At 72.1% G+C, this 47,749-nt stretch carries 43 protein-coding genes and 1 pseudogene; 22 read left to right on the top strand and 22 right to left on the bottom strand.

All coding sequences use genetic code 11. From position 1 onward, the window contains the following. Positions 1 to 215: 215 nt before the first annotated feature. The 4 genes and pseudogenes from AB0C16_RS35520 to AB0C16_RS35505 all read right to left on the bottom strand — a co-directional run. A pseudogene (locus tag AB0C16_RS35520) lies at positions 216 to 959 on the bottom strand (sulfite exporter TauE/SafE family protein); the annotation flags it as partial. A 27-nt stretch (positions 960 to 986) separates the two neighbouring features. Beyond that, entirely contained in the window at positions 987 to 1,535 is a 549-nt protein-coding gene (locus AB0C16_RS35515) for a rhodanese-like domain-containing protein (RefSeq protein ID WP_357689719.1), read from the bottom strand. A gap of 175 nt (positions 1,536 to 1,710) precedes the next feature. Further along, positions 1,711 to 3,051: an MBL fold metallo-hydrolase gene (locus AB0C16_RS35510; protein ID WP_357689718.1), complete on the bottom strand. Its 1,341-nt coding sequence runs from the start codon at positions 3,049 to 3,051 to the stop codon at positions 1,711 to 1,713. Positions 3,052 to 3,135: 84 nt separating this feature from the next. Then, positions 3,136 to 3,405, bottom strand: a complete 270-nt coding sequence (locus AB0C16_RS35505) for a metal-sensitive transcriptional regulator (protein WP_357689716.1) — start codon at positions 3,403 to 3,405, stop codon at positions 3,136 to 3,138. 149 nt (positions 3,406 to 3,554) lie between these two features. Between AB0C16_RS35505 and AB0C16_RS35500 the strand changes: the two genes are divergently transcribed. From AB0C16_RS35500 to AB0C16_RS35470, 7 genes are all read left to right on the top strand, one after another. Continuing rightward, entirely contained in the window at positions 3,555 to 4,475 is a 921-nt protein-coding gene (locus AB0C16_RS35500; protein ID WP_357689714.1) for an ABC transporter ATP-binding protein, read from the top strand. Continuing rightward, the gene (locus tag AB0C16_RS35495) at positions 4,472 to 6,178 is read left to right on the top strand and encodes an ABC transporter permease (protein ID WP_357689712.1); all 1,707 of its coding nucleotides are present in this window, start codon (positions 4,472 to 4,474) and stop codon (positions 6,176 to 6,178) included. Before AB0C16_RS35500 ends, AB0C16_RS35495 begins: the two co-directional genes overlap by 4 nt. 159 nt (positions 6,179 to 6,337) lie before the next feature. Further along, a complete protein-coding gene (locus AB0C16_RS35490) occupies positions 6,338 to 7,231 on the top strand; it encodes a sigma-70 family RNA polymerase sigma factor (RefSeq protein WP_357689710.1) in 894 nt (297 codons plus the stop codon). Positions 7,232 to 7,344: 113 nt separating this feature from the next. Further along, positions 7,345 to 7,623 (top strand): SHOCT domain-containing protein, encoded by a 279-nt coding sequence (locus AB0C16_RS35485; protein WP_357689708.1) that lies wholly within the window; start codon positions 7,345 to 7,347, stop codon positions 7,621 to 7,623. 166 nt (positions 7,624 to 7,789) lie between these two features. After that, positions 7,790 to 8,701 carry a universal stress protein gene (locus AB0C16_RS35480; RefSeq protein WP_357689706.1) on the top strand — a complete coding sequence of 304 codons (912 nt, stop codon included), beginning with the start codon at positions 7,790 to 7,792 and terminating at the stop codon, positions 8,699 to 8,701. A gap of 92 nt (positions 8,702 to 8,793) precedes the next feature. Beyond that, on the top strand, positions 8,794 to 9,132 hold the full coding sequence (locus AB0C16_RS35475) for a helix-turn-helix transcriptional regulator (RefSeq protein WP_357689704.1): 339 nt from the start codon (positions 8,794 to 8,796) through the stop codon (positions 9,130 to 9,132). Beyond that, the gene (locus tag AB0C16_RS35470; RefSeq protein WP_357689702.1) at positions 9,114 to 9,698 is read left to right on the top strand and encodes a hypothetical protein; all 585 of its coding nucleotides are present in this window, start codon (positions 9,114 to 9,116) and stop codon (positions 9,696 to 9,698) included. The genes AB0C16_RS35475 and AB0C16_RS35470 overlap by 19 nt, the downstream gene beginning before the upstream one ends. Positions 9,699 to 9,862: 164 nt before the next feature. Here AB0C16_RS35470 and AB0C16_RS35465 read toward each other — a convergent pair whose 3' ends face one another. The 6 genes from AB0C16_RS35465 to AB0C16_RS35440 form a co-directional block, all read right to left on the bottom strand. Then, positions 9,863 to 12,862 (bottom strand): tetratricopeptide repeat protein, encoded by a 3,000-nt coding sequence (locus AB0C16_RS35465; protein ID WP_357689700.1) that lies wholly within the window; start codon positions 12,860 to 12,862, stop codon positions 9,863 to 9,865. After that, a complete protein-coding gene (locus tag AB0C16_RS35460; RefSeq protein WP_357689698.1) occupies positions 12,859 to 13,179 on the bottom strand; it encodes a CU044_2847 family protein in 321 nt (106 codons plus the stop codon). Before AB0C16_RS35460 ends, AB0C16_RS35465 begins: the two co-directional genes overlap by 4 nt. 44 nt (positions 13,180 to 13,223) lie before the next feature. Further along, entirely contained in the window at positions 13,224 to 13,433 is a 210-nt protein-coding gene (locus tag AB0C16_RS35455; protein ID WP_357689696.1) for a hypothetical protein, read from the bottom strand. A gap of 96 nt (positions 13,434 to 13,529) precedes the next feature. Continuing rightward, the gene (locus tag AB0C16_RS35450) at positions 13,530 to 15,140 is read right to left on the bottom strand and encodes an FAD-dependent monooxygenase (protein ID WP_357689694.1); all 1,611 of its coding nucleotides are present in this window, start codon (positions 15,138 to 15,140) and stop codon (positions 13,530 to 13,532) included. 33 nt (positions 15,141 to 15,173) lie between these two features. After that, complete coding sequence (locus tag AB0C16_RS35445; protein WP_357689692.1) at positions 15,174 to 16,010, bottom strand: fumarylacetoacetate hydrolase family protein; 837 nt, start codon at positions 16,008 to 16,010, stop codon at positions 15,174 to 15,176. After that, a complete protein-coding gene (locus tag AB0C16_RS35440) occupies positions 16,007 to 16,891 on the bottom strand; it encodes a dioxygenase (RefSeq protein WP_357689690.1) in 885 nt (294 codons plus the stop codon). Before AB0C16_RS35440 ends, AB0C16_RS35445 begins: the two co-directional genes overlap by 4 nt. A gap of 87 nt (positions 16,892 to 16,978) precedes the next feature. On the opposite strand from AB0C16_RS35440, the gene AB0C16_RS35435 reads away from it, so the two are divergent. The 4 genes from AB0C16_RS35435 to AB0C16_RS35420 are packed head-to-tail and all read left to right on the top strand — an operon-like array spanning position 16,979 to position 19,135. Continuing rightward, positions 16,979 to 17,677 (top strand): FCD domain-containing protein, encoded by a 699-nt coding sequence (locus AB0C16_RS35435; protein WP_357689688.1) that lies wholly within the window; start codon positions 16,979 to 16,981, stop codon positions 17,675 to 17,677. Beyond that, on the top strand, positions 17,674 to 18,549 hold the full coding sequence (locus tag AB0C16_RS35430) for an NAD-dependent protein deacetylase (protein ID WP_357689686.1): 876 nt from the start codon (positions 17,674 to 17,676) through the stop codon (positions 18,547 to 18,549). The genes AB0C16_RS35435 and AB0C16_RS35430 overlap by 4 nt, the downstream gene beginning before the upstream one ends. Positions 18,550 to 18,572: 23 nt before the next feature. Continuing rightward, the gene (locus tag AB0C16_RS35425) at positions 18,573 to 18,959 is read left to right on the top strand and encodes a YchJ family metal-binding protein (protein WP_357689684.1); all 387 of its coding nucleotides are present in this window, start codon (positions 18,573 to 18,575) and stop codon (positions 18,957 to 18,959) included. A 38-nt stretch (positions 18,960 to 18,997) separates the two neighbouring features. Beyond that, positions 18,998 to 19,135, top strand: coding sequence for a hypothetical protein (locus AB0C16_RS35420; protein ID WP_357689682.1), 138 nt, complete (start codon positions 18,998 to 19,000; stop codon positions 19,133 to 19,135). A gap of 25 nt (positions 19,136 to 19,160) precedes the next feature. Here the strand turns inward: AB0C16_RS35420 and AB0C16_RS35415 are convergent, their stop codons facing one another. Further along, positions 19,161 to 20,585, bottom strand: a complete 1,425-nt coding sequence (locus tag AB0C16_RS35415; RefSeq protein WP_357689680.1) for a nitronate monooxygenase — start codon at positions 20,583 to 20,585, stop codon at positions 19,161 to 19,163. Positions 20,586 to 20,982: 397 nt separating this feature from the next. Between AB0C16_RS35415 and AB0C16_RS35410 the strand changes: the two genes are divergently transcribed. The 3 genes from AB0C16_RS35410 to AB0C16_RS35400 all read left to right on the top strand — a co-directional run bounded on the left by AB0C16_RS35410 (position 20,983) and on the right by AB0C16_RS35400 (position 23,907). After that, positions 20,983 to 21,393: a hypothetical protein gene (locus tag AB0C16_RS35410; RefSeq protein ID WP_357689678.1), complete on the top strand. Its 411-nt coding sequence runs from the start codon at positions 20,983 to 20,985 to the stop codon at positions 21,391 to 21,393. 216 nt (positions 21,394 to 21,609) lie between these two features. After that, positions 21,610 to 22,806: a cytochrome P450 gene (locus tag AB0C16_RS35405; protein WP_357689676.1), complete on the top strand. Its 1,197-nt coding sequence runs from the start codon at positions 21,610 to 21,612 to the stop codon at positions 22,804 to 22,806. Between the two features lie 135 nt (positions 22,807 to 22,941). Further along, a complete protein-coding gene (locus AB0C16_RS35400) occupies positions 22,942 to 23,907 on the top strand; it encodes an ABC transporter substrate-binding protein (RefSeq protein ID WP_357689674.1) in 966 nt (321 codons plus the stop codon). Between the two features lie 55 nt (positions 23,908 to 23,962). On the opposite strand, the gene AB0C16_RS35395 is transcribed toward AB0C16_RS35400, so the two are convergent. After that, on the bottom strand, positions 23,963 to 24,517 hold the full coding sequence (locus tag AB0C16_RS35395) for a plastocyanin/azurin family copper-binding protein (RefSeq protein WP_357689672.1): 555 nt from the start codon (positions 24,515 to 24,517) through the stop codon (positions 23,963 to 23,965). A 258-nt stretch (positions 24,518 to 24,775) separates the two neighbouring features. Between AB0C16_RS35395 and AB0C16_RS35390 the strand changes: the two genes are divergently transcribed. Continuing rightward, positions 24,776 to 25,879: a PP2C family protein-serine/threonine phosphatase gene (locus AB0C16_RS35390; protein WP_357689669.1), complete on the top strand. Its 1,104-nt coding sequence runs from the start codon at positions 24,776 to 24,778 to the stop codon at positions 25,877 to 25,879. 5 nt (positions 25,880 to 25,884) lie between these two features. Here the strand turns inward: AB0C16_RS35390 and AB0C16_RS35385 are convergent, their stop codons facing one another. From AB0C16_RS35385 to AB0C16_RS35370, 4 genes are all read right to left on the bottom strand, one after another. After that, the gene (locus AB0C16_RS35385; RefSeq protein ID WP_357689667.1) at positions 25,885 to 26,691 is read right to left on the bottom strand and encodes an ABC transporter permease; all 807 of its coding nucleotides are present in this window, start codon (positions 26,689 to 26,691) and stop codon (positions 25,885 to 25,887) included. Beyond that, positions 26,688 to 27,578, bottom strand: coding sequence for an ABC transporter permease (locus AB0C16_RS35380; protein WP_357689665.1), 891 nt, complete (start codon positions 27,576 to 27,578; stop codon positions 26,688 to 26,690). The genes AB0C16_RS35385 and AB0C16_RS35380 overlap by 4 nt, the downstream gene beginning before the upstream one ends. Positions 27,579 to 27,634: 56 nt before the next feature. Continuing rightward, positions 27,635 to 28,846, bottom strand: coding sequence for an ABC transporter substrate-binding protein (locus AB0C16_RS35375; RefSeq protein ID WP_357689663.1), 1,212 nt, complete (start codon positions 28,844 to 28,846; stop codon positions 27,635 to 27,637). A gap of 82 nt (positions 28,847 to 28,928) precedes the next feature. Continuing rightward, positions 28,929 to 29,954, bottom strand: a complete 1,026-nt coding sequence (locus AB0C16_RS35370) for an ABC transporter ATP-binding protein (protein ID WP_357689661.1) — start codon at positions 29,952 to 29,954, stop codon at positions 28,929 to 28,931. A gap of 143 nt (positions 29,955 to 30,097) precedes the next feature. On the opposite strand from AB0C16_RS35370, the gene AB0C16_RS35365 reads away from it, so the two are divergent. Genes AB0C16_RS35365 through AB0C16_RS35355 form a run of 3 tightly spaced genes read left to right on the top strand, consistent with a single transcriptional unit; the run spans position 30,098 to position 32,036 of the window. Then, entirely contained in the window at positions 30,098 to 30,817 is a 720-nt protein-coding gene (locus AB0C16_RS35365) for an FCD domain-containing protein (RefSeq protein ID WP_357689659.1), read from the top strand. Between the two features lie 4 nt (positions 30,818 to 30,821). Further along, the gene (locus tag AB0C16_RS35360; protein ID WP_357689657.1) at positions 30,822 to 31,538 is read left to right on the top strand and encodes a cache domain-containing protein; all 717 of its coding nucleotides are present in this window, start codon (positions 30,822 to 30,824) and stop codon (positions 31,536 to 31,538) included. Between the two features lie 27 nt (positions 31,539 to 31,565). Then, positions 31,566 to 32,036 carry a PPOX class F420-dependent oxidoreductase gene (locus AB0C16_RS35355; RefSeq protein WP_357689656.1) on the top strand — a complete coding sequence of 157 codons (471 nt, stop codon included), beginning with the start codon at positions 31,566 to 31,568 and terminating at the stop codon, positions 32,034 to 32,036. 310 nt (positions 32,037 to 32,346) lie between these two features. On the opposite strand, the gene AB0C16_RS35350 is transcribed toward AB0C16_RS35355, so the two are convergent. Further along, complete coding sequence (locus AB0C16_RS35350) at positions 32,347 to 34,395, bottom strand: APC family permease (protein WP_357689654.1); 2,049 nt, start codon at positions 34,393 to 34,395, stop codon at positions 32,347 to 32,349. A 312-nt stretch (positions 34,396 to 34,707) separates the two neighbouring features. Between AB0C16_RS35350 and AB0C16_RS35345 the strand changes: the two genes are divergently transcribed. Then, entirely contained in the window at positions 34,708 to 35,448 is a 741-nt protein-coding gene (locus AB0C16_RS35345) for a DUF4118 domain-containing protein (RefSeq protein ID WP_357689653.1), read from the top strand. 489 nt (positions 35,449 to 35,937) lie between these two features. Next, the gene (locus tag AB0C16_RS35340) at positions 35,938 to 36,480 is read left to right on the top strand and encodes a flavin reductase family protein (protein ID WP_357689652.1); all 543 of its coding nucleotides are present in this window, start codon (positions 35,938 to 35,940) and stop codon (positions 36,478 to 36,480) included. A 23-nt stretch (positions 36,481 to 36,503) separates the two neighbouring features. Here the strand turns inward: AB0C16_RS35340 and AB0C16_RS35335 are convergent, their stop codons facing one another. The 4 genes from AB0C16_RS35335 to AB0C16_RS35320 form a co-directional block, all read right to left on the bottom strand. Next, positions 36,504 to 37,154 (bottom strand): hypothetical protein, encoded by a 651-nt coding sequence (locus tag AB0C16_RS35335; protein WP_357689650.1) that lies wholly within the window; start codon positions 37,152 to 37,154, stop codon positions 36,504 to 36,506. A 5-nt stretch (positions 37,155 to 37,159) separates the two neighbouring features. After that, on the bottom strand, positions 37,160 to 39,196 hold the full coding sequence (locus AB0C16_RS35330) for a M48 family metalloprotease (protein WP_357689648.1): 2,037 nt from the start codon (positions 39,194 to 39,196) through the stop codon (positions 37,160 to 37,162). Positions 39,197 to 39,199: 3 nt separating this feature from the next. Continuing rightward, entirely contained in the window at positions 39,200 to 39,679 is a 480-nt protein-coding gene (locus tag AB0C16_RS35325) for a hypothetical protein (RefSeq protein WP_357689646.1), read from the bottom strand. 194 nt (positions 39,680 to 39,873) lie between these two features. Then, positions 39,874 to 40,551, bottom strand: coding sequence for a hypothetical protein (locus AB0C16_RS35320; RefSeq protein ID WP_357689644.1), 678 nt, complete (start codon positions 40,549 to 40,551; stop codon positions 39,874 to 39,876). Between the two features lie 243 nt (positions 40,552 to 40,794). On the opposite strand from AB0C16_RS35320, the gene AB0C16_RS35315 reads away from it, so the two are divergent. Together AB0C16_RS35315 and AB0C16_RS35310 are read left to right on the top strand one after the other, a co-directional pair. Further along, entirely contained in the window at positions 40,795 to 43,692 is a 2,898-nt protein-coding gene (locus tag AB0C16_RS35315) for a M36 family metallopeptidase (protein ID WP_357689642.1), read from the top strand. 295 nt (positions 43,693 to 43,987) lie between these two features. Next, a complete protein-coding gene (locus AB0C16_RS35310) occupies positions 43,988 to 46,564 on the top strand; it encodes a M14 family zinc carboxypeptidase (protein ID WP_357689640.1) in 2,577 nt (858 codons plus the stop codon). A gap of 54 nt (positions 46,565 to 46,618) precedes the next feature. On the opposite strand, the gene AB0C16_RS35305 is transcribed toward AB0C16_RS35310, so the two are convergent. Continuing rightward, on the bottom strand, positions 46,619 to 47,488 hold the full coding sequence (locus AB0C16_RS35305; protein WP_357689638.1) for an LLM class F420-dependent oxidoreductase: 870 nt from the start codon (positions 47,486 to 47,488) through the stop codon (positions 46,619 to 46,621). Positions 47,489 to 47,749: the final 261 nt, after the last annotated feature.

The following is a 47,749-nucleotide window of genomic DNA, read 5'->3' as shown; positions in this document are numbered from 1 at the left end:
GGGCGATCGCCCAGACGTAGTCGACGGGGCGGCGGCGCGTCATCGCGCCCGAGTCCGCTTTCATGACGGGGTCGGTGGTGGTGGCCATGACGGCCCCCTTTCAGTTCCGGGTCATTGTCTTTGGCACCTCGATCACACCGTGTCCGGACCCGGCAGGTCAGGATGGCCAGGACGCCGAGCCCCGCGAGGCCCGCGAGGGCCGCGACGAGCGGCGGGGGCGCCTGCTGGACGAGCATGAAGGACCCCATGGCCAGGACGAACCAGCCGAAGGCGCGGCGCAGCCGGTCGCCGTCGATCCGCCCGGCCAGCGTGCCGCCGAGCAGGCCCCCGGCCACGGCGGCGGCGGCCACCGGCAGCGCCAGCGACCAGTCGATCGTGACGCTCTGCAGGTAGCCGGCCAGGCCCGCCAGCGACTTCATCGCGATGACCAGCAGCGAGGTTCCCACGGCGATGCCCATCGGCAGGCCGCCGAGCAGGACCAGCGCGGGGACCACCAGGAAGCCGCCGCCGGCGCCGACCAGTCCCGTGACCACCCCGACGGCCACCCCCTCCACGACCACGTGGGCGAGGGGCAGGTCGGAGCCGGGCCGCCGGGGTTCCCGGGTGCGGCGACCCCGGATCATGGCGATCGCGGTGGCCGACATCATGATGGCGAAGCCGGCCAGGAGCAGCGATTCGGGCAGGTGCGGCCCGAGCAGCCCGCCCCCGTAGGCGCCCGCCATGCCGGCCAGCCCGAAGATCAGCCCGGTCCGCCACCGGATCCGCCCGGCTCGGGCGTGACCGACGGCGGCGGCCAGGCTGGTGACGGCCACCACGAACAGTGAGACCGCGATGGCCGTCTTGGCCGGGAGCCCGGCCAGGTAGATCAGCAGGGGCACGGTCAGGATCGAGCCGCCGCCTCCGAACAGGCCCAGGGTCACGCCGACCGCGACGGCGGCCGCGAGAGTGACGACGATCATCTCAATACCCCCAGGGGTATGTGGAGGTCATGATTTCGCGGGGCATCGGCCCAGCTGCGCGATGGTCGCGTCGACGTCCACGCCGCCGCCCCGGTTGTAGGGGAGCCGGGCCAGCAGCATGCCCATGGCGCAGGTGTCGGTGAGGGCCGCGATGGTCAGCCCGGCTCCGACCAGTCCGGCCACGATCGTCGCCGCGGGCACCCAGGCGCCGGCCACGACGGAGGCGAGCACGATGCCTCCCGCCGTGAGGCGGACCTGACGCTCCAGGCTCCACTTCTGCCGGCCCCGGTTGACCGGTGCGCCGGCCGCGATCCAGGCGTTCATGCCCCCGTCGAGCACGGCGACGTCGGTCAGGCCCGCGCCTTCCAGCGCCTCCCGCGCCTTGGCCGCGCGCCCGCCGGCCTGGCAGATCAGCACCATCGTGCCGCCGGCGTCGGTGACGATGCGCCGCAGATGGGCGTCGACCTGGTCCAGCGGCAGGTTGAGCGCGCCGGGGATGTGCGCGGTGCCGAACTCCGCCGGGGTGCGGACGTCGACGACGAGTACGTCGGGGTTGGTGGCGACGAGCGAGCGCATGGCGTCGACGCCGATGAGCGATGTGCGGTCCACGTGGTGTCTCCTGTTCCGTGGTGAATCGTGGGTCATGGATGGGGGATGTGGTGTTGGTCGTCACGCGTGGTCTGGTCCGGGCCATGGATGGGGGCCGGTCCTGTATCGCGTGATGCGGTATGGGTGACCGCGTGGTCGTGGGTCAGGTCGCGTTGCCCGCGCGGAGGGCGGTGGCGACGTCCGCGATGCCGGCGCCGTCCAGCACGACCGGCTGGTGCCCCTCGCGGGCCAGCATGGTGGCCGCGATGGTCGCCCGCCTGCCCGTCGCGCAGGCCACGAGCACCGGCCGCTCCTTGTCGAGCCCGGCCGGCAGGCCCTCGGTGACCAGGTCGGCCACGAATCGCTCGACCGCGCCGGCCACCCGGGCCTCCTCCCGCTCCGTGGGCATGCGCACGTCGAGCAGCTGGGCTCCCGGCTGCGCGAGCCGGGTCAGGAAGTCGGGCAGGCCGGCGACCGTGAAGCGCTGGGTGGCGGATTCGCCCAGATCACGGATGATCCCGCGGACGGTGTCGATGCCGATCCTGGCCAGTTGGGTGATCGCCTCGGAGGTGTCCTGGCCGGGCTCGGCGACCAGCGCGATCGGCGCCTGGTACGGCAGCAGCCAGCCGGCCCAGCTGCCGAAGTCGGTGTTGAGCTCGATGCCCAGCGAGCCGGGCAGCATGCCCGCGGCCTGGGTCGCGCGGGGCCGGATGTCGACCACCTGCGTGTCCGGCGGCACGTCGGCCGGGGACAGGTCGGGGGCGGTGACCTGGGGCATGGGAGGCACGCCCAGGATGTTGGCCGGGCCCATGTGACGGTAGAAGGCGGGGATGGGCAGGGGGGCGGCGAGCAGCCGGTCGGCGAACTCCTCGACCTCGCCGATGCCCACCATCGGGTTGCCGTCCAGCTCGGCTCCGATGGTGGAGGTGTGGCGCCCCGCGCCGGTCGTGGTGCAGAACGAGCCCTCGCCGTGCGTGGGGAACAGGCCCACCTCACGGGGCAGCTTCGCCAGCCGGCGCAGCGAGCCGTGCTGCAGCCTGGCCAGCGAGCGCGCCCGCTCGGGCCCCAGCAGGTCGGGACGGCCGGCGGAGGCCACGAGCAGGCTGCCGCCGGAGAAGACGGCGACCGGTTCGCCGTCCACCAGCATCAGATAGCTGGTGTGCTCGGGGGTGTGGCCGGGCGTGTGGATGGGCCGGATGGTCAGGCCGTGGCCGGCCTCGATGTCCTCCAGGTGGAAGGCGGGCGTGTGCCGGTAGGCCGCCGCGGCCGCCGCCGGCAGCACCAGCTCGGCACGGGTGCGGAGCGCGGCCTGCTCGCCGCCGGAGACGTAGTCGTTGTGGAGGTGGGTCTCCAGCACGAAGCGAAGCTCCAGGTCGCGCTCTTCCGCGACGCGGAGGAACCGGTCGATGTCGCGCTGCGGGTCGATGAGGATCGCCCTGCCCTCGTGGACGAGCAGATGGGTCTGGTCGCCCAGCCCGTCCGTGCGGAAAGAGATGACATCCATGGAGCGCCCTTCCTTGGGAAAAATACCCCGGGGGGTATAGAGATGGTAAAAAAGTGGGCGGACTCTCGCCCGCCCGTTGCCCGTCTACGCGAGCGCCAGGAACAACTTCTCCAGCTCGGCCGCGCTCATCGGCGGCTGCTCGCCGCGCTCCTGGGCGGCATGGCAGTGTCGCAGGCCGGTCGCGACGATCTTGAACCCGGCCCGGTCGAGCGCCTTGGAGACCGCGGCCAGCTGGGTGAGCACCTTCGTGCAGTCCTCGCCCGCCTCGATCATCGAGATGACTCCGGTGAGCTGTCCCTGTGCGCGACGCAGTCGTGTCACAGCGTCTCCGAGCATGGCCTCGTTCAGTTCCATGCCTTCACCATACCCGGGGGGGTATGAGACCTGCAAATCAGGACCAATGACAGGAAGGACGTGACCTTCGCCCCGGCTTCCCGTGCGCGCGGACCTGTGACGGTGAGAGGGGAGACGGACTCCCCGGGAGTGAAGCCGAGGTGACACCCATGCCCGCGGTCATCGTCGAAGACTTACGCAAGCACTACGGCTCGGTCCGGGCGGTCGACGGGGTCACCTTCACCGTCGAGCCCGGCGAGGTGTTCGCCCTGCTCGGTCCGAACGGCGCCGGCAAGACGACGGTGGTGGAGATCCTGGAAGGGCATCGCGACCGCGACGGCGGGACGGTGTCGGTGCTCGGGTTCGACCCGGCGACCGGCGGCCGTGACTACCGCGAGCGGATCGGCATCGTGCTGCAGGAGGCCGGGTTCGAGGACGAGTTCAGCGTCGCCGAGTCCGTGCGGCTGTTCTCCGGGTTCTACCCGCACGGCCGCGATCCCGACGAGGTGATCGAGCAGGTCGGGCTGAAGGACAAACGGGACGCCCGGGTGCGCACCCTGTCGGGCGGCCAGCGCCGCCGCCTCGACCTGGCGCTGGGGCTCGTGGGCAGGCCGGAGCTGCTGTTCCTGGACGAGCCCACGACCGGATTCGACCCGTCGGCCCGGCACCGCGCGTGGGAGCTGGTCGACGGGCTGCGCTCGTCGGGCACCACGATCCTGCTCACCACGCACTACATGGACGAGGCCCAGCGCCTGGCCGACCGGGTGGCGGTGCTCAAACAGGGCAGGCTCGTGGCCCTCGGCACGCCCGAGGCTCTCGGCGTCTCCGGCGACCAGGGCAGCGTGCTGGCCTTCCGGCTGCCGCCGGCCACCGTGGTCGCCGACCTGCCGGCCCTGGCCGGGGAGGTCGAGGCGCACGGCGCGGCCATCGCCGTACGGACATCGAGGCCCGCGCACGACATGCACACCCTCACCGGGTGGGCGCTCGAACGCGGGGTGGAGCTGGACTCCCTGACGGTGACACGGCCCACCCTGGAGGACGTCTACCTGGAGCTCACCGGCGAGAAGCCCGCCGGTGAGGTGCTGACATGAACGCGCGGCTGGTGCTCGGCCTCGTCCGGCACGAGACCGTGTCGTTCTTCCGGGCCCCGATCGCCGCCGTCTTCACCATCGCGCTGCCGATGATGATGATGGTGATCCTGGGGGCCGGGGTGGGCAACGCCGTGATCGAGGCCCGGTCGGGGGTCCGGGTGATGCAGTTCGTCATCCCGGTGCTGGCGGTGTTCGGCATCGCCCAGGCGTGCTTCGGCGCGCTCGCGATCCACCTGGCCGACCTGCGCGACCGCGGCTACCTGAAGCGGTTGCGCGGCACCCCCGTGCCGGCCTGGGCGGTGGTCTCCGGCCTGGCCGGGGCCGCTCTGGTGGTGTCGCTGGTCACCGTCGTGCTCCTGCTCGGCACCGGGATGATCTTCTACGACCTGCGGCTCGTGGGGCGGACGCTGGCCGCGCTGGCCCTGACCCTGCTGGTGGGAGCCGCGTGCTTCACCGCGCTCGGCTTCGCGCTGGTGGCCCTGGTGCGCGGGACGGCGGTGCAGATGGTCGGCACCGGACTGCTGGTCGCGCTGGCCTTCGTCTCCGACATCTTCCTGCAGGACGCCCCGCTGCCCCGCTGGCTGGACGTCATCGGCTGGATCTTCCCGCTGCGGCACTTCGCCAACGCCGTCGGCGACGACCTCAACCCGTTCCTGACCGGAGCGGGGTTCCACGGTGACCACCTGGCCGTGCTCGCCGCGTGGGGGATCGCCGGCGCCGCTGTGGCGCTCTGGCGCTTCGAGTGGGAACCACGGCCGGAGTGGCTCGCCGCGGCCAGAGCCCGCCGCACCCGCCGCACCCGCCCGACCGGCCTGACGCGCCCGGTCCAGCCGACCGGCCCGACCGGCCCGACCGGCCCGCTTCGGACCTCTCAAGCGGCCGGCCCGGTTCCCAGCGCCCGGCCGGAGCCGTCGGCCGGGCGACTGGAGCCGCCGGGCGGGCGGCCGACGGCGGTGCGGCTGGTGCGCGCCCAGGTGGCGCACGCGCTCTCGCGGCTGCGCCGTGACCCGGCCACCGCGTTCTTCACCGCGATCCTGCCGGTGCTGATCCTCGTGCTGATCTCACTGGTCTTCGGCGACGTGCGGATGCAAGGGGTACGGCTCGCGCAGTTCATGATCGCCTCCATGATCACCTATGTGATCGGGATCGCCGGCTACGTCAACCTGGCCGAGTCGATCAGCACCGACAAGGACCGGGGGATCGTCAAGCGGCTGGCGGGCACGCCGCTGCCCCGGTGGGCCTACTACACGGGCGTGGCGGCCACCGGGCTCTGCGTGACCCTGGCCGCCTCCGTCGTCCTGGTCGCGGTGGCGGTGTTCGGCTTCGGCGCGGAGGTGCGGCCCGGCATGCTCCCCGGGGCCCTGGTGGCGATCGTGCTGGGGGTCGCCTGCTTCTCGGTGCTGGGCGCGCTGGTCGCCACGCTGGTCTCCAAGGGAGTCACGGCGAACGCGATCACGCTGAGCACGTTCCTCCTGCTCGCCTTCGTCTCGGAGGTGTTCGTGGTCGGCGGGACCCTGCCCGCCGGGCTGCGCACGATCGGCGACCTCTTCCCCGTCAAGCACACCGCCCTCGCCCTGCTGGCCGCGCTGGATCCGGCCGGTCGGCCGTGGCCGTGGACGGACCTCGCCGTGCTCGCGGGCTGGACGGTCGCGGGCGTCCTGGCGATCGCCGTCGTGACACGGTGGCGGAACGCCACGCGCTGACCGATCACCCGTGCCCGCGCCGCCGGCGGATCGCTCGCCGCGCGCTCGCCGCGAGTGAGGGCGAAGGTCACCAGGACGCGGGACCTCGGCCACGATCGCCGGACGCGATCGGGCGTCATGGTGAAGGTGAACATCCGATGGCAGAACGGGGGAGCGACCGTGTTGACCGGAGAAGCCGCTGACTACCTGGTCCAGATCGGCGTGACGCCGTTGCTCACCGCCCGGGAGGAGATCGAGCTGGCCCGGCGGATCGAGGCCGGGGTCTACGCCGCGCACCTCGTCAAGGAGGGCGTCGTCCGGCCCGGCCTCGAAGCCGTGGTGGCCGACGGGCGGGCCGCGCGAGACCACATGATCCGCGCGAACCTGCGGCTGGTGGTGTCGATCGCCAAACGCTACGCCCACCGCGGCCTGTCCCTCGCCGACGTAATCCAGGACGGCAACCTCGGCCTCATCCAGGCCGTCGAGCGCTTCGACCACACCCGTGGCACCAGGTTCTCCACCTGCGCCACCTGGTGGATCCGCAAGGCGATCCATCAGGGCCTGGAACAGGTCCCGGCCGTGCGGCTGCCGACCGGCGTGCGCGACCGGCTCGCCGGGATCGCCCGCGCCGAGGCCACGCTCACGCACCGGCTCGGCCGCGAGCCCACGTGGCACGAGGTGGCAGAGGAGACCGGGCAGGACGAGAGGAAGATCTCCGCGCTGCGGACGCTGCCGCGTGAGTGCGTCAGCCTGGACACGGTCGTGAGGGAGGGGCAGCCTCCGTCGAGGCTCGGCGACCTGATGGAGGACGTGCGCGGCCCCACACCCGAGCAACACGTGGAAGGCCAGGCCCTGCGCGACGTGCTCGGCTCGCTGATGGGCGGGCTGGCGCCGCGCCAGGCCCTGATCCTCAGACTGAGGTACGGCCTCGACGGCCACGCCCGGCACACCCGCTCCCAGGTCGCCGAGCGGGTGGGCCTGACCGGCCAGTGGGTGCGGGAGCTGGAGAAGGAGTCGCTGGACCGGCTGCGCCACCACGGGCGCCGCATGGGGCTGTGCGCCTGGGCGGGCTGAGCACCCGTGACCGTGCCCGAAGGTCCCGAACGACGGGGACCTTGGCCCGTATCGCCCTTCCCGCCCGGTTGCGATCCTGAGAGTAAGCGGACACCTCGAACGAGGAGGTCAACATGCACACGGTCCTGACTCCCGGCGGCCCTTGGGACGGATGGGGACACATGTGGGGCAACGGGTTCGGATGGCTCTGGGGAGGTTTCATGATGCTGGTCTGGATCGGCCTGATCGCCCTGGTGGTGTGGCTCGTCGCGCGCGCCGTCTCCGGCACGCGCACCGGCCCGCCACCCGAGCGCACCGGAACCGAACGAGCGCGGGACGTGCTCGCCGAGCGCTACGCACGCGGCGAGATCTCCACCGAGGAGTACCAGGACAGGCTCACGCATCTCAGCTGACCGTCGAGCCCGCGAGGGGAGCGCACGACCATGAAGGGCACCGTGACCGGGAGCCTGCATCGAACGCGTCGCGGCGCGGATCCCGGTCTTCCGCGTCGTGGCCGGCGATCGGGCGCGGGGATAGCGGGATGACGACCCGCCGCTACCCGGATTCGAGGTGGGACCCATGACCGATCCACTCGGAGTCGTCCTCGGTTACGACGGCTCGGACTTCTCCATGCAGGCCCTGGACTGGGCGATCGACGAGTGCGAGCTGCGCAAGCTGCCGCTGACGCTCACCCACGCGTGGCGCTGGCCGTACGGCGAGGCGTCCGAGGAGGCCAAGCAGCACCTGCGCAAGGCGGCCGAACACGTGCTCCACCACGGCGCCGAGTGCGCGCGCTCGTCCAGCACGATCACCGACGTCATCGCCGACCTGTACGAGGGCTCGCCCGCCGAACGGCTCGTCGAGCTGTCCTCGGGCGCCGAGCTGCTCGTGATCGGTTGCCGCGGCCTCGGCGCGCTGGCCCGGTCGGTGGTCGGCTCCGTCACCGCCCACGTCGCGGCCCATGCGAGCGCCCCGGTGATCGTGGTGCGCGGTCCCGGCCCGCTCCCGAAGCCGGTGAACCCCGGTCCCGTGGTGCTGGGCTTGAGCCCGGCCACGCCCGACGAGGCGCTGGAGTTCGCCTTCGGCGAGGCCGCCCTGCGGCAGCTGCGGCTGGTGGCCGTGCACGCCATGCGCCCGCCCGCCTTGGCGTGGGGCGTGGCGATGGCCCCGCTGCCCGACGCCGAGGTCTTCACCCAGGCGGCACGGGAACGGGTGAAGGAGCGCCTGGCACCGTGGCGCGAGAGGTTCCCCGAGGTCGTGACCGAGCCGCGCGCCATCGTCGGCGCGGCCAGGGAGGTCCTGGTCGCCGCGTCGGACGGGGCGAGCCTCGTCGTCGTCGGAGCGGACCGCGGCCGGCACCGCCACGGCAACCTGGGCACGGTCGTCCGCGCGATGGCCGAGCACGCCTCCTGCCCCGTCGCCGTCGTGCCGGCGCCTCAGGCGCGACGGCCTGGGGAGGCGGGCGAGGAGCCCACCGAACGGCAGAGCTGACCCGTGGCCGGCTCCATGCGAAGCGTTGCCAGGTGTAGCGACGCCACTCCGGGCGTTGCCGATGGGAAGGGCCCGATATAGCGTTGCTACCTATGAGGGCAGAGACGCTCAAAGGCCACCTCGACGGGTTGCTGCTGGCCGCGCTCGAAGACGGGCCGCGGCACGGCTACGCGGTCAAGGAGGCGCTCCGCGATTCCACCGGTGGCCGCATCGACCTGCCCACCGGCACCGTCTACCCGGCGCTGCACCGGCTGGAGCGCGCCGGCCTGATCTCCGGCAGCTGGTCGGTGGTCGGCGGGCGGCGGCGGCGCGCCTACGAGCTGACCGAGGCCGGACGCACCGCGCTCAGCGGGGAGCGGGCCGGCTGGCAGGAGTTCGCGAGCGCGGTCACGGCCGCGATGGGAGCCCGGCCGTGGCCGGCCACGAGCTGATCACCGCCCAGCTGGAGCTGCTCGCGGCGCGGCTGCCGGCCGACGCGGTGGACGAGCTGGCCGACGGGCTCTGGCAGGCGTACGAGACGCGGCTCGGCCTCGACGGCGACCCCGAGCGGGCCGCGCGGGCCGCGATCGCCGAGTTCGGCGATGCCGACACGGTCACGGCCGCGTTCCTGCGCGAGTCGCCGTGGCGCCGCGCCGCCCTGACCCTGCTGGCCACCGGCCCCGTCATGGCCCTGGTCTGGGGCGCTGCCCTGCTCACCCTCGACGTCCGGACCTGGCCGATCCCGCTGGCCGTCAAACTCGGCTACGGCCTGGCGCTGCTCGCGGTCGCGGCCACGCTGCTGCTCGTGGCCCGGGCGCGGCTCGCCTACCGGCCGGCCCGCCCGGCGGTCGTCGCGGCGGCGTTCGGGCTGCTCGTGCTCGACCTCTCGATGCTCGCCGCCGTCACCCACCTGACCGAGGCACCGCCGTGGCCCGTGGCCCCCGCCGTGCTGGCCGGCCTGGGCCGGATCCTGCTGACCGTCAGGACACTGCCCGCGATCCTCCGGCGTGGCGCCTGACCGGCGGAGCGCCCGGCACGCCGGTCCCGGCCCAACCGGCTCCACCGGCCCGGCCGAGCCGTCCGTATGCGGCTACGCGGGGGTACGTCCGCATCGTTCGGGCCAGAAATGTTAAAAGCAATCGCTCGCCGGCACCTGGCTCAGGTCGCGGGGCCGGGCACTGTTCAGGCGTCCTGCTCCAACTGCCCGGTCAGCTCCTCGGCACGCCGAGCCCCCCAGTGATAACCGATCTCCCAGCTCATCTGCTCGCCCCGGGTGGTCGAATCCCACGCCGCCTCGAGGTCGCGGAGCCGGTGATGCGTCTCGGCGATCAGAAGGTGCACGTCGATCTCCGCGATGCGGTACCCGCCGGCCATGGCCATGGTGAGCGCCTGCTTGAGCTCGGCGAGGACCGCGGCGTCGGATGTGCCGAAGCGCAGGTCCCAGCGGCAGCGGCCCAGCATGGCGCCGATCAGGACGTCTCGCCGGGTGATGCCGCGGGCGATGCGGAAGGCCTGCTCGTACCACTGGCGAGCCCTGCCGGCGTCGCCGGCGTGGAGGGCGAGGTCGCCGAGCCCCGTGAGGCAGCCGGCCTCGTCGCCCCGCCAGCCCGCCGCCCGGCACACTTCGAGGTTGACCTCGTGCACCCGACGCGCCTCGTCGGCCCGGCCGAGATGACGGAGATAGTCCGCGTAGCGGATGCCGCTGGAGCTGTAGAGGGCGGGAATCGGAGTGTGCTCGCGAGCGATGCGGAGCGCGGCGGCGAAGGCCTCACCCGCCTCGTCCGTCCGCCCTTCCAGGTGCGCGAGGGCGCCGCGCAGGGTTTCGGCGACCAGCACGTCCTCCTCGTCCGCGGCACGGCGGGCGAGCTCGAACGCTTCGTTCACGATCGGACCGCAGGCCGGCAAGGCGCCCAGGCTGAGATGGAGTTCGGCCATGTTCTGGCAGCTCACGGCGGCGTCATGCCAGGCCCCGACCGCCCTGAACGCCTGCGTGGCGCGTCGCGTCGCGGCGGCCGCCTCGCGCAGCCGGCCCAGCATCTGCAGGCACGTGGCGACCTCGTGCTGGATCCACCCCCGGGAGGCTCCGTCGCGGACCAGGGGCCGGCGCATGAGCTCGCCCCGTGGATAGAAGTCGGAGAAGACGGTGAGGGCTGACTCGTAGGCGCCGAGCTCTCGGGTGATCAGGCCGCGCTCGCCCTCGTACAGCCGCTCGTGGACAAGGTCGCAGGCCTCGTCGTGGATGCCCGCCCGGCAGGCGTGGTGGACGGCCTCCACCGCGGCGCCGAGATCTTCGAGTGTGCGGACCCCGGCGACGGGGGCCGACGACGACAGGTAGTAGTCGACGGCTCTCCGGTGCAGCGCACGGCGCGCCTCGTCGTCCGTGGCCTGGCCGCCGAAGAAGGCGCGTACCAGAGGGTGCATGCTGGTGCGGCCCGACGCGTCCCGGCGGACGATCCTGGCCGCGATGAGATGACGGAACACCGCCGACCGGGCCCGCTGCCATTCCAGGCCGCCCTCCGCCCACGGGGTGTCGGGGAGGATCAGGCGAAGCGCGTCATCCGGGATCGGCGTGCGGAAGACGCTGTAACGGACGAGAAACGTCCGCTCCTCCTCGGAGAGGCACGCGTCGTACTCCCTGAGGATCCTCCGGACGAGCACGTCGCGGGGCAGGTCAGGGTCTGGGGCGGGCAGCGACGTCACCCTTCGCACGTCGCCGTTGTGCCGGGTCATCAGGTAGGCCGCGACCAGGCTGAGGGTGAGCGCGTGCCCGCCCCAGTCGCGCACCACCTGTTCGACGGACGGCTCGGGTCCGTAGATGCCGAGCTTCCTCAGCAGTTCCTTACCCGGCTCGATCTCCAGGGGCTCCACGTCCACCTGGTGATGGGTCACGTACGGGATGAGGTCGAAGACCGGAGCCCGGGTCGTGATCAGGCACATGGACGTGTGGTCCGGCGTCGCGAAGAACGTCAGGAAATCTCGGAGATCGGCACTGGTCACGGAGCCGTAGTGGTCACCCTCCTGATGTTGCATCACCTCGAAGCCGTCCAGGACGAACAGGAACCGCCGCAGGCCGAGGAGCCCCGCCACGCACTCGGCCCTGGCCCGCCCGTCCGGAAGCTCGTCCGGGGAGATGCTTCCGCCGCTGACGAAGTCGAGAGCGGCCTCGAGGAAGTCGTCCGCGCTGGCGCGCTCGGTGAAACTCCACCAGAAGACGCTGGGCTGCTCCTCCTCGGGCGAGGACGCGCTCATCTGGTCGATCCACCGGCGGGCGATGCTGGTCTTGCCCTCGCCGCCGAAGCCGACAAGGCTGACCACCAGCAGCTCGTCGTCGCGCGCGCACTCACCCAGCTCCTGGAGGAGGCCGTCGCGACCGACCCATTCGGGGAGGGGCAGCGGCGCGAAGTCCATGTGGCGCGCCGCGAGCCGTGGGCGCGCACGGCCGATCAGAGTCGGCTGGACATGGGCGGGCTCGGCCCTGACGAGCGGGAGCGGGTCGCTCCGCAGATCCACACGAAGGGGTGAGAGCTCCAGCAGCCCCGCGTTGACGGCCCAGGCGGTGTCTCGGTCCTTGCCGGAGACCTCGGCGATCCATGTCTCCGTCACAACCCCGACCACCAGATTCCGCTCGACGTCCAGAACGGCGGCGCCGCTCATCCCGGCATCGATGTGCTTCGACTCCAGTTGCACGGGATCGAGCAACAGGCGCCGGTCGGCGGGGGCCTCCACCTCACCGAGGATGATCCCGCGCGCCCAGGCGCCGAAGTAACCGCCCAACAGGCGATACCCGTAACTGCGAAAGCCATGCCAGTGGGAGTCCTCGGCGGCTCCCAGGACGGCCACCCGCTCCGAGGACAACGGCAGGGGGCCGTCCACCTGGAGGCACACCAAGTCGTCATCACTGTCGGAGAAGCACGCGATGATCCACGCGGTGCGTAACTCGGCGGCCTCGGACCTGCGGCTGGAGGAGGGGAAGTAGACGCGGACCTTGGCCTCACGGCTCGCGCGCGGCTCCACCCCGCCCGCCCTCACGACGTGGGCGCAGGTGGCGACCAGGCCGCTACGGGAGATCACCACCCCGGTGCCGAGGACGGCCTGTCCTTCCGGATCCCGGATCTGAACGGTGAACTCCCTGACATCCTGCAGGATGACCTGTGGCGCGCCCGCCCCATCCGTCCGCTTCATGGCGTGCCACTCGGACCCCATGTCAGTGTCACCGTGACCGCCGCCTCGACGCCGGCCTTGGCGATGACGGCACCGGCCTCGGCGTCGAACTTGATGCCGAACTCCACCTGGACTCCATCGGGACGCACCGCGAGCTTCGCCACGGTGTCGCGCACGCGTTCGGCCATTCCGTGGATGGTGTCCATCGCCTGGTCGACCGCTTCGGCTGAGCGTGCCATCGCTTCCGGGGCGCTCAACGAGACCTGCCGTAATCCACCGCGCTGGCTGAACTCGACGAGGATCCTCTCTCCGGGTTCCCGCACAGGCGTCTGCGTCATGTGGTCTCCCCCTGCTCGAAACGGCCGGTCATCTCATCGGGGTGTCAGCTGTCCGCGGCCGTGGGAGGCGGAGAAGGCGCGGCCTCGGCCGGCTCGTCCTGGTCCGCACGCTTCTCGGGGTCCAGGTCCTTCCGGGTGGCGAGCATCTCCAGGACGCCCGGCGGCAGGCGCCCGTCAATGGCGGACGTCCTGCGCCTGGGGGTCTCTGGCGCGGCCTTTCCCTCGGGCTCGGCTCCGGGCACGGTTTCCTCCACGGGTTACCGCCTACGTCTGTCTCCCAGTGTCGTGCGCGGGATGGTGGAACGCCAGTGTGTTCGGCCCCTTGGCGCGTTCCGGCGCCTCGCGAGCCGTCAGGGCTGCTCCCCGCGCGCCCGGTCCAGGATCGCGCCCGCGTCGGGGGAGGGGTCGTCGCCGCGCCAGGCGATGTGCTGGTCGGGGCGGACGAGCAGGTAGTGGGCGCCGTACAGATCCGTGAGGTCGGGGCGGTGCAGGTGGAGCCGGCCGAACGGGACGCCACGCTCGCGGGCGGCGTTCTCCCAGCGCGCGTCGGCGGGCTCGGCCGCGATCTCGACCAGCGTGAACCCGGGCCCCAGCTCGTCGTAGAGCGAACGGTCGCGGCCCAGCCAGAGGTGCGGCAGCCGCCCGCCCGGCGCGCCCGACGGGCGGTAGACCGAGGTCCGCGACTCCGGGGAGGGGCCGTCGTCGGGCACGACCAGCGGCGAGCCGGCGTAGGTGGCGCCGAGCACGAAACCCAGCGTGTACGTCTCGCTGGACTTGGTCCGCCTGACCAGCTCGGCCGCCTTGAGCCGGGCCTGCCGCCCTTCCTCGGTGTCGTCGTCGAGCCCGGGACGGGCCAGCTCGCCGGTGAGGACGCGCATGTTGTTGGCCGCCTCGGCGATGGCCCGCACCGCCATCGGCCGCCGCTCGGTCTCGTAGCTGTCGAGCAGCCCGGCGCCGCCCCAGCCCCCCAGGTCGGCGGCGAGCTTCCAGCCGAGGTCGACGGCGTCGCCGATGCCGGTGTTGGCGCCGAACCCGCCCCACGGCGGGTTGAGGTGCGCCGCGTCACCGGCCAGGAAGCAGCGGCCCCGCCGGTAGCCGTCGGCCACCAGCATGCGAGACGTCCAGGGGTCCAGCAGGCGCACCTCCAGCGGGTGGTCGGCGCCGATCATCGTGTGCAGCGCCCGCTCCACCCACTGGGCGGTCGGGTCCTCGGGGGCGCCGATGATGATCGCCCACCAGGTGCCCTCGGTGTCGAGCGGCCCCATCAGGCCGTTGACCTCGGGGTTGACCACCCAGTACTGCACGGCCGGGCCGTGCGGGTGGGCCTGCGACAGCCCGGGCGCGGTGAACACGGCCTGCACGTTGCGGACCTCGTGGGTCTGGCCGGACAGCCGGATGCCCAGCTCGCGGCGGACGACGCTGCGCCCGCCGTCGGCGCCGACGAGGTAGCGGCCCCTGATCCGATGGCGCCGCCCACCGGCGTCGACGGCCTCGGCGGTGACGCCGCTCGCGTCCTGTTCGAGGCCGTCCACCGTCCAGCCCCAGCGCGCCGAGACCGTGGCGCGGCGGTCCAGGCAGCCGCGCAGCGCCTCCTCCACCCGGTTCTGCCCGCACCACTGCGCCGGTTCGGCCAGCTCGTTGCGCTGCATGTCGGACAGGCCGAAGATCCCGTCGAACCGCTCGATGCGGTGCCCGGTCAGGCTCGCGCAGAACACCGCCGTGTCCGACCAGCCGAACGGCAGCCGCGCGTTGTCACGGATCGCCCCGGCCACCCCGAGCCGGCGGAAGATCTCCATCGACCTCGGGTTGATCTGCTTGCACCGCGGCGAGCCCTGGCCCGCCTCCGGCCGCGGCTCCACGAGCACGCACTCGACGCCGCGTGACCCGAGCTCGTGGGCGAGGGTCAGGCCGACGGGCCCGCCACCGACGATCACGACCTCGGTCTCGATGGGTTCAGTCACTGTTGGCTGGCTTCTTTCCTGGTGGCCGGCCCGCTAGGAACCGGAGGGGCCGGTGATGGGGGTGCGCAGGACCCCGAGCCGTTCGGCGTCGACCTCGACGACGTCGCCCGGGCGCAGCAGCCAGGGCGGGTTGCGGACGTAGCCGACGCCCTCGGGGGTGCCGGTGGCGACGACGTCGCCGGGATGGAGGGTGAAGGTGCGGCTGATCAGCGACAGCACCTCGCCCACATCGAAGATCATGTCCTTGGTGTCGCCGTCCTGCACGAGCGTGCCGTTGACGCGGGTGCGCAGGCGCAGCCCGTCGCGCAGGTCGCCGACCTCGTCCGCGGTGACCAGCGGTCCCATGGGTCCGGTGCGGTCGCCGTTCTTGCCGAGCGTCCACTGCGTGGTCAGCTTCTGGGCGCGGCGGGCGGTGAGGTCGTTGAAGGTGGAGTAGCCCAGCACGGCGGCCCGCGCGGTGTCGGCGTCCACCTCGCGCAGCGGCGCGCCGACGTACGCGGCGATCTCGCCCTCCCAGTCGAGGCCGGCCTCGTCCACGGGGACCGGCGCGGGCACGCCGCCCACGCTCAGCGACGCGGTCCAGCGGCCGAACAGCGTCGGATGGTCCGGCACGGCGAACGCGCCCTCGGCGGCGTGGGCCCGGTAGTTGAGGCCGACGCAGATCACCCGGGCCGTCGGCGGCACCGGCGGGACGAGCCGCACGGAGCCGGCCGGGACACCGGCTCCGGGGGATTCGGCGGCCCGCGCGGTCCAGTGCCGGGTGTCCGACCAGAACCGGCCGACCTCCGCGATCGGATGGACCTCGTCGCCGTCGAGCCGGGCGACCTGGACCTGGCCGGCGCCGGGCAGGATCACCCCGACGAGCTTCACCGCTCCTCCGTCCAGCCGAGCGGGACCATCCGCAGATCGAACTCGATCTCCTCGAACGGCCCGTCCATCTCCCAGCGGCGCCGGTCGTCCGCGGAGTCGCGGCGCACGGGGTGGCAGATCAGCTCCGGCTTGACCGCGAAGGCCGCGTCGGAGTCCAGGTAGGGATCGCCGGCCAGGAACACATGGGTGGTCAGCGGCCGGTGGCCGGGGGAGGTGACCTTGACGTGCACGTGGGCGGGCCGCATCGGGTGCCGCCCGATCGCCTTGAGCAGGCGGCCGACGGTGCCGTCCGTCGGGACCGGGTAGCTGCTGGGCCGGACGGTGCGGAACCAGTAGCCGCCGTCCGGGCCGGCGGTCAGCAGGGCGCGCAGGTTGCCCAGGTCCTGGGTGTCGTCCTGGCTGTCGTACAGGCCGGTGTCGTTGGCCTGCCACACGTCGACGAGGGCTCCCGGCACCGGGGCGCCGTCGCAGTCGAGCACCCTGCCGTGCACCACGACCGGCGTGCCGCGCTCCCGCTCGGGACCGTGGCTGATCCAGTCGCCGAGTTCGCGGGGCGGGGCCGGGGAGTGGAACGGGCCCTGCACCGACGAGGGCGTCATCGTGCCGGGGCCGGAGTGGTTCACGTCGTCGACCGCGGTGGTCAGGCCGAGCATGTCGGACAGCAGGATGAACTCGTCGCGATGCGGGCCGCACCACCGCTGCCCGGTCTCGGCCAGGAAGCCCAGGCCGGTCAGCCACTCGCGCTCCGTCGGGCGTACCTCGGCCACGAAGGCGTGCAGGTGGGTGATCAGCGAGGAGACGACCTCGTTCAGCCGCTCGTCGGGGCCGTTGACCCCGCGTAGAACCTGCCGCAGCAGCGGGTCGTCATCAGGCGCGTGCATAACACCCGTACCTTTCGCCGGTTTATTCAACCCAGGAGCGTAGCGTCAGACCAGGGCGAGAGCCAGTGATCTGGTAGATTCGCGCAGGTGGTTATCGGTGCACCCCAGACACGGGCCGAAGCCCTTGCCGCCGACATCGAACGCATGATCACCGAAAAGGGCCTCGGGCCGGGCGATCCGATCGGCACGATGGACGAGTTCCGCGACCGCTCCGGATTCGGCCGCGCCACGATCAGCGAGGCCGCGCGGCTCCTCAGCGATCGGGGCACCGTGCAGATCCGCCCAGGGCGCGGCGGCGGGCTGTTCGTGGCCGACCCCAACCCGGTCGTCCGGCTCCGCCACACCCTGCTCACCGTCCGGCGCCAGCCCACCACGGTCGCCGACGCCATCGCCGTACGCGAGGCGCTGGAGCTCCTGATCACCACCGACGCCGCCCGCCACCGCACCGCCCAGGACATCGCGGCCCTGCGCAAGCTGCTGACCAGGCTCAGGCGTGCCGCGGCCGGGGGCGCCGACCGCTTCATGCGGGCCAACTGGGAGCTGCACGAGCGGATCGCCGAGATCACCCCCAATCCGCTCGCCCGCGCCGTCTACCTCAGCATGTCCCGCTGCATCGCCGACCTGGCCACCCGCGCCGACGCGGACCCCGACGGGCCGGACGACGGCTACCTCGACCTGCGGGTCGAGATCCACGCCGAGCTGGTCGAGGCCATCGCCGCCGGCGACGTCGAGCGCACCACCGCGGCCACCGAGCGGCACCGCGGGTCGGGCACCATGAGACTGTGACCGAAACCGGAGGGCCGTTCGAGTCGCTGGCCGGGCTGCTGGCCGGTGGCGGGGTGGTGGTGCTCAGCGGGGCGGGCCTGTCAACGGAGTCGGGGATCCCCGACTACCGGGGTCCCACGGGCCGTGCCCGGCGGGCCGAGCCCATGACCTACCAGCGGTTCGTCGGCAGCGCGGAGGCACGGCGGCGCTACTGGGCGCGCAGCCACGTCGGCTGGCGGCACATCGGCGGGGCGGTCCCCAACGCCGGGCATCGGGCGGTGGCCGAGCTGGAGCGGCGCGGGCTGCTCGACGGCATCGTCACCCAGAACGTCGACGGCCTGCACCAGGCGGCCGGCGCGCGTGGGGTGATCGAGCTGCACGGCGGGCTCGACCGGGTCGTCTGCCTGTCGTGCCGGGAGCGGACCCCTCGCCGGGAGCTGGAGCGCCGGCTGCGGGCGGCCAACCCCGGCTGGGACGCCGGCGGCCACGTCAACCCCGACGGCGACGCCGCGCTCACCGACGACCAGGTCGAGGGGTTCCGGGTGGTCGACTGCGCGGCGTGCGGGGGCCTGCTCAAGCCCGACGTGGTGTTCTTCGGCGAGAACGTGCCCCGGCCCCGGGTGGAGGAGTGCTTCGCGCTGGTCGACGGTGCGCGGGCGGTGCTCGTGCTCGGGTCGTCGCTGGCGATCAGGTCCGGGCTGCGGTTCGTCAGCAGGGCCGCCGCGCTCGGCCTCCCAATCGCCATCGTCAACCAGGGGCCGACCGGCGGCGACGCCGACGCCGTGCTGACCCTGGACGCGCCGCTCGGCGAGACGCTGACCGCCCTCACGGCCCGGCTCGCGGCCGTCCGGCCGGTGATCGGCCTTGGGGCCGGTGCCGGGCAGGCAGAATAGGCCGGGGCAGGCAGAATAAGGGCATGTCCCGTCGCGCCACCGCCTCCTGTCCCTGCGGCCTGCCGGCCCCCTACTCCGACTGCTGCGGCCGTCTGCACCGGGGCGAGGGGGCGGCCACCACCGCCGAGCAGCTGATGCGGTCCCGGTTCAGCGCGTTCGGCTCGGGTGACGAGGCCTACCTGCTGCGCACCTGGCACCCGGCCGCCCGGCCGGCCCGCGTCGGCTTCGACAAGGGGCTGCGCTGGGTGAGCCTGGAGATCCTGGAGACCACCGGCGGCAGTGTCGTCCACAGCGAGGGCACCGTGCGCTTCCGGGCCCACTACGTCGAGCGTGGGCGTCCGGGCGTGCTGGAGGAGCACAGCCGTTTCGTCCGCCTCGACGGCCGCTGGGTCTACGCGGGCGTCGTCTGACCCACGCCGCGGCCGCTCTCACGCCCGGGGCGTACACCGTGGTGAACGACGGGGGCGGGCTGTGCCTCACCGTGCCGGGCGGCAGCACGTCCGACGGCGTGCGGCGCCTGGCCCAGACGAACTCCTGCGACTCGGCGGCGACGCGCGGGCCGGATCTCCGTCTGACCCCCGGCTGACCGGGCCCCTCCCTCCGGGGTCCGGTCAGCCGGGCATCCGCGCGCCCAGGACGCCGGCCACGACGTCGGCCGCCGAATGGTCGTCCGGCAGCCCGTCGAGGAAGCCGATGTCCTGGCCCAGCGTGAGCAGCGGCGGCTCCTGGTAGCCGTCCGGGCGCCGCTGGCCGAGCCCGATGGCGGCGAGCAGGCCGTTGCACAGGCACCGCCGCCCCTCCGCCTCCTCGGCCGGGCGGCCCTTGCGCACGTAGATCTCGACCGGCTCCGCCGGGCACCGGTAGCCGAGCGCGCCGTCCGGCCTCGTGTACGGGGCGCGCAGATAGCCCAGATCGCACAGCCGGGGCCGCTCCGCGTAGACGTCCGGCTCCGACAGGGTGCCGGGCAGCCGGGCGACCTTGAAGGGGAAGCCCGCCGGGGAGGCGGACGGGTCGTTGCGGACCTCCAGGGTGCCGTCGGCCGCCCGCCGCAGCAGGCGTTGCCTCAGCTCCTCGTCGAGCCCCGACTCCCGGCACAGCGCGAACGCCGACCCCACCTGGATCCCGGTGGCCCCCGCCTCCAGGGCCCGCGCCAGCCCGCCGGGCGAGCCGTACCCGCCCGCCAGCCAGAACGGCAGGCCGAGCGCAGCCACCTTGCCGGCGTCGGCCTCGTCACGGGGTCCGTACACGGGCTCGCCGCCCTCGTCGAGCCGCATCCGGCCCCGGGGCGGCGCGCTGTGCCCGCCCGCCACGGGCGACTCCAGCACGAACCCGTCCGGCCGGGTCCGCGGCGACCTGGCCAGGTAGGCGGCGAGCACGTGGGACGAGACGATCGCCAGCAGCAGAGGCCGCGACAGCGGCGCCGGCGAGCGGCCGAGCAGCGCCCGCGGATTGAGGCCCACGGTGTGCCGCGCCTCGTCGGCGCCGGCCACGGTGACCGTGATCTCCGCCGGGCGGTGCGCCGCCAGCTCGTCGAGCAGCCGGGGGATCTCGGCCGGGATCCCGGCCCCCATCAGCACGTAGTCGACCCCGGCGAGCATCGCCCCGTAGATCGCCGCCGGCGTGGCCATCTGGATCTTCTCCAGGTAGTTGACGCCGACGGGGCCGTCGTGGCCCTCCTTGGCGAGGAAGACCTCGGCGAAGTTCGCGACCACGGCCAGCTCGTCCCTGGCCCGGCTGGGCCGCACGCCGATCCGGGGGACGGGACGGTACGGCGTGCCGTGCTCGGCGCCGCCCTCCACGAAGTAGCGGTCGAGCACCCTCCGGGCGATCTCGGGGACCGGGAAGGCGGCCAGCGCGCGCCGCAGGTGTCCGCCCGGGTCGCCCAGCTGCAGCCGCCGGGCCAGTGTCGCGTCCAGCGCCGTCCCCGACACCACGCCAAGCTGTCCCGTGCCGGCGACGGCGCGGGCCAGCCGCCATCCGGACACTCCCACGCCCATGCCGCCCTGGATCAGGACGGGCCACACCGCCTCAGCCACGTCGGGCCCGGATCGGGTCAGCCCAGCTCAGCACGATCTCCTACCTCCACGCTCCGCCCGGGGGCCGCGCACGCGCTCCTCGGGGTCCTACAGGCCGGCCTCCATGAGCGGGCCGACCAGGAGTTCATCACCGACCGGGCACCGGACTGTAGTGACGAAGGTCCCTGAGGATGTGGACCCCCGTCACTTTCCCGGCGCCTCACGCGGGCCGGGCGCCGCCGCTGATCGGTGAGAGCGAGGCCGCCGTCTCCATGCGGGACACGCGCGGCGCCGATCGGCGAGCGGGGCGGCAGGTCGCCGAACCCGTCTCCGGGGCCGCCCGCAAGGGCCGGAAGTCCCTCGACCGGAGGACCTGCGCTGCTGGTGGCGGTGCGGGCCGGTCCCTAGCGTTCGGAACATGATCAGCCCCTACTCCGCGAAGGGCGGGCGGCTCCCGTCCCCCTACGGCGGGATGCTGTCCGCGTACGCCGCCGCGCTGGCCGGCTCGCGGCTGGCGGACTCCAGCAAGGCCAAGTACCTCTCCCACGTCGGCGACTTCCTGGCCTGGACCGCCGAGGCCGCCGCCGGCGGGACGCTCACCGCCGACCCGCTGTCCGACATGTCCGCGGCCATCGTGACGGCCCACGACTACGACCGCCATCTGAAGGAACGCAGGTACGCCCCGGCCACGATCGACAACATCCTCGCCGCCGTCGACGACTTCTACGCCCGGCGCGGCCTGGGCGCCACCGGCATCTGCCGCAAAGGCACCCGCAACACCCCACGCGGCGGACGCCCCCTCACCCCGCCGCGCCCGCGACGCTCGTGACGGTCGCCCTGTTTTCCGCTCCGGCCGGCCGAGGTCAAGAGCGAAGTCAAGACCGTGGCCGGCGCGTTCGGCCGTCTGGGCGAAAGAACCGGACCGCTTCGTGATGTCCTCTGGCGGACGGGCGGTGGAGCGGCCAGAGTGGAGTCCGAACGATCACAGCGGAGAAGGCCCGGCCCGCGTTTCCGGCCGGGACGGCGAGCCGACCCTGGGGGGTTCATGACCGAGTCCGAGACGTTGCCGCTGTACATGCGGCGCACGGAGTTCGACCCGGCTCCGGAGCTGGGGGAGTTGCGCGACGAGGAGGGGGTCGGCCGCGTCCGCACCCCGTTCGGCGTCGAGGCCTGGCTGGTGACCCGCCACGCCGACGTGCGCGAGGTGCTGGGCGACGCGGAGCGGTTCAGGATCGCCCAGATGGGCATCCCGGAGCTGTCCGGGGCGCCGAAGCTGAGCGAGGAGGACCTGGCCGCGCTGCGGGCGGGCAACCTGCTCGGCGTCGACCCTCCCGAGCACACCCGGCTGCGCCGGATGCTGACGCCCGAGTTCACGATCCGCCGGATGCGCCGGCTGGAGCCCCGCATCAGGCACATCGTCGACGAGCACCTGGACGCGATGGAGAGCGCCGGGTCGCCGGCCGACCTGGTCTCGTCGTTCGCGCTGCCGATCCCGTCACTGGTGATCTGCGAGCTGCTGGGCGTGCCGTACGAGGACCGGGCGGTGTTCCAGCACCGCACCAGCCGGATGCTCGACATGTCGGTGCCGATCCAGGAGCGGATGGCGCTGCAGATGGAGTCGCGCGCCTACATGGCCGGGCTGGTCGCCCGCAACCGGGCCGAGCCCGGCGAGGCGCTGCTCGGCATGCTGGTGCGCGAGCACGGCGACGACCTGACGGCCAACGAGCTCATCGGCATCGGCGGCCTGCTGCTGCTGGCGGGGCACGAGACCACGTCCAACATGCTCTCTCTGGGCACGCTGGCCCTGCTGCGCCACCCGGACCAGCTCGACCTGCTGCGAAAGGAGCCCGAGCGGATCGACGCCGCGGTGGAGGAGCTGCTGCGCTGGCTCAGCATCGTGCACTCCGGCACCTTCAAGGTGACCACGACGGAGGTCGAGCTGGGCGGCCGCACCATCGGGGCGGGGGAGCTGGTGGCGTGCGCGCTGCCCGCCGCCAACCGCGACCCGGCGCTCATGCCCGACGCCGACCGGCTGGACATCACCCGGGGCGAGCCCGGCCACGTGGCCTTCGGCCATGGCGTGCACCACTGCCTGGGCGCGCCGCTGGCGCGGATGGAGATGCGGATCGCCTTCCCGGCGCTCTTCCGGCGTTTCCCCGGATTGCGGCCGGCCGGTCCCGACGTGCGATTCCGCTCGTTCAACATCGTGTATGGCCTGGCCTCGCTGGACGTCGCCTGGTAATAGAGAAACTGGATAAAAAGCATAATTTCGCCCGAAGTCATGAAATATCGTCAATAAGGGCGTTCCATTCTTGGGCGTGATCGTTATCGGCTACGCTTCCGGGCCTGTCGACGCCTGATACAGGGAGCCCGCCTGATGACACTCGTGACTCGTGGCAGAAGGGTCGTCGCCGCGATCGCCCTGGCGGTCACGGCCGTGGCCTGTAGCGGCACGGCGGAGATTCCGCCGAAGAAGGTCCCGCTCGAGAAGAACGTCATCAAGGTGGGCGTCATGCCGAGCGCCGACTCCGCGCCTCTCTTCGTGGCCCAGGCCAAGGGCTATTTCGAGCAGGAGGGCCTGACGGTCGAACCGGTGATGGTGACGGGCGCCGCCGCGTCGCTGCCCCCGCTGAAGAGCGGCTTGCTGGACCTCGCCCAGACGGACTACGTGTCCGCCTTCAAGGCCCATGACCACGACGCCGACATCCGGGTGGTCGCGGATCTCTACCAGGCGGCGCCCGACGTCTTCAACCTGATGGTCAGGGCCGATTCGCGGGTCAAGACCGTGGCCGGGCTCAAGGGCCGGACGATTTTGGTCAACAACCTGAACGGCCTCGCCACGCTCGCCACCCAGGCCATGCTCAAGGAGGAAGGGCTGACCGCCGAGGACGTCAAGTTCGTAGAGGTCCCCTTCCCGGAAATGAAGAACGCGCTTGCCCAGCGGAATGCCGACGCCGCCTGGCTGCCCGAGCCCTGGGTCACCCTGGGCCTGCAGGACGACTTCCTGCGCCGGCTCGCCGACCCGATGACCGGGGATCTGGCGGACCTGCCGGTCGGCGGCTGGGCGGCCACCGGTGACTGGAGCGCCCGCAACCCCGCGACGCTGGCGGCCTTCCAGCGCGCGCTCGCCAAGGGACAGCGTGCCGCCGCCGGCAGCCGCGCCGAGGTCGAGGCGGTGCTGCCGACCTACACCAAGATCGACACGGCCGCCGTCGCGAAGACCCGGCTGGGTGTTTACCCCACCGGGATGGACACGGGACGGTTGCAGCGGGTCGTCGACCTCATGCGCGACTTCAGGTATGTCGAGGGCCGGCTGGACGTGAAGAGCGTGGTCGTGGGGTGAGTGGGCCGAGCCCGGGCTGGCCGGCCGTAACTTTGACCTTCTTCACGCCTGCCCGTCACCCGTTGGTGACGGTGAGCTTGGCGTACATGCCCGCGGCGTAGTGGCCGGGGAAGTTGCACACCACCTCGTACTGGCCGGGACGCAGCGTCAGCGTGGTCCAGCTCATCGAACCCGGAGCGATGCCCTCTCCTTCGCCGGGGCCGCAGTTGCGCGCCGCCTCGCCGAAGCTGCCCTTCTCGTCCACGCGCTGACCGGAACCCACCGCCCGCTTTCCGACGGACTGTCCCGACGGAAGCGGCAGCACGACGGCCTCGTGCGCGAGGTTCGTCGACTTGTTGAACACCCGCAGCGACACGGTGCCCGCCGGAACCGTGGACGGCTTGACGGACAGGGTCATCCGCATGTCCTGGGCGGGGGGGCCGTTCCCCATCATGTCCGACCCGGTGTCGTCGTTCAGGGTCACGTCCACGATCTTGCCGGGCAGCGCCGGCGCGGTGCAGTCCTGCCGGAGTGGCGCCTCCGCCGTCTGGCCCGTCGCCCCCGCTGGCCCGGCGAGAACCGCCGTGAGCATGACCGCCGTCGCCGTGAGCCGCGAACTGTGAAGCCGCATCGGCCCCACCCCCGCACGTGTGGGAGTCGTGCTCGCCATCTCGCCGCGGAAACGCCTGCGCTCGATCGGCGAGCGTCCTGACTTCCAGGCTACAGCCTCCCTGACCTGCGCTTCGTTTGGCAGCTGGGAAGGAATGTCGTAGCCGGGGCCGGTGGCGCGGCAACCGGGCGGCCTCGCGGGGCTGAAAGCCGACCCGCGAAGGTTCGCGTGTCCGTCGGCTGGAGGGGGGAACTGCCTGGTAGAAGGTGGACACGGGGGGTGACGCGGGGCGTGTGGGGTAGCGGACGGCGGCGGCGGCGCAGGCGGCCCTTTCTCTCGGCGGGGACGTTCGTAGCCTGGCTCGGCATCATCACCGTGGCCGTGGTCGGGTTCGACCTGCTCACGGGCACGGCCGTGGGGCTGGTGCCGCTGCTGATCTTCCTGCCGGCGATCGTCTCGGGGCTGGGCACCGTCCGGCAGACGGTTCTGGCGTCCGTGTGGGTGGTCCTGGTGGTGGCCGCGTCCGTCGCCTGGCTGGGTGGCGGCCCGCGCACGGCCCTGATCGCGGCCGGGTTCACGGCCGCGTTCGGCGCGGCGAGCGTGTTCGGGTGCCACTATCGGATCCGCCGAGACGAGGAGGTCCACCGGCTGCGTTCGGCGGCGGCGGCCCTGCAGCGGCACCTCGTCCGCCCGCTGCCGCTGCGCACCCGGGAGGTCGTCGTGGACGGTCTCTACCAGCCGGTCGAGGAGGACTCCTTGGTGGGCGGCGACATCTACGAGGTGGCCGCCTCCGACTACTGGACCAGGGTGCTGATCGCGGACGTGCAGGGCAAGGGGCTGTCGGCGATCGGCAACGCCTTCGTCGTCGTCGGCGCGTTCCGGGAGGCGGTCTACCGGGAGGCCACGCTCACCGGCGTCGTCGAAGCGCTGGAGAGCGCCGTGGTCAGGCAGAACGCGTTCGCCGCGCGCACCGGAGAGCCCGAGCGTTTCGTCACCGCCCTCGTGCTCGACATCGGTCTGGAGGGCGACATCGAGGCGGTCAACTGCGGGCACATCGCCCCGTACCTGATCTATGACAATCATGTCGGGCCGGTGCGCCTGGAGGAGCACGGCCTGCCCCTCGGCCTGGCCGGGCTGACGACGGAGCCGCGCCGGAGCTTCCGGTTCGCCTTGCCGCCGGGGGCGACCCTGCTGCTGTGCACCGACGGCGTCACCGAGGCCCGTGACCGCGACGGCTCGTTCTATCCCCTGGAGGAGCGGCTGCGCGCGTGGGCCCGCGACCCGCCCGCCCGGCTCGCCGAGGCCCTGAGCGAGGACCTGGAGGCCTTCACCCGGGCCTCGCCGCGCGACGACATCGCCGTCCTGATCCTGCGCAGGGCGTGACGGGGTCAGTGGGTCCGGGCGCCGCCCGACAGGCGCTGGGCGAGGTAGATCGGGACGATCGAGAAGATGATCAGCGCGGCGGCGACCACGTTGACCACCGGCGCCTGGTTCGGGCGGAACAGGTTCTCGAAGATCCAGATCGGCAGGGTCCGCACGCCGGCCCCGGCCGTGAACGTCGTCACGATGATCTCGTCGAACGACAGCGCGAACGCCAGCAGGCCGCCCGCGAGCAGCGCCGAGCGGATCATGGGGAAGGTGATCAGCCGGAAGGTCGTGAACGGGTCGGCGCCCAGGTCGGCCGAGGCCTCCTCGACGCTCGTCCCGGTACGGCGCAGCCGGGCCAGCACGTTGTTGAACACGGTGACCACGCAGAACGTGGCGTGTCCCACGATCACCGTGAACAGCCCGAGGCCCACGCCGAACGGTTCGAGGATGGTACGGAAGGCGTTGTTCAGCGCGATGCCGGTGACGATGCCGGGCAGCGCGATGGGCAGCAGGATCAGCAGTGACACGGTGTTCTTGCCGAAGAAGGAGTATCTCTGGACCGCGAAGGCCGTCATCGTGCCGAGCAGCAGCGCGATCGCGGTGGCCCCGAGGCCGGCCTGGACGGAGGTCCACAGGGCGTCGCGCACGCCGGAGGAGTTCCAGGCGGCCTCCCACCACCGCGTGGTGAGGCCGGTGGGCGGCCAGGCGAAGGTCCGGTCGGAGTTGAACGAATTCAGCAGCACGATCAGCAGCGGCACGTAGATGACGCCGAGACCGGCGACCAGAGCCGCCAGCAGCGTGACGCGAGCCGTACGAGAGATGTTCACAGGTTCTCCAGGGCGCCGGTCCGGCGGACGGCGGTGAGGTAGACCAGCATGATCACGACGGGCACGGTGGCGACGGCGGCGGCGAACGGCAGGTTGTTGGCCGCGCCGATGTTGTCGTAGACGACGTTGCCGATGAGCTGCGACCTGCCGCCGACGATCTTCACGGCGATGTAGTCGCCGAGGGACAGCGAGAACGTGAAGATCGACCCCGCCACCACGGCCGGGAACGTCAGCGGCCAGACCACCGTCCGGAACGTCCGCCAGCCCCGCGCGCCCAGGTCGCCCGCCGCCTCCAGCAGCGAGTCGGGCAGGCGCTCGAGGCCCGCGTAGATCGGCAGGATCATGTACGGCAGCCAGAGGTAGGACAGCGTGATGATCGTCGCACCCAGCCCGTAGCCCCAGCCGAGGATGCCCTCCGACGACAGCATCACCCGCCAGGCGTAGGCCTTGACCAGGTAGGACGCCCACAGCGGCGTGAGCACCATGATGACCAGCCACCGCTGGGCCCGCGGGGAGGCGAGCTTCGCCATCGCGAACGCCATCGGGAACGCGATCACCAGGTCGATCAGGGTGACCGCCACCGCCACCCCGAGCGAGCGCAGCGCGATCGTCCGGTACACGTCACCGGTGACCAGGTCCTGGAAGTTGGCCCAGGTGAACACCCTGATCAGGTCACCGGTGAACGTGTCGACGCTCCAGAAGGCGGTGACGAACAGCGCGGCCAGGGCTCCCAGGTAGGCGATCCCCAGCCAGGCCATGGGAGCCGACAGCAGCAGCGCCAGCCGTACTCGCGCGTGCCGGTCCAGGAACGCCGCCAGCCGCCCTCGCGGCCCCGTACGGCCCGCGCTCCCCGGAACCGCGCTCTCCGGAACCGTGGTCACCGGCATGTCGTCCCCTTCCGCTTTTCCGCTTCCCGCTGCTTCCCGCTGTCGTGTCGCCGAGGTCAGCCCTTGATCTCGGTCCAGGCCCGGGTCCACTCCGAGTAGTCGACGCACTTGACGTCCGTCCGGCCGTCCAGGCACTGGGCGATGGGCGTGGTCCAGTAGTAGACCTTGGAGAAGTAGCTCTCGTCGGTCGCGTGGAAGGTGTCGCAGAACGCCTTGTCCGAGGTCTGCGCGCACGACTTCTGGTTGGCGGGGGCCTCACCGAACCACTCGGCCACCTGCGCGTTCGCGGTGGGGGAGATGATCCAGTCCAGCCACCTGTAGGCGCAGCCGGGGTTCTTCGCCTGGGCCGCGACCATCCAGGTGTCCGACCAGCCGGTCGCGCCCTCCTTGGGCAGCACCACCTCCACGGGCGCCTTCTCGGCCGTGGCGAGGTTGGCGATGACCTGCCAGGTGGTGCCCACGACGGTGTCGCCGCCCTTGAACGCCTGGATCGCCTTGGTGTAGTCGGACCAGTACTCGCCGATGATCTGCTTCTGCTGCTTGAGCAGGTCCACCGACGCCTGGAACTGCTTGTCGTCCAGCGCGTACGGGTTCTTGATGCCGAGCTCGGGTTTGGTCGCCATGAGGTAGACGGCGGCGTCGGCGATGTAGATCGGCGAGTCGTAGGCCGTCACCTTGCCCTTGTACGGCGAGGCCGGGTCGAACACGACGCCCCACGAGTCGGGGGGCGTGGTGACCACGTCGGTCCGCCACATGAGCAGGTTGGCGCCGCGCCCGTGCGGCACGCCGTAGGGGACGCCGTTCACGGAGTTCCACGGCTTGAGCTTGAGGCCCTCGAAGACGTCCTTGTAGTTGGGGATGAGGTCCAGGTTGACCGGGGCGGCCGTGCCCGAGGCGATCAGCCGCAGCGAGGCGTCACCCGAGGCCGAAACGGCGTCGTACTCGCCGGTCTTCATCAGGTTGACCATCTCGTCGGAGGTGCTCGCGGTCTTGGTGTTGACCTTGCACCCGGTGGCCTTCTCGAAGGGGTGGACCCAGTCGACCTTGGGATCGTTGGAGCCGTCCTCGGCGTAGCCCGCCCAGGCGACCAGGTTGACCTGGCCCTCGGCCGGTCCGAGCGTCTTCATCGCCTCCAGCTTGGGGGCGGTGAAGCCGCTCTGGCCGGGGGCGGTGGCACCCGGGGTGCTGCCGCCTCCGCAGGCGGTCGCGGCGGCGAGCGCCAGCCCCGCGGTGGCGATCAGTGCGGCCCTGACACGTGTGGAGCGCATTGCGGTGTCTCCTTGCTCTCGCTGGAGGTTTCGGGGGGGTGGGGCCGCCGGAAGATCGCCCGGCGGCCCGCTCGGCGACGCGCTAGGTGATGGCGAACTCGTGCTGCCGGTGCCAGACGAGCCGGACGCGGGCCCCGCGCAGGCCCATCACGTCCATGGACGACACCTGCTGGTTCTGCTGCAGGGCGATGAGCCGGCCGCCGGCGTCCAGGTCGACGACGAACCGGGTGGCCGGGCCCGCGTAGACGACCTCGCTGACCGTCCCGCCGGCGCTGTGCTCGCCGGGGCCCGCGGGGGCGTCGTCGAGGACGACGCGCAGCTTCTCGGGCCGGACGCTGAACGTCCCGTCCCTGCCCAGCACGCTCCGCGCCGCCTGGCCGGCGATGAGGTTGGAGGTGCCGACGAATCCGGCGACGAACGCGGTGGCCGGGCGTTCGTAGACCTCGGCGGGGGTTCCCACCTGCTCGACGACGCCCTCCTTGAACACCGCGACCCGGTCGCTCATGGTGAGCGCCTCCTCCTGGTCGTGGGTGACGAACAGGAAGGTGATGCCGACCTCCCGCTGGATCGCCTTCAGCTCGACCTGCATCTCCTCGCGGAGCTTGAGGTCGAGCGCGCCGAGCGGCTCGTCGAGCAGGAGCACGCGGGGCCGGTTGACCAGGGCACGGGCGAGCGCGACCCGCTGGCGCTGGCCGCCGGACAGCTGCGCCGGGCGGCGGCGTTCGTAGCCGCCGAGCCGGACGGTCTCCAGGGCGGCCAGGGCCCGGTCGCGCCGTGCCGCCCTGGGGACCTTCTTCACCCGCAGGCCGTACTCGACGTTCTGCAGCACGTTCATGTGCGGGAAGAGCGCGTAGTCCTGGAAGACCGTGTTCACGTCGCGTTCGAAGGGCGCCAGCCGGGTGACGTCGCGCCCGCCGAGCTCGACGGTGCCGGCGGTGGGCGACTCGAACCCGGCGATCATCCGGAGCACCGTCGTCTTGCCGGAGCCCGACGGTCCGAGCATGGCGAAGAACTCGCCGTCGGCGATGTCGAGGTCCACCCCTGCGACGGCCTCCACGGTTCCGAAACTTTTACGCAGTCCGCGCAGGCCCACGGCTTGGTCTAACATGTCCTGAAACATATGATGTTAAATGTTTCGGGACAAGACATGATCCGGTATCACTGAGGTAAACGGCGTGGCGCGAGGTGGCCGGCCAGGGCGAAGGGGAGTCGTATGGGGTCCGGCGGCCGGGAGACCGGGTGGCAGTGCCGATGAACACGACACGTCTGGCCGTCTTCTCCCCTCTGGACAGCACCGGCCGGGTGGACGCCGTGGTCCGCCGCCTCGCCGACGCCATCGCCCTCGGCCTGCTCTCCGACGGGGAGCAACTGCCCAGCGAGGCCGAGCTCGCCGGCCGGCTCGGCGTCTCCACCGTCACCCTGCGGGAGGCGCTCATGGCGCTGCGCCAGCAGGGCATGGTCGAGACCCGCCGCGGCCGGGGCGGCGGCAGCTTCGTCCGGGTGCCCGCCGAGCTCGATCTCGGCATCCACCTCCGCACGTTCGCCGTCGAGGAACTGCGTGACCTGGGAGACCACTACGCCGCCATCGCCGGCGCCGCCGCCCGGCTGGCCGCGCAGCGCTCGCTCCCTTCCGACCTCGCGCCCCTGTGGCGGTCGCTCGCGGAGATGGCGGACGCGGAGTCCAGCGCCGAGCGCCGCCGGATCGACGGACGCTTCCACATCGAGCTCGCGGCCGCCTCCCAGTCCGCCCGGCTCACCCGGGAAGAGATCCGGTTACAGGCCGACATCGGACCGTTGCTCTGGCTTTCGCACGATGAGGTCGGGGGTCACGATGGAGTGGCCGCCCAGCACCGGGCCATCGCCGAGGCCGTCCAGCAGAACGACGGAGAGCGGGCCAGAGCTCTGGCCGAGCGGCACGTGCTCGACGCCATAGACCTTCTCATCGAGCTTCGGCTGCGGGTCCAGGAGTAGAACGATGATCGCCAAATCGGATGTCGAGCGGTCCGGCACGACAGAGCAGGCCGCCACCCGCGTGTGCCGGGTCGCCGAAGAGATGTTCGGCGTCCTGAACGAGGTTCGCGAGCTGACCGCCGCCCGGGCCCGCGCCGTGCGTGACAGCGGGCGGCGGCTCGCCACCGCCGACCTCGAGGGCTTACGGCCCTTGCTGTTCCGCCGGCTGGGCGTCGTCCTCATCTCCGGCATCGGCTTCATCGCCGCCCCGGGGCTGCTGGCCGACGCCCCCTGGTATCTCGAGTGGTGGCAGGAGAGCCCGTCCGGACGGCCGTCGCAACTCCTGCCCGACCTCGACCCGTCGAGCAGCGCCTTCTACGACTACACCCACTGGGACTGGTACGCGGGCCCCCACGCGGGCGCCGAGCGGACCATCTGCGGCCCGTACGTCGACTACCTCTGCACCGACGAATACAGCCTCACGCTGTCGGTGCCCGTGACCCTCGACGGCCTGTTCATCGGCGTGGCCGCCGCCGACGTCTTCGTCCGCCGCTTCGAGGCCGCCGTGCTCCCCGCCCTGCGGGAGATCCCGGGCCCCGCCTTCCTGACCAACTCCCAGGGCCGCGTGGTGGTCTCCAACACCGCCCGCTGGGTCGCCGGGAGCGTCTACCGGGGGACCGAGGGCTTCAACGTGAAGCCCCTCGCGAACGTGCCGCTGTCGCTCGTCAGCGCTCCCGCCTGAGACCCGGGGGTGTGGAAGGCTGATGGCATGTCTCCCAGGATCGCCACCGCTCGCCGCGTGGACCTGCCCCAGCTCCTCGAGTTCCTCCGTCCCAGGCACCACGGCCTGCTGGTGACCACCCGCAAGGACGGGCGGCCCCAGCTCTCGCCGGTCTCCTGCGGGGTCGACGACGGCGGCCGGATCGTCGTGTCCACCTACCCCGCGCGGGCCAAGACGCGCAACGCCCGTCGCGACGAGCGGGCCTCGATCTGCGTGCTGTCCGACGACTGGGACGGCCCCTACGTCCAGGTCGACGGACGCGCCGAGGTGCTGGACATGCCCGAGGCGCTCGACGCGCTCGTCGACTACTACCGGTGCATCGCCGGCGAGCATCCCGACTGGGACGAATACCGCGACGCCATGCGCCGTCAGGGCAAGTCGCTGATCCGGATCCACATCGACCGCTGGGGCCCCGTCGCCACCGGCGGCTTCCCGCCCGATCTGACGCCCGTCGAGTGAACGTCAGGGGGGCCGTGCCGGCTCGTCCGTGTGGGCACCATGTTCACGTGAGAATCAGTTCTGGTGAAGGTCCAGGCCGAGGAGACGCAGGATGCGCGCCCCCGCGTCCGGCCCGGCCAGCTCGGCGATGCCGGGTCGGTAGTGGAGGATGTCCGCGATGACGGCCTCCTTGGACTACATTTGCCTCAGCGTTGGTGTGTCCATTTGGGGACGAAACGACGGTCACGAACGCGGCAGCAGCGAGCCGGCCAGCCACGGTGCCTTACCTCGTCGGCGGTCCGGCTGACGACGCCGTCTTCTGGGCTTTCAATCAGCAGGGACCTTGCACCTGCTGCGGAGGAGCGGGCGGAGTGGGCCTTCTGGGTTCGCCTCGCCGTACCGCCCCCGGAGCCGAGCCGGCCGGGAGCCCCGCCCGTCGGCGAGAGGAGCTCAACTGCCAGGGGACGGTCACGAGCACCACTCCGGGAACGAACATCAACCGGCTCTTCAGCCACAGGGTGGTCTGATTGGTCAGGATCTTCTCCCACCAGTAGCCCACGGCGTACTCGGGGATGAAGACGCTGACCACGTCACGCGGGCTGCGCCGGGGGATGGACCGGATGTACTTCACGACCGGGGTGGTGACCTCCCGATAGGGGGAGTCGAGGATCTTCAGCGGCACGTTGATGCCATAGGCGTCCCATTGGACGGCCAGCGCCTGGCTCTCGGCGCGGCTGACCGCCACGGTGATCGCCTCCAGGCTGTGGGCGTGGGTCGCGCGCGCGAAGCCCAGCGCCCGCAACGTGGCCGCCTCGACGTCCTGCACGAGGACGACGCCGATGACCCGGGGAGGGGCGGCGGCCTGGTCGGCGGGGTCGGTGACGGTCAGTTCGGCCCTGATGGCGTCGTAGCGGTGGCGGATGCCACGCATGATCAGCCACAGCAGCGCGGCGGCGGCGACGGCCAGGTAGGCGCCCTCGGTGAACTTGGTCGCCAGCACGATCAGCAGCACCACGCCGGTGATGACCGCGCCCACCGCGTTGATCGCGCGGGCGGTCTGGTGCCGGCGTCCGGCGGCGGTGTCCGTCTGGGTTCGGAGGGCCTCGGTCCAGTGCCGCACCATTCCGATCTGCGACAGGGTGAAGGAGGTGAACACGCCCAGGATGTACAGGTGGATCAGGGCGGTCACCGAGGCGTGGAAGGCCCACAGCAGCACACAGGAGACCGCGGCCAGCGCGAGGATGCCGTTGGAGTAGGCCAGCCGGTCGCCACGGGTGTACAACTGGCGCGGCAGGTAGTTGTGCCGGGCCAGCACCGAGGCCAGCAACGGAAAGCCGTTGAACGCGGTGTTGGCGGCCAGCACCAGCACCAGTGCGGTCGCGGCCTGGACGAGAAAGAATCCGGCGCTGTGATCTCCGCCGAAGACGGCGGAGGCCAACTGGGCGATCACCGTGCGCTGGGGAATGGCCGCGCAGCCGGGGCCCATGCCGGTGAGCCGGCAGGTGTCGCTGGTGATGTGGACCCCCGCGATGAGCGCTAGGGCCGTGATGCCGACGAACATCGTCACCGCGATCAGCCCCATGACGGCCAGGGTCGTGGCGGCATTGCGGGCCTTGGGCCGACGGAAGGCGGGCACTCCGTTGGAGATGGCCTCCACCCCGGTCAGGGCGGTGCAGCCACTGGAGAAGGCCCGTAGCAGGACCGCGAGCAGGGCCAGGACGCTCAAGTGCTCGTATCCGGCCTGCGGGACGATGCCGTGGGCCGCGGACTCGGCCACCGGCGGGGCTCCGGCCAGCCATCGCGCCAGGCCGGCGACGCACATGGTCAGGATGAGGCCGATGAACAGGTAGGTGGGGACGGCGAAGGCCCGCCCGGACTCACGTACCCCGCGCAGGTTCGTCGCCGTGAGGATCACGACGAACGCCACGGCCAGCACGACCCGCAGGTCGTGCAGCCCGGGGAAGGCGGAGATGATGTTGTCCACCCCGGCGGCGACGGAGACCGTCACCGTCATCACGTAGTCCACCAGCAGTGACGCGGCCACGACCAGGCCCGCCGAGGCGCCGAGGTTGGCCGAGACCACCTCGTACGACCCTCCTCCGCTGGGGTAGGCGTACACCACCTGCCGATAGGACAGCACCACGACCGCCATCAGCATCACCACGGCCGCCGCCACCCAGGTCGCCAGGTGCAGGTAGGCCAGACCGGCGAGGCTGAGCACCAGCAGGATCTCCTGCGTGGCATAGGCCACGGACGACAGCGGATCGGAGGCGAAGATCGGCAGTGCCATCCGCTTGGGCAGCAGCGTCTCGCCCAGCCGCTCGCTGCGCAGCGCCCGTCCGAGCACGGCGCGCTTGACCATCTCCACCAGGCGGGCCACGAAGATCGACCTTATGCGCGTCCCGCCGTCCGCCCGGTGAGGCCGCACTCGGACGATCGCGTGTCGGCCCGCCGCCGCTACCGGTGACCGCCGCCGGACGATCAGCCGGGTGACGCCGGCGCTCCTCTCGGTGACGACCACCTGGTCAGACGGCCAGGTCGCGGGGTAGGAAACATCGCGTCGGAGCGGGCTGCCTCGAAGCAGGCACCTCGGAACGGCCGTGTGGGAACGGCCGTGCGGGAACGGCCGTGCGGGAACGGCCGTGCCGGAAGGGCCGTGTCGGAACAGGGTGTGAGAAACGGGAGGTGTCCCATGTCGCGCTACGTGAACCGGGATCGGCTCGCGATCGTGGTCGCGCTGGTGGCTCCGCTGGTCGTCTCCGCGGCGCTCGTGCCGTTCCGCGCGAGTCTTCCGAACACGAGCGTGGCCCTGGTCCTGGTCGTGATCGTGGTCGCGGTGGCGGCCAACGGATACCGCATCGCCGGTGTGCTGGCGGCGATCTCGGCCGCGCTCTGGTTCGACTTCTTCTTCACGCCGCCCTTCCAGCGGTTCGCGATCGAGACGTCCTCGGACATCCAGACGACCGTGCTGCTGTTGATCGTGGGCCTGGTGGTGTCACAACTGGCGGCCCGCGCGCGACGGCTGCGGGTGATCGCGGTCACCGACGCCGGTTACCTGGCCCAGATCCATGAGACCGCCGAGCTGGCCCAGGTGGCGAAGTCCGCGGACGAGGTGGTGCAGCATGTCGCGGACCGGCTGACCGTTCTGCTGGGCCTGCGTGGTTGCCGGTTCGAGTACGGGACACTGATCGGGCATCCGCCGCGTCTGGAACAGGACGGAAGCGTGATCAAGGGCCGGAGGCACTGGAACGTCGACCGGCTCGGCCTGCCGGGGGAGGAGGTCGAGCTGCGGGCGGTCGGGGGCGGCTACTTCTACGGCCGGTTCATGCTCGATCCCACCCCCGGCTTCGTGCCGTCGCTGCAGGCGCGCCTGGTCGCGGTGACGCTCGCCGACCAGGCGGCCAGCGCTCTGCGAACCGCCGGGAATTTGTGATTTCATGTATAGCAAGTAGGAAATGTTGACTTTGTCCGGATCGGCTTGTAGCTTCGGCCGTATGAGCCAGGGCCTCTACCTGATCCGGCGCCCGCACGTGGACTTCGGCCACGTCGCCAGCGCGCAGTGTCGCTGATCACCGACCGCTCGCGGGCGCGCTCGCGCCGCCTCAACCCCTCCATCCTGGCATGGCCGCCCGGCCACGCCCCGATACGAGCTCTTTCCCCTCTGCGCGCCCGGGTGGTGGCGCGCGCCTTCCCCGGAGGAACCCTTCGTGATCAAGATCAGACCCGCCGCCGGCAGAGTAGCCCGTCGTGTCACGTCCGGCGTCGGCCGTCGTGTCACGTCCGGCGTCGGCCGTCGTGTCACGTCCGGCGTCGGCCGCCGTGCCGCTCTCGGCGTCGCCCCCCGAGTGCCCCCCGCCGTCACTCTCGCCGTCACGTCCGGCGTCGCCCGGCGCGTCGGCGTTCGTGAGGGAGGGGTGACCTCATGACGGAGACGCTCCCCGACCGCGTGATCGGCGCCGACGGCTACCGGCGTGCCCTGGCGGTGCACGCGGCCGGCGTCGTCATCATCACCGCGCAGTCCGACGGCATCCCCGTCGGGCTCACCGCGACGTCCTTCTCGTCCGTCAGCCTGGACCCGCCGCTGGTCTCCTTCTACGTCGACCGGTCCTCCACGACCTGGCCGCGGCTGCGCGCGGCCGACCACTTCGCGGTCAACGTCCTGGCCAGCGACCAGGCCGAGCTGGCGGCCAGGTTCGCGCGCAAGGACGTCGACCGCTTCGCCGAGCCGACCAGGTGGCGACCCGGCCCTCTCGGAGCGCCGCTGCTGCAGGACGTGTCGGCCCACCTCGTCTGCCTCCCGCACCAGACGGTCGACGTGGGCGATCACATCCTCGTGGTGGGCCTGGTCGCCGAGGCGAGCGTGTACGGCCCGGGCCGCCCCCTGCTCTACCACCAGGGCGGCTTCGGCCGCTTCATCGCCCATCCCCGGCCGGTCTCGAGCTCGCGGCGGCGTGGGCCACGGTGAAGGAGGCCGCCCGCCGGACCCGTTCAGCGGGCCACGGCACGTAGCCTGGCGGCCGCCCGCGCGGCGATCGCGTGGGCGGCCCCGGCCGTGGGTGGCTTGAAGGAGAGCTGGCTGAGCACCATCAGCGTGCCGCGCGACCTGGCCAGCACCAGCACGTTGCCCCACGCCCAGGCCCCGTTCACGTTGGCGGTGATCCACATGGCCTTGCTGCGGGTGCCGTACTTCGGCATGGTCATCGGGGTGACCTTGACGTCGATGACGGTCGGTTTCGCGCCGGTGTAGGCCAGGCTGAAGGCCGAGCAGCCGCGGAGCGTGCCGAGTATCCGGGTGAGGTCGCGGTCGGCGATGCCGGCCGTGGGGTAGCGCCGCAGGGTCTCCAGCACCCACGGGCCGAACTGCCCCTTGCTGAAGCCGGCAGAGGCGTACTCCACGCCGCGGTACTTGAAGGTGCTGTACTCCAGCTCATCCAGGACGGTGGAGCACGCCGGGGCCGTGCTGCTCTGGTAGGCCTCGTAGACCGGCTTCCACGAGCGGTACCCGGACGGGAGATCGGCCACGGTCAGCAGCCCTTTCCGGAGCTTGGGCCGCGCCTGGCCGTGGGCGGGGCCGGCGAGCAGACCGAGAGCGACCGCGAGGACGACGGCCAGGTGGCCGATGATCCGTAAGGGGGACATCGAGGTCACCAGCTTTCTGTCGGGAACGGGGGAGCGGGATCGGCTGCCGGGTGATCGTGGTAGCGGTTGAGGTTGTCGCAGCGCCTGACGAAGGCGGTCCACGCCACCGCCCCCAGATCCCCGGACCGGGCGCGGGCGCTGCGCGCGAACAGGTCGCCCGCCTGGCGCAGCAGTGAGTCGTCCGAGGCGCGCAGCAACTCGCCGAGCCGTGACCGGGCCGAGTGGTCGGCGGGATCGCCGAAGGCGGCCACGCCGGTCGTGTACAGGCCCAGGCAGATCGCTCCGGCCTGGGTGGAGTCGGGGAGCGCGGCCGGTGCCGGGGTGGCCGTCGTCGGGACCGTGCCCGCGGATCCGGCCGCCCGCGTCGGGGCGGTCGAGGTCGAGGACCCAGTCGAGGTCCCGGCCGCGGTCCCGGCCGGGGGCACGGCCAGCCAGGTCAGGGGCGCCGCAAGGAGCAATACGGCCAGCACGGCGGCGGTAGCGGCGGCCGGTGCCGTACGGGCGAGCGGCCACAGGGACAGCGCGGCCACCAGCGCCAGCGCCCCGAAGAGCAGCGCGGCCTGCGGCGTGATCACCAGCAGGGCCAAGCCCCGGGGCGTCCACCGTTCGGCCGCCGCGAGCCGTACGGCGACGAACCAGGTGCCCAGTACGACGGCGAGCAGCACGGCGGCCAGTGCCCCCGCGTACGGCCAGGCGCGCGGGCCCGTCCTGGGCAGCCACGCGCGGGCGGCCAGCGAGAGCCAGCCGGTGACCGCCGCGGTCAGCAGGGGAAGCACCGCCGCCAGCCACATCGCGGTGCCGGCCGGGATCTGGTCGGGGGTGATCCCGGAGGCCACCTCGGGCGTGCCGGGGAGCCAGTCGCCCCACCGCGCGCTCGCCCGCGGCGACAGCACGGCGCCCGCGACCAGCCCCACTCCCAGCGCGAGCCCGCACCCGAACGCGGGCCCGCTCACGGCCGGACGTGACAGGGCGGCCCGGAACACACCCAGGCCGACGATCCCGCAGATCGGAACGGCGGCGGCCAGCCCGGCGCACCAGTAGGCGACGACGGCCGGCACCGGCAGCGCCACCTGCAGGATCACGCCCAGCTCGGTGACGACGATGCCCGCCGAGACCCCTGCGGTGAACGCCTCGGCGACCGAGGACCTCATGTGCAGGCCGGGCTCGCGCACGACGTCCAGACGGCGGCCGATCGGCGGATGCAGGCGCACCACGTGCCGCCGCTCCCGCCGCCCGCCGGACAGCCAGGCGAGCACGTCCGCCGGCCTGATCTGCCGGGCACGCAGGTCGGCGTCGTGCTCCCGGGCCCTGACCACGGCGGAGAAGGTGCCCGCGACCAGCAGCGTGACGAGCACGCCGCGCCAGGTGAGCGCCACCGCCGGATCGGACTCGGTGGTCAGGAAGGCCGCGACCGCCGGTGGGCCGGCCACGACCAGTGCGAAGGCGGCGACCGCGAACAGGGCCAGGTAGCTACGCCCCACATCCTTGTTGCGCAGGTGGCCGAGTTCGTGTGCGAGGGTGGCGACGACGGTGGAACGTTCCCTTTCAGCATAGAAGGGGACGCACCCGGCGAGCATGACGCGGTTGCGGCCGTATGTGAACATCCACGGCCGCAAGCCGCGCTCGCTCAGCATGAGCACGGGCGTGCGCGGCAGGCGCGCGTCCTCGACGGTCGCGCGCACCGCCTCCGGCCAGCCGGTGAGTGGGGTGGCGCGGTGCCGGCGGGTGATCACGACCGGCGCGGCGACGTACGCCAGCAGGACCAGCACCGCGACCAGTGCCGGGCCCGCCAGCGGCGCCAGCGTCTGGAGCACGAGGATCCGGGTCGAGCAGTCGAGGAAATCTCCCACCTGGGAGAGCCGTCCGCACGCCAGGTTGCGTGCGCGCCAGCCGTCCTGCGCGAGCACCAGGAACCAGTAGCCCGCGAACAACGCGCCCGCCGCCACGGTCAAGAACAGCAGCCGCAACCGCGCCGCACTCGGCGGCGCCAGCGCGAACGGATCCGGATCGACCGGCACGCCGGGCGGGTCCGGCGCGGACATGGATCAGGCTCCCGGGCGTGGCGCGTCCGCGCTCCGCTGCAACTCGCCGACGACCGCGTCGGCCAGGAGCTGCGCGCGCTCCTCCGGCATGCCGAGCGCGCGGGCGCGTGAGAGTACGGACTCACCGATCCTGTGGCGCTGCGCGTCGTCGAAGGCGGGCAGGGGTGCCTCCAGCGCCGCTCTCCTCGCCCTGCGCCGCCGGGTCCAGGTGATGGCCGCCCGCACGCCGCCGCGGGACCGATCGGAGATCTCCTGCTTGGCGGCCTCGAGCACCGCTCCGCCGACGAACGACACGACGACCGGCGCCCAGGCCGCGACGTCGGCCAGCACCCCGGAACCGAGCAGCCGCTCGCCGGCGCGTTCCAAGTCGTCGGGATGCCTGACGTAGACGCCCCACAGCTGCGGCAGGTAGGGCAGCTCGTCCGGGTCGAGCCGGGTGACCACCGCCTCGACAAGTTGGTACGCGGTGCGTTGTTCGGACATGGGCACTCCTGGAGTGGGCAGAGCCGGTCAACAGAATTCCGATGAAAACGGTGCCGCTGACTAGTTCCCCATTTTTGTGCCTTGTTGTGCTGGAAAGCAGGCGAAAAGTTGGACCTCCACGTCCAGGACGGCCTCGCCCGGGGCACACGAGGGAGACCCCGGCGAACCCCGGTGAGCGTTCCCGGTGTTCCCCGTCAGTCGGCGATGTAGCCGATCGACCGGACGTCGTAGCCGCGGGCGGCCGAGCCCTTGAGACGCATGAACATGGCGCCGCCCTCGTACGAGTACGCGCAGCTGTAGCCCTTGCCCTCCTTCGTGCAGCCCTGGAAGAAGTAGGTCACGCCCCTGGGGTCGAACTTCACGCGGAAGAGCCTGTCGACCGCCGGCTTGGCGGCCACTTCGAGACCGAGGTTGCGGTCGCCCTTCTGCCACGCCCTGAACAGGTGCTTGGCGACGGCCGGCGGCTTGGTCAGGTGGCGCGACTGGTAGACCCTGGTCACCTTCGAGCCGGAGACGATCATGAGGAGACCGTTGAGCCCGCCCGGCACCCGCACGCTGGTGTGCGTGAACCGGCAGGCGTCGCCGGCGCAGCCCGCGAACTGGTCGGGGGCGCGGTAGACGTAGGAGAAGATCGACCTGACCGCGCCGGGTGTGGCGACCCGGGCGGCCGCCGCGCGGTCGTCGCGCAGCCACGCCCGGAACAACGTGTTCGACACCTTCGCCGGCGACGCCGTCCTCGCTGGTGAGGCCGGCTTCGCCGGGGTGGACGTGCCCGCCGGGGCCGCCGCGTTCGCGACGGCGGGGGAGGACGTGATCAGAAGCGCGGCGGCCGCGGCCGTCGCGGTCGCACCGGGCAACCATCGTCGTGACATGTCAGGAACACTAATGATGTCGGCTTGCACCCGGATTGCCGCCTGCTTGAGGCACCGCCGGGCGAAACGTTGATCATTTCCCGGCCCCACTTGCACACGCGTAACTTCATGTGAGTGGTTCTCGGATATCCCCTATACGCCGATATGTTGCCCTTTACAAGATCTTGTCAAGCAATAAAAGCAGTGTTACCTCTTGCGGGGACGCGTGTAATTCGCGCGCTCTAGGCGTGCAGGAGGGTAACAGTGTCCACCAAACCCTGGTTACGCAGCACCGTCGTCATCGCCGTCACGGCCTTGGCTCTCCCCATCGCCGGGGCAGCCCGGGGCGAACCCGGCGGGACGACGTCCATCGTCCACGACTTCCAGGCCGAGGAGCACGGCAAGCCCGACCTCGACAACCGGCGGGGCAGCGTCCCGCCGCCGGTCGGAGCCAACGCGCGGACCGCCGGACCGGCGGCCGAGATCCGCTGGAACATGCTCGGCACCCCGGCCGTCGTCACCGCCGCCGAACCTCTCGCCGAGGGCCTGGCCGCCGACCCGGAGCAGGCCGCGCGGGCCTACCTCAAGGACAACGAGCGCCTCTTCGGGCTGTCCGGCGCGTCGGTCGACGCCCTGGAGAAGGTCGCGGTCAACCCCATCGGCGGGGGTCACGCCGTACTGCTGCGCCAGCGCTTCGGCGACCTGCCGGCCGGCGTGGACGGGCTCGTCTCGGTCGGCGTCGCCGACGGAAAGGTCCGGCACGTCACCTCCTCGCTCTCGCGTGACACGGCGGCGCCCCCGGCCGCCGCGATCACCGGGCAGCGGGCACTGGAGATCGCGGCCAGGGACGGCGGCATCGACCTGGCCACGGCGGTCACCAAGCAGGTCACCCCGGTGGCCGTGCCCGCGCCCGACGGCGTGCACAGCGCGTACCAGGTGGTCCTGATCGGCGGCGACCAGGGCGAGGCCGCCGCGTACACGACCCACGTGGACGCGGTCAGCGGCGCGATCCTCGTGCGCGAGAACCTGGTTGACCACCTCGACCCGGACAACCCGCGGTGGGCCGCCTTCCCGGCGAACCCGCCGGCCGACTACTCCTCCACCGACACCCGCCAGACCTGGTGCTTCGTGACCGCTCCCGGCTGCGCCTACGTGGTGGGCGGCGACCCGGCGACCGGCAGGGCGTGGGACATCGACCACGCCACGGTCACGCCGGCCAACACCAGCCTCGGCAACGCGGCCCGTACCTTCGAGAACCGGGCGAACGGCGACCCGTTCACGGTCGGCACCCGGAGCAACGTGGTGACGCCGAGCCGCGACTACGTCTACCCCTGGCGGAACACCTGGCACGAGGCGAAGTGCGATCCCGCGGTGTTCGACCAGCCGGGCGAGAACGACCTCGAGGCCTCGATCGCCAACCTGCACGCCATGCACAACCGCATGCACGACTGGTCCTACCGGCTCGGCTTCACCGAGACCGCGTGGAACATGCAGGCCGACAACGGCGACCGCGGCGGCCTCGGCAACGACCCCGAGCAGGGCAACGCCCAGGCGGGCGCCCGCGTCCTGTCGGTCCGCGACAACGCCAACCAGATCACCGGCCCCGACGGGGTCGCGCCGATCTCCAACATGTACCTGTGGCAGCCGATCGCCGGTTCGTTCTACGCGCCGTGCACGGACGGCGACTACGACATGTCCGTCATCGGCCACGAATACACCCACGCGATCTCCGGCCGCATGATCGGCGGCCCGAACGCCGGATGGAGCGGCGCCCAGGCCGGCGCGATGAACGAGAGCAACTCCGACCTGGTCGCGATGGAGTACCTGTTCGAGTACGGTTTCCGCCCCGCCGGCCTCACCCCGTACGTCACGGGCGGCTACGTCACCGGAGACCCGGCGCGGGGCATCCGCAACTACGACATGTCCAAGTCCCCGCTCAACTACAGCGACATCGCCTACGACCTCGTCGGCCAGCAGGTCCACGCCGACGGCGAGATCTGGTCGGCCACCCAGTTCGACGTGCGGGCGGCCTTCGTCAAGAGGTACGGCGCGGGCACCGCGAAGCAGCAGCGGGCCTGCGCGGACGGCCAGAAGCCGGTCGCCGACTGCCCGGGCAACCGGCGCTGGGCCCAGCTCTCCTTCGACGCCCTGCTGCTGATGGCCTCGGGCGCGGTCAGCTACGTCGACCACCGCGACGCGCTGCTCGCGGCCGACACGATCCGGTTCGGCGGCAGGAACCACGACATCATGTGGCGCGCGTTCGCCGAGCACGGCCTCGGCCAGGGAGCGGCCAGCAACGGCGCGAACGACCCCGACCCGACGCCGAGCTTCGTCAACCCCGCCGGCAAGAACGGCTCTCTGCAGCTCAAGCCGCTGGGCGAGGCCAAGGGCGCGGCGCTGCGGCTCTACGTGGGCGACTACGAGGGACGCGTGGTCCCGGTCGCCGACACCGACCCCGCCACCGAGCTGGGCGACACCGTGGAGATGACGCCCGGTGTCTACGACTTCGTGGTCGCGGGCAACGGGTTCGGGCACACGCGGCTGAAGTTCGCGGTGGTGGGCGGCGTGAAACTGCCCCTTCCGCTGCCGTTGTTCCGCAACCACGCGTCCTCCACGGCCGGCGCCACGGCCGCGGGCGACGGCGTCAACCACGTCAAGCTGATCGACGAGACCGAGGCCACCAACTGGGCCTCGCTCACCGGCACGCCCGCGGGCAGGTCGGTCACCGTGGACCTGGCCGGCGACGCCCCCGTCACCGTCCGCAGGGTCCAGGTGAGCGCCATGCTCAGGCCCAACGTCGGCGACCCGGCCGACCCCGGCGCGCAGAACCGCTTCTCCGCGCTGCGCTCCTTCGAGGTGCTCGCCTGCGAGCAGGGCTGCGCCGACCCGGCCAACTACACCAAGATCTACACCAGTCCGGCGGACGCGTTCGACGCCACGCTGCCCCGGCCCCGGGGCGCCGACCTGCTCATCAAGTCGTTCCGCGTCCCCACCACCACCGCCACCCACCTGACCCTCCGCACGGTCACCAGCCAGTGCACCGGCAACCCGCGCTACGCCGGTGAACAGGACGCGGACCCCAACTCCGCGACGGACTGCGCCACCGCCAGCCCGCTCCGCGACCAGATCCGGGCCGCCGAGTTCCAGGCGTTCTCGCACTGACCCCCGGTTCCGTCACGGCTCGCGCCACCCGGGCGCGAGCCGTCGAGGGCGTGGAATGAGGGCTTCGGGCGGGCGGGGAGCGGCCCGGGCCGGGGGAGTGGGCGGGTGGCTGATCGCGGTGTGCGGGACGAGGAAGGGCGGCGTTCCTTCCGGTGCGGCCGGGGTGCCACGCGGCCCCTGGGGCGACGGTGTTCAGTGACGGATTGGCATGGATTGCGCGTCGCTCTGATCACGCACCTTGTGCCATGTCATCCCAGATCGTTACGAACGAGACAATTCTCTCGCGGAGGTCTCCTTGCGTTTACCCATCGCCCTGCTGAGCGTCGCCGCCTCGGCCGTACTCCTCGTCCCCACAGGGGTGGCCGCCGCCGATCCCGTCGAGCCACCCACACCTGCCGTACGGGACTTCGGCAACGGCCCCGAGCGGAACGAGGAGGCGGCCGGCGTCTCCGAGCCGGCCCAGATGCTCCGCGCCCAGGCCGTGGAACCGTTCCACTACGTGCCCGACCGTGACCGCGGCTATCCGAGGCAGACCCAGCTGCCGGTTCCCGCGGAGAATCCCGCCGACGCCTCCATCAAGCTCGGGCTGGTGCCGTACCACGGCATCGCGCCCAAGCTGAACGACCTGCAGAAGCTGAGCGACCGGGTGAGCGTGGAGGTCATCGGCCGCTCGCACCAGGGCCGCGACCTCTACCTCGTGACCGTCACCGCCCCGGAGAGCCGCGCCGAGGCGCGCGAACAGGACCGGATCCGCGAGCGCATCGAGAACGACCCGGCCGCCTCCGCCCGCGACCGGTCACTGCCCAAGAAGTACAAGGCGCCGGTCTTCATCAACGGCAACATCCACGGCAACGAGTGGGAGGGCACCGACGCCGCCCTGCGGGTCATCGAGGAGCTCGCGACCAGCACCGACTCCCAGGTCGCCAAACTGCTCGGCCGCACGCGGCTGTACTTCAACGTCACCGCCAACCCCGACGGCCGGTTCAACGGAGTGCGCGCCAACGGCGCCGGCTTCGACCTGAACCGTGACTTCATCACCGCCTCGCAGCCCGAGGCGCGGGCGATGCGCCAGCTGATGATCGACACCCAGCCCGTCGCCATGGTCGACCTGCACGGGTACGTCAACGGCACGCTCATCGAGCCCACCACGCCGCCGCACGGCGCGAACTACGAGTACGACCTGTTCATCAAGAACACCTACGCCAACGGGCTCGGCATGGAGGCCGCCGTCAAGGCGCTGGGTCACACGCCCGCGGCCGACGGCGTGTTCCCGCCGCAGATCCCGTTCCGGGACTCCCCGGAGGGCTGGGACGACTGGCCGCCGATCTTCACCCCGCAGTACGCGCCGTTCCAGGGCGCGGTCGCCTCGCACACCGTCGAGATCCCGCTGCGGGTCAACAACGCCGACTACAACAACCTGCCCGTCGAGGAGCTGCGCCGCCGGTCCTCGATCAACACCGCGATCGCCGCGGCCGCCGTCCGGGCGACGTACGGCTTCGTCCAGGACCGGCACGACCAGCTCATCGCCGACCAGATCGAGGTCTTCCGGCGGGGCGCGGCGGGTGAGCCGGCCAGGAGCGTGCCGCTCGACATCGTGCCCGGCTTCGGCCCCGAGGACGTCTACACCACCACCTACCCGCGGGCGTACGTGATCCCGGCGGGCACCGCGCAGCGCTCGGCCACGGCCGCCGCGCGCCTGGTGGACCATCTGGTCGCCAACGACGTCAGGGTGGAACGGGCGAGGCGGTCGTTCCAGCTGAACGGGACGACCTACCCGGCCGGCTCGTACGTCGTGGACATGCACCAGCCCAAGCGCGGGCTGGCCAACGTGATGCTGGAGCCCGGCGCCGACATCTCGCCCAGGGTGGACGCGATGTACGACATCTCCGGCTGGAGCCACGCCCTGCTCTGGGGCGCCACCGTGGACGCCGTCACCACCGGCTCCCTGCGCGTGCCCGCCGAGCCGGTCAACGCGGCCGCCCCGACCGGCTCGATCCCGAGGACTCCCGGACCGCTGGCGCTGAAGGTGAGCGACGCCAAGGAGGTCCAGGCGCTGAACGAGCTGCTGGCACAGGGCGTCGCGGTGACCTGGGCGAGCGACGGCACCGCGATCGTCCCGGCCGCCGCGCGGGAGGCCGCCGGGACGGCGGCCGACAGGTACGGCGTGGCGTTCACCGCGGCCGGATCGGCCTCGGGCGTCCCGCTGTCCCAGGTGCGGATCGCCGCGGCCGCCTCCGCGGATGAGCTGTTCACGCTGCGCGAGATGGGCTTCGAGGTCACCCCGGTCTCCACCGCCGTCCTCAACGCCGGCTTCGACTGGAGCGCGACCGACGTGCTCTTCGTCTCCAGCGGGCTGAGCTACGCGGCGCTCAACCCGGCGGCCCGCACGGCGCTCGACGGGTTCCTCGCCACCGGCGGCGTGGTCACCCGGGGCGGCACCGGCGCGACCTTCAACGCCGCCGCCGGCCTGCTCACCGCGACCGCGGTCGCCGGGCGCGGCGACGCCAACGGCGTGGTGCGGGTCAGCTCCTCGGCCGGTTCGGTGGGCAACGGCTCGCCGGAGCACTCGTTCGTCTACTCGCCGCGCTGGTTCACCGGCCTCGGCCCCGAGGTCACGGTCGAGCAGTCGTACGCGGCCGACGGGCCGCTGGTCTCCGGCCACTGGCGGCCCAACGCCAACGGGACCGGCGGCCAGGACGCGGCCAGGAACCAGGCGGCCGTGGTCAGCGGGCGCGACGAGCGCGGCGCGGCCGTGGTGCTGTTCGGCACCGAGCCGATGTTCCGCAACCACCCCAAGGGGTTGTTCCCACAGGTGGCGAGGGCGTTGTACTGGTCGGCCTCGGTGACCGCCCCGGCCGTCACCACACCCTGACCGGGCACCCCGGGCCGGCGGCCTCGTCCAGGTCGCCGGCCCGCGGGCGCGGTCCTAGTCCCTGCGCAGCCCGAGCGTCTCGGCGGCGGTCTCCAGCGCGGCCAGGTGCTCGTCGACCGAGCCGAGCCCGGCGCCCATGGTGTTGACGGCCATGTGGGTGGCGCCGGCCTCCCGCCACCGGCGGGCCAGCTCGGCCAGCTCCTCCGCGCTGCCCGTCCAGCCGACCCGGCCCTCCATGCCGAGCGAGGCGGGATCGCGGCCAGACTCGGCGGCGGCCTCGTCGACGATCGCCTTGGCCTCGTCCAGCTCCGGGCCCGGAGACATCTGCGGGAACCAGCCGTCGGCCAGCCGTCCGGCGCGGCGGTACGCCCGAGGTGAGTAGGCGCCGAACCAGACGGGGATCGGCCGCTGCACCGGCAGCGGGGCCAGCCCGGCTCCCGTCACCTTGTCAAAGGCGCCCTCGAAGGTGATCGACGGCTCGGTCCAGAGCCTGCGCATCAACGCGACCTGCTCCTCGATGCGCCTGCCCCGGGTGGTGAAGTCCTGGCCGAGGGCTTCGTACTCGACCTGGTTCCACCCGAGCCCCACGCCCAGCCGCAACCGGCCGTCGCTGAGCAGGTCGACCTCGGCCGCCTGCTTGGCCACCAGGGCCGTCTGGCGCTGGGGCAGGATGATGATGGAGGTGACGAGTTCCAGCGAGGTCAGGGCGGCGAGGTAGCCGAACAGGACCATCGGCTCGTGGAACGTGGTGCGCACGTCGTAGGGGCCGCGCCAGCCCCGGTGAACCTCGGGATCCGCCCCGACGACGTGGTCGAAGGCCATCACGTGCCGGAAGCCGAGCGCCTCGACTCCCTGTCCGTAGGCGCGCACCGCGCCCGCGTCCGCCCCGATCTCGGTCTGGGGAAAGACGACACCGATCCGCATCCATGGCTCCCGTCTCGTGTCAGCCGAACTCGCCGACCATCATCGCGTGCCCGGCCCCGTTCGACCGCGAGCGACTGCCTCGGGTCGGCCCCGTGTTTCGTGAAATGTGGGTCATTCACTACCCGAACTACGGCCTGCCTCGAGCCCCAGGCTGCCACCCATCCCACGGGCCGGACTCGGTGCCCTCACCGCCGCGGTCATGGAGTCCTTCCAGACGGAGGCGGGGTTCCGGGCGAGGGCGGGCCGCCGTCTGGCGGCCCG

The sequence above is a fragment of the Nonomuraea sp. NPDC048916 genome (assembly GCF_040649575.1).
Lineage (GTDB): Bacteria > Actinomycetota > Actinomycetes > Streptosporangiales > Streptosporangiaceae > Nonomuraea.
The sequence above is the reverse complement of the archived record's forward strand: the minus strand, read 5'-3'. Positions and strand labels throughout refer to the sequence as shown.

Bases quoted from the DNA above. Each gene is read 5' to 3' on its own strand.
- AB0C16_RS35515 (WP_357689719.1), bottom strand. From the start codon at position 1,535: ATGCGCTCGCTCGTCGCCACCAACCCCGACGTACTCGTCGTCGACGTC.
- AB0C16_RS35510 (WP_357689718.1), bottom strand. From the start codon at position 3,051: ATGGATGTCATCTCTTTCCGCACGGACGGGCTGGGCGACCAGACCCAT.
- AB0C16_RS35505 (WP_357689716.1), bottom strand. From the start codon at position 3,405: ATGGAACTGAACGAGGCCATGCTCGGAGACGCTGTGACACGACTGCGT.
- AB0C16_RS35500 (WP_357689714.1), top strand. From the start codon at position 3,555: ATGCCCGCGGTCATCGTCGAAGACTTACGCAAGCACTACGGCTCGGTC.
- AB0C16_RS35495 (WP_357689712.1), top strand. From the start codon at position 4,472: ATGAACGCGCGGCTGGTGCTCGGCCTCGTCCGGCACGAGACCGTGTCG.
- AB0C16_RS35485 (WP_357689708.1), top strand. From the start codon at position 7,345: ATGCACACGGTCCTGACTCCCGGCGGCCCTTGGGACGGATGGGGACAC.
- AB0C16_RS35480 (WP_357689706.1), top strand. From the start codon at position 7,790: ATGACCGATCCACTCGGAGTCGTCCTCGGTTACGACGGCTCGGACTTC.
- AB0C16_RS35475 (WP_357689704.1), top strand. From the start codon at position 8,794: ATGAGGGCAGAGACGCTCAAAGGCCACCTCGACGGGTTGCTGCTGGCC.
- AB0C16_RS35465 (WP_357689700.1), bottom strand. From the start codon at position 12,862: ATGAAGCGGACGGATGGGGCGGGCGCGCCACAGGTCATCCTGCAGGAT.
- AB0C16_RS35460 (WP_357689698.1), bottom strand. From the start codon at position 13,179: ATGACGCAGACGCCTGTGCGGGAACCCGGAGAGAGGATCCTCGTCGAG.
- AB0C16_RS35440 (WP_357689690.1), bottom strand. From the start codon at position 16,891: ATGCACGCGCCTGATGACGACCCGCTGCTGCGGCAGGTTCTACGCGGG.
- AB0C16_RS35425 (WP_357689684.1), top strand. From the start codon at position 18,573: ATGTCCCGTCGCGCCACCGCCTCCTGTCCCTGCGGCCTGCCGGCCCCC.
- AB0C16_RS35410 (WP_357689678.1), top strand. From the start codon at position 20,983: ATGATCAGCCCCTACTCCGCGAAGGGCGGGCGGCTCCCGTCCCCCTAC.
- AB0C16_RS35405 (WP_357689676.1), top strand. From the start codon at position 21,610: ATGACCGAGTCCGAGACGTTGCCGCTGTACATGCGGCGCACGGAGTTC.
- AB0C16_RS35400 (WP_357689674.1), top strand. From the start codon at position 22,942: ATGACACTCGTGACTCGTGGCAGAAGGGTCGTCGCCGCGATCGCCCTG.
- AB0C16_RS35395 (WP_357689672.1), bottom strand. From the start codon at position 24,517: ATGCGGCTTCACAGTTCGCGGCTCACGGCGACGGCGGTCATGCTCACG.
- AB0C16_RS35380 (WP_357689665.1), bottom strand. From the start codon at position 27,578: ATGCCGGTGACCACGGTTCCGGAGAGCGCGGTTCCGGGGAGCGCGGGC.
- AB0C16_RS35375 (WP_357689663.1), bottom strand. From the start codon at position 28,846: ATGCGCTCCACACGTGTCAGGGCCGCACTGATCGCCACCGCGGGGCTG.
- AB0C16_RS35370 (WP_357689661.1), bottom strand. From the start codon at position 29,954: ATGTTAGACCAAGCCGTGGGCCTGCGCGGACTGCGTAAAAGTTTCGGA.
- AB0C16_RS35365 (WP_357689659.1), top strand. From the start codon at position 30,098: ATGAACACGACACGTCTGGCCGTCTTCTCCCCTCTGGACAGCACCGGC.
- AB0C16_RS35360 (WP_357689657.1), top strand. From the start codon at position 30,822: ATGATCGCCAAATCGGATGTCGAGCGGTCCGGCACGACAGAGCAGGCC.
- AB0C16_RS35355 (WP_357689656.1), top strand. From the start codon at position 31,566: ATGTCTCCCAGGATCGCCACCGCTCGCCGCGTGGACCTGCCCCAGCTC.
- AB0C16_RS35345 (WP_357689653.1), top strand. From the start codon at position 34,708: ATGTCGCGCTACGTGAACCGGGATCGGCTCGCGATCGTGGTCGCGCTG.
- AB0C16_RS35340 (WP_357689652.1), top strand. From the start codon at position 35,938: ATGACGGAGACGCTCCCCGACCGCGTGATCGGCGCCGACGGCTACCGG.
- AB0C16_RS35335 (WP_357689650.1), bottom strand. From the start codon at position 37,154: ATGTCCCCCTTACGGATCATCGGCCACCTGGCCGTCGTCCTCGCGGTC.
- AB0C16_RS35330 (WP_357689648.1), bottom strand. From the start codon at position 39,196: ATGTCCGCGCCGGACCCGCCCGGCGTGCCGGTCGATCCGGATCCGTTC.
- AB0C16_RS35325 (WP_357689646.1), bottom strand. From the start codon at position 39,679: ATGTCCGAACAACGCACCGCGTACCAACTTGTCGAGGCGGTGGTCACC.
- AB0C16_RS35320 (WP_357689644.1), bottom strand. From the start codon at position 40,551: ATGTCACGACGATGGTTGCCCGGTGCGACCGCGACGGCCGCGGCCGCC.
- AB0C16_RS35305 (WP_357689638.1), bottom strand. From the start codon at position 47,488: ATGCGGATCGGTGTCGTCTTTCCCCAGACCGAGATCGGGGCGGACGCG.